This window comes from Bradyrhizobium sp. WSM4874 (assembly GCF_055811835.1).
Map to the genome: position 1 here is coordinate 148,076 of NZ_JBVVPR010000002.1, position 56,855 is coordinate 204,930.

Sequence of the window (56,855 nt, forward strand, 5' to 3'; positions counted from 1 at the left end):
TCCTCGGCGTAGTAAAACACCGTGTCGCGCTCACCGACGCCGTACAGCATGTCGGCGGCACGCACGCGCTCGTCCGTGGGCGGCGTATCGACTGCTGCCAGCACGGGCGAGGGCGCGCGCAGCTCGATGCGGTCGAGACCGAGCCTGGCGCGGGCGAGCTGGCCGTAATAAGCGGTCGGATAGCGCGCCGCGGCCTGATAGCTCAGGCGCGCATCGGCGGTTGCGTTCATCGCCTCGGCCGTGCGGCCGCGCCAATAATGCGCGCGCGACAGCGCGATCGGGTTGGCCGAGCCTTCGTCGATCGCGGCGAAGTGCGTCATCGCCGCCTTGGGATCGTCGAGATAGCGCAGCGCGATCCAGCCGCACATGAAGTGATGGTCGACGCGATAGACTTCCATCGCGGGCACGGCCGCCGAGCGCACCAAATCATAGGCGGTTTTGAACTTGCCCTGGTCGAGCAGCTTTCGGGCGAGCAGGCGGCGCTCGCGCCACCAGGCGTCGGTGTCTTGCGCCGCCATCGTATCGGGTGCGGCGGCCAGGATCACCTCGGCAGCGTCGTCGATGCGGTCATTCTGGAGATGCCATTGCGCGCGGCACAGCACATAGCCGAGGTCGCGGCGCGCCTCGGCTGAGACGTCCTCGAGATAATCCTTGGCCTTGCTGGCCTTGCCGGTGACGGCGGCGCAGGCCTTGACGATCGCGAGCGCATCCTCGCCGAGCCGCTTGGCTGCGCGCCGCGCGCCCGAATAGTCCTTGGCGCCGAGGCGCTTGTCCATGCGGGCGCGATGATCCTCGGCGGTCAGGAGATCGCGGAACGCTTCGTAGGAATCTTCCTCGCTGCGCTCGGACAATTCGTCCGTGCGCCAGGCCTCGCGCACCAGACGCGCGGCCCTGTCGCTGTCGCCCTCAGTCATCAGCACGCGGGCGAGCGCGAACTTGCCCTTGGCGCTGGTCGGCCGGTCCATCGTGAATTTGTGCACGGTCGCCGCGTCTGCTTTCTCCTGCCACAGCCGCGCCTCGGCCCGGCGGCGGAGCAGCGCGCTGCTCGGCCAGTCCGGATTGGCGGCGAGGAAGGCGGCGTAGCGCTTAAAATTCGCCGTGCTTTCGGAATGGCGCAGCATGAACCAGTCGGCGAGCTTCTGCCCCGCCGGGTCGGCAATGCGGTCGCGCGCCGCGCTCGCATCCTCGGTCTTGCCCTTCCGCGCGAGATCGATGGCATCCTTCAGCGCGGCGAGATCGCCAGTCAGCGGCGGGGCTGCCAACTTGTCCGATGGCGCGTCGTCCTGCTTCTTCGAGTTGCGCTTGGCCTCGGCATGCTTGCCGTGCCGCGCTTTGCCGGTGGAGGCGTGGCGCTGCTTGCCGGCTTTCGCCTCATGCGTCTTCTTCGGCGCGGATGATTTGTGACTGCTCTTCGCTGCCAGCTCGGTAGGGATGAAGGCCAAGGCGGCCACGGCAACGACACACGCGAGCGAGCGTAGGCACTGGTTCATTCCGTGGTCCCCCTGCGAAACCAGTACAAACCAAAGTCCGCGACGATATGCGGCTCGAGAATCAAAACGGCGTCAAAAACGGTGACACGACATCGTTTCGCATTCCTCACGCTCCCGCAACAATGCGGCGAAATACGGATAAGGGCGGGAACTCGTGTGACGGCGGATAGAGCCGGGGACTCTTAACCTTTGTTAACCAGTCAGGCTCGCGCGACGGTTGCGGGCGGCTCTCGGCGCCACGGCGGCCTGATTGTGCGTATTCCCGCGGCTAAATAGCGTGTATTGGGTTCCATAGTAGTTCCTTCAGCCCATTGCCCACACCCCATGCCGCTTTTCAACCAGTCGATCCGGCGCAAGATCGTCGGCATCGCCCTCGGATTGATCGTCCTGATGCTGGTCACCTCGATCCTGTCGATGGTGATGTCGAGCCAGGTCGGCGTCCTCCTGGACGAGCTGACCAACCGTTACATCCCGGCGTACAGCCATCTCGCCCGCGCCAATATCCGCTCGCTGGAGCGGGCGCTGGCGCTGCGGCGAATGGTCATGACGAGGATGGGAACGGCGTCGGACGAGGAGGCCTACGCGGCGCGGCTTCGCGATTTCGAGGCATTGGACCGCAAGTTCGAGGAGGAGGCCGAGACCGCGCGCAAGCTCATCAACGCCATCATCGACGACCCCAGGACCTCTTCCGACAACGCCGCACTGGCACGGCTCGACGTTCGTATCGAGAGCGCTGTCACCGAGCTGCGGCGCAATCTGGACGAGGGCAATACGAAACTGCTCAAGCAGATCGAGGCCAAGGACATGGCCGAGGCCCGCGGCACGCTGGAACAGCTCGACTCGATGCGCGATGCGTTCAACCGGAAGGTCGACGCGATCCGCGGCGACATGCTGACGCAGGTCTTCTTCTCGACGTCGCAGGTGATCAGTCGGCAATACCAGGCGATTATCGTGTCGGGAGTCGTGACCTTGCTGGCAGCGGTGCTCGGATTTGCCTTTGCGCTCCTGGTGTCCAGCGGCATTACGCGCCCGGTGCGGCTGCTGCTCGCCGGCACGCGCGAGGTCGAGGCCGGCCGCTTCGACAAGACCATCACCGTCTCCACCCAGGACGAGATCGGCGAGCTGGCCGCAGCCTTCAACCGCATGACCGAGCAGCTCAGGCACAACGAGCGCATCCGCGAGACCTTTGGCCGCTACATCGATCCCAAGGTCGTGCAGGGCCTGATCGACCGGCCGGAGGTCGCCATCGACGGCCAGCGCCGGATCATGACCATCATGTTCTGCGACATGAGCGGCTTCACCGCGATGAGCGAGGGCATGACCCCGCGCGGCCTGGTCAGGGTGATGAACCACTATTTCACGATGATGTCCGGTCCGATCAGGAGCAACCGCGGCATCATCGACAAATATATCGGCGACGCCATCATGGCCTATTGGGGCCCGCCCTTCATCGAGGAGGACGAGCCGGCGTTGCTCGCAGGCCTTGCCGCCATCGACATGGCTGATCAGGTGCCCGCGCTGCAGAAGCAATTGCCGGATCTGCTCGGCATCCGCGCCATGCCGGCATTGTGCGATTTGCGGATCGGCATCGCGACCGGCGAGGTCCTGACCGGCAGCATCGGCTCCGAGCTGATGATGAGCTTCACCGTGATGGGCGATGCCGTGAACCTCGCCTCGCGGCTGGAGGCCGTCAACAAGACCTATGGCACGCGTATCCTCATCTCGCAGGCAACGGCGGATGCGATCGGCTCGCAGCTCGAATTGCGCGAGGTCGACCGTCTTGCGGTCGCCGGCCAGAGCGCGCCGCAAACGATCTTCGAGGTGATGGGCCGGGCAGGCGCGCTCACTGCCCCGCATGAGAGCCTGCGTTCGCACTACGCCGGAGGCCTCGCCGCCTATCGCGCCCGCCGCTTCGACGAAGCCCGTGCCGCCTTCAACGGGGCACTCGAAGCGGTCCCGGGCGACGGTCCTTCGCGCGCGCTGCTTGCCCGTATTGCGCAGTTCGAAGCCAATCCGCCGGGCGAGGGCTGGGACGGCGCCTGGCGGCTGGAGCAGAAATAGCCGGCCCCGCGGGAAAAATTGATTCTACTCGATAACGATGTTCGCCGTGACCTATTTCCCGGGCTTAGGTTTGGTGTCCTTGAGGCGTTTGACGGGGACGCGCCGATGACAGAACTTGAGAACAGGCTCGAACGGTTCGAGACGCTCACCGCCGAATGCGAGCTGATCGCCAGGCTCGCCACCGACAGCACCAAGCGCGAGTTTTATCTGAAGCTTTCGGAGCAGTACCGCCAATTGGCGGTTGACATGCGGCAGGCCATCGCGAGCAAAGCTGCGGCCTGACACCGGCAATCCGTTCTTAACACTTGGCGCGCATCCTCAATGGAGATGCGGGGGACGCTTACTGTGCTTCTCCGCTGAGGGAATGCCGTTGCACGTTGCGGTGCAGCGCGCCTCGCGAGATTGTTTTGTCGTGCCTCACAGGGCGATCCCATGCGCCTCCTTGCGGTCATCATGTTTGGACTCATGACGGCAGCCTGCAACCAGGAGCAGGACATCACCGGCTCGACCCCGGTCTGCGCGATGCGGAACTACACGTCCTTCAATCCCCGCGACATGAACCAGTGCGTCGCTGCCTGCAAGGCGTGCGATCACGGCAACACCGTCACCTGCAGCACGTCGTGCACGCTCAAGGGCGCCCACTGAGCCGCTCCGCCCCCCAATTTGGGGCCGACGGTGCCTTGACGGTGTTTTGGCACCGGAACGATTCACATGGATTAATCATTGAAGGGGATGGCAGGACGCGGAGTCCTTTGGAATGGGTATGCTCGATCCCGGTCGGTTCCTGGTGTCATGCTCGCATTGCGCGGCCTGGCCGATGGCGGCCAATGTGAAACGTTCGAGCTGGTCGGCTTCGCCAAACGAGGTCCGCTTCGTGTGCCCGCGCTGCCGCCGCGAGGAGACCGCGATCATCTCCGCCTCCGGCGAGTTGACGCCGATCCGGCGCGTCGACGTCCCGCCGCGCGACGTCACCACGGCCTGGGCTCAGGCCCAGCGCGCAAGAGGGCGAGCGTAGCAAGGACAAGAGGGTGAGGCGCTGAGGTCGAGTCAAGGCGATGACGGAACCCAGCGCCGCAACGCGACTGCCGCCCAGACCGTTTCCGACGAACCCGAACGGCCAGGCGCCACGAAGCTGTCACGGTTGACCGTCGGGCAAAACATCTGACCAATCCTCGACACGTCCGTGTCAATGCGCATCTGCAAAAATATTCCGCTTTACCGAAATTCGGAAATGGCGTATGTGTCGACTATCCCGGCTCATCCTTGAGGGGCGATCTTGTGGTCGTCACGTTCGCGAGCCGGGCTTGCGGTGGACGCGGCAGCGTTCGGGTGCGAGAGGTGTGGGCAGGGCGGATTGCTCTCCGTGAGCCCAAAACTTCGTTCCGACGAGCGGCGCTGTCAGGCTTCGTCTCGTCGGTAAGTTTCCGGCTCCGTCGACAGGGCTGGGAAAACTGCGGCGAAATGGCGGGGCCGTGCGTACGGCAAAACCGTGTGGTCCTGGCCGTCGTTGCTACGGTCAAGCCCTGGCGAATGTGGCATCTGCGTCAACCGGCGCGGTGCCGGTGAATTTCGCGAGGACGAGGGAGGCCAGCAGGAACTCGGCTCCCGGGAGAGCACGGCATAAGCCGTCCAACCATCGCGCAGGGAAGGCCGAGTGATTGGCTACACCTGTATGCTGCTGTGCGGTTTTCCTGCGTGTGCTTTTCGCGCAGCGGACCGCGGGTGCCAGCCGGCACCCGGCCTTCCCTGCGCCCTCTTGTTTTGAGGGTGGAATGACCAGGCAAAACTCGGGCGAATTGCGCCGCGAGGACGCGAAGCTGTGTCTGCAATTCAATGCGAGCTTGAAGAGCGGCGCTATCGCCTCATACTCCGCCATTGCGAGCGCAGCAAAGCAATCCAGTCTGTCGCCGCGGAAAGATTCTGGATTGCTTCGCTACGCTCGCAATGACGATGTGGAGAGAGTGTGCGCCACACTCGCTCTCGTGCCGCCGACGCGCGCAGCAACGTCAAGCGCCTTTAGCGCATGTGGGAGACGCGGTGGGCGATGCTGAAGGCGCCGACTCACCTGGCGGGCCTCTTAGCGCGCCGAAATGAGGCGACGCACGCGTGCTGAAAACCTTAAGTTGTGGATCGTCCTCCCGGCAGGGGTATCGCGGTAAGCGCGCCCGTGTCCTCCAGGCCACGATTGTGCCGTCCGCGCAACACTCGCCACGGATTTAACCATCATCTCTGTCCGTTCGCATCAACGCCGCTTTTTGGCCACACCCGAACATGAATAAAATCACTCTAATGTTTTAGCGGCAGTCGGTGGTCCTCGAAGGCGACGGGAAATCCCCAAGGTCGATCCAAAAGGTCGATTCAAATCTTGGCTCTGATTTTTCGGGTCTGAAAGGGTTGGCCGGGGAAACTGGTTTGCGATGGACGCGAAGACCGACATCAAGAAGAGGCTGCCGAGCCGTCACGTGACGGAAGGCCCTGCGCGCGCGCCCCATCGCTCCTACCTCTACGCCATGGGTCTGACCACCGAGCAGATCCACCAGCCCTTCGTCGGCGTCGCCTCGTGCTGGAACGAGGCCGCGCCCTGCAACATCTCCCTGATGCGCCAGGCGCAGGCGGTGAAAAAGGGCGTGGCAGCCGCTGGCGGCACGCCGCGGGAATTCTGCACCATCACCGTGACTGACGGCATCGCCATGGGCCATGACGGCATGCGCTCCTCGCTGCCGTCACGCGAATGCATTGCCGATTCCGTCGAATTGACGATCCGCGGTCACGCCTATGACGCCCTCGTTGGCCTCGCCGGCTGCGACAAGTCGCTGCCGGGGATGATGATGGCGATGGTCCGCCTCAACGTGCCCTCGATCTTCATCTATGGCGGCTCGATCCTGCCCGGCAATTTCCGGGGCCAGCAGGTCACCGTGCAAGACATGTTCGAAGCCGTCGGCAAGCACTCCGTCGGCGCGATATCCGACGAGGACCTCGACGAGATCGAGCGCGTGGCGTGCCCCTCGGCGGGTGCCTGCGGCGCGCAGTTCACCGCCAACACGATGGCGACCGTCTCCGAGGCGATCGGGCTGGCGCTGCCGTACTCGGCTGGAGCTCCGGCCCCCTATGAAATTCGTGACGCCTTCTGCATGACCGCGGGCGAGCAGGTCATGGAGTTGATCGCTCAAAACATCCGGCCGCGCGACATCGTCACCCTCAAGGCGCTGGAGAATGCCGCCGCCGTGGTCGCCGCGTCCGGTGGCTCAACTAATGCTGCACTGCACCTGCCGGCGATCGCGCACGAGTGCGGCATCAAGTTCGACTTGTTCGACGTCGCCGAAATCTTCAAAAAGACACCGTACGTCGCGGATTTGAAGCCGGGCGGCCGTTATGTCGCCAAAGACATGTTTGAAGTAGGTGGCATACCGCTTCTGATGAAGACGCTGCTCGACAACGGATTTCTCCACGGTGACTGCATGACCGTCACCGGTCGAACGATCGCCGAAAACCTCAAAAGCGTGAAGTGGAATCCGCACCAGGACGTGGTGCACCCGGCAGACAAGCCCATCACCGTCACCGGCGGTGTGGTTGGTCTGAAGGGCAATTTGGCGCCAGAAGGTGCGATCGTGAAAGTCGCGGGAATGTCCAACCTCAGGTTCACCGGTCCGGCCAGGTGCTTCGACCGTGAGGAGGATGCTTTCGAGGCCGTCCAGAAGCGCACCTACCGCGAAGGCGAAGTCATCGTGATCCGCTACGAGGGGCCCAAGGGCGGTCCCGGCATGCGGGAAATGCTCCAGACCACCGCGGCGCTGACCGGCCAGGGCATGGGCGGCAAGATTGCGCTCATCACCGACGGCCGCTTCTCCGGCGCCACCCGCGGCTTCTGCATCGGCCATGTCGGGCCGGAAGCCGCCATCGGCGGCCCGATCGGGCTGCTCGAGGACGGCGATATCATCGAGATCGACGCGGTCGCCGGTACCCTTAACGTAAAATTGAGCGACCAGGAGCTTGCCCAGCGCAAGACCAAATGGACCGCTCGCGCGACTAACCACACGACGGGCGCGCTCTGGAAATATGCTCAGCAGGTTGGACCAGCGGTCGGTGGGGCAGTGACCCATCCGGGCGGCGCGCACGAGAAACAGTGCTATGCGGACATCTAGGCGTACAATCGTTGCGTTTGTGTTGGGGGCCACCGCGCTGGCCGCGCCGGCGCTCGCCTTTGACGGCGCACCCGTCAGCCAGAAGGATGCGACCATCCCGGTGGTCACGACCCTGCCGGGCGCAGCAGGCAAGGTGCGCAATGTACCGCCAGTCGTGCCCCAGGAAACCTCGCTCAGCGCCCTGCAATATGCCGCGGAGGGGGGCCACCCCATCGCGCAGTGGAAGCTCGGCCGCATGTACGCCAATGGCGACGGCGTCGCCCAGGACGATGTGCGCGCGTTCGAGTATTTCACCCGCATCGCCAACGCGCATGCCGAGGACAGCCCGTCCGCGCCGCAGGCGCAGATCGTCGCCAACGCCTTTGTGGCGCTGGGCCGCTATTATCTCAGCGGCATCCCGAACTCGAAGGTCAAGCCGGACCACGAGCGGGCGCGGGAAATGTTCTCCTATGCCGCGTCCTATTTCGGCAATGCGGATGCGCAATACGATCTCGCCCGCCTGTACCTGAAGACACCGGACGCTTCGCGCGAGGATTTCCGCTACGGCGCGCGCTGGCTTGGGCTCGCCGCGCAGAAGGGCCAGCACGAGGCCCAGGCGCTGCTCGGCCAGATGCTGTTCAACGGCGACCGCTTGCCGCGGCAGGCCGCACGCGGCCTGATGTGGCTGACGCTGGCGCGTGACAGCGCGGGCAGCGACGAGACCTGGATCAAGGAAAACTACAACCGCGCCTTCGCAAAGGCCTCCGACGACGATCGCGCCATGTGCCTGCAGATGCTGGAGCAATGGGTGCAGGGCCGCCGGGAGTGATGGGTCGAGGCGGCCTCACGCCGCCTCGAGATCGAGATCCGCCCACACCGGCACGTGGTCCGACGGCTTCTCCCAGCTGCGCACATAGCTGTCGATGCCGACATTGGCGAGCCGGTCGCTGGCCTGTGGCGACAGGAGCAGATGGTCGATCCGCAGGCCGTGGTTCTTCTGCCAGGCGCCGGCCTGGTAGTCCCAGAAGGTATAGAGCCCGGGCTCGTCGGTGACGGCCCGAAGCGCATCGGTCAGGCCGAGGCCGAGCAGGGACTGAAAACTCTCCCGCGTCTCGGGCTTGAACAGGGCGTCCTCGGTCCAGGCGGCGGGATTATGGACGTCCCGGGCATGCGGGATGACGTTGAAGTCGCCTGCGAGGATCAGCGGCTCCTCGGTCTTGAGGCGCTCCTTCGAATACTCAAGAAGCCGCGACATCCATTTGAGCTTGTAGGGATATTTCTCGGTCCCGACCGGATTGCCGTTGGGCAGATAGAGGCAGGCGATACGCAGCACTCCGCGCTTGAGCGTCACCACGCCTTCGAGGAAGCGGGCATGCGCATCCTCGTCGTCGCCGGCCAGCCCCGACTTGGTCTCGTCGAACCGCAGCTTCGAGAGCAGGGCGACACCGTTGAACGTCTTCTGCCCATGGGTGACCACGTTGTAGCCGAGCGCCTCGATCTCCAGCCGCGGGAAGGCCTCGTCGACACATTTGATCTCCTGGAGGCAGACGATGTCCGGCTGGCACTCCTTCAGCCAGGTCAGCAACAGGTCGATCCGCTGCCGGACCGAGTTCACGTTCCAGGTGGCTATTCTGATGGGCATCTTGGCGGCTCCGGGCAGGGGCCATGGTTAGAACAAAATGCAAACGCGCCCGTCAAGGACGCTGCGAAATCTCCCACAAAATTAACCCGGCTTAAGTCGGGGCTGGGCCATTGATCGTGAAAAGGTTTTTCGAATGGGACGGCCGGACAAATCCATGAAGCGAACCGAGCCCCGCCACGGGTTGATCGGTGCGTTCCTGTACTGGCTCGGCGGCTACGAGATCGAGGACGGCTTGACCGCCGGTCTCAGCGAGCGCGAGCTGAGCCGCATCCGCGCCAAGCAGATCGACGCCGTGATACAGCTGATCCCCGTGACCATGGCTGTCACCATGCTCAACGTCGCCGTTGTGCTGATACTGTTCTGGGGCAGGGGCTGGAACGACTTTCTCGCGATCTGGGGCATGACCCTCGCCACCGCCGCCTCGCTCGCGGTGCGCGCGTGGCGGCGCTCCCACCAGAGCCCGCCACAGGAAGCCTCGCCCCGCGCGGCGCGGCAAATGTTGCGGCAGGCGTTTTTCCTGGCCGCGATCTGGGGCACGCTGCCAGTCGCGCTGTTCAGCCGCATCGAGCCGACCAGCCAGCTCATTCTGGCCTGCCTGATGGTCGGCATGATGTCCGGCGGCGCCTTCACGCTCTCGACCTTCCCGCGCGCGGGCCTCGTCTATCTCGCGACGACGACGATCGCCTGCGCCGGGGCGTTGCTGTTGTGCGGCACCGGGCCTTACCTCGTGACCGCGGTGTTCCTGCTGCTGTTCGCGTTCTTCATGGCGCGCAACATCGTCTCGCAAGGCAATCTGTTCCTCGGCAATCTGAAGGCCCAGCTCGAGCTCGAGCGCCAGACCGAGATCATTTCGCTGTTGCTGAAGGATTTTCAGGAGAACGCCAGCGACTGGCTGTGGCAGACCGACGCCGAAGGGCATCTGGTCGACGTGCCCGAGCGCTTCGCCGCCGTAGCACAGCTCCCACTGCCGCTGCTGAAGGGCGCGCATTTCGCCGACGTGCTCGACATGCTGTGCCCCGAAGACAAGAGCGCGGCCTACAACGTCGTCGGCCTGATGGAGCACGCCGAACCGCTGCATGAGATGAACCTCAAGGTGGTCGCCGGCGGGGAGGCGCGGCTGTGGTCGCTCACTGCGAAGCCGGCCTACGACCGCGACGGTCAGTTCCTCGGCTATCGCGGCTTCGGCCGCGACGTGACCGAGCGCTGGCGCGCGGAAAAGGCCGAGGCCGAGAGCCGTGCCAAATCGGATTTCCTCGCGGTGATGAGCCACGAGATCCGCACGCCGATGAACGGCGTGCTCGGGCTTGCCAGCATGCTGCTGGAGACAAAACTCGATCCGGAGCAGCACGAGGCCGTCACCACGATCCGCGAGTCCGGCGACAATCTCCAGCGCATCCTCAATGACATCCTGGACCTCTCCAAGCTCGAGGCCGGACGCTTCGCGTTCGAGGCGATCGACTTCGCGCCGCAGGCGCTGGTCGAAGCGGTGGCGACCGTCGTGCGCGCGAGCGCCAAGAGCAAGGGGCTCGCAGTCAAGGTCGAGCTCGATCCCAACCTGCCGCCGACGCTGCGCGGCGATGTCGCGCGTATCCGCCAGGTCCTGCTCAATCTCGCCGCCAACGCGGTGAAGTTCACCGACGAAGGCGAAGTCACGATCGCGGCCGTCTGTCAGGCCCGCCGCGATCTGCTCGCCACCGTCGAATGGAGCGTGACCGACAGCGGCATCGGTATCGCTCCCGAGAAGCTTGGCCAGCTCTTCTCCGACTTCGCCCAGGCCGACGCCTCGATCAGCCGCCGCTTCGGCGGCACCGGGCTTGGGCTTGCGATCTCCCGGCGCATCATCGAGCAGATGGGCGGCACCATCGGCGTCACCTCGACGCCGGGCGAAGGCTCGACCTTTCGCTTCACGCTGGTGCTGCCGTGGAGCCAGGTGCAAACGTCCGATCACGACGCAGGCCGCGAGGAAGCCGACGATCTCAAGGTGCGTATCGCGGGCCTCGATCGACCGCTGAAGGTGCTGGTTGCCGAGGACGACGCCGTCAACCGCATGGTCGTGAGCAAGATGCTCGGTGCCTTCGATGTCGAGTTGCGCGTCGTGACCGACGGTGTCGAGGCCGTCGCGGCCGTGTCCGAGGGCGATTATGATATCGTGCTGATGGACGTCCGCATGCCCGAGATGGACGGCCTTAACGCGACCCGCGCGATCCGCGCCGAGGGCGGACGCTTCGCGGCCTTGCCGATTATCGCGCTGACCGCCAACGCCTTTCCCGAGGACGTCAAGATCTGTCGCGAGGCGGGAATGTCCGACTTCCTCGCCAAACCGCTGCGCAAGCCTGCGCTGGTCACGGCGCTGCTGCGTGCGCTGAACGGCCAATGGGTGTCGGAGGACGCACCGCTTCAGCCGGAGCAGATGCCGGTCGAGGCGGACTGGACGGACGAAGAAAGGCAGATCACCGGCGCTTAACCGGCAACGTCAGATCGAGAAGCTGGTCCCGCAGCCGCAGGACGCCGTGGCATTGGGATTGTTGACGCGGAACGAGGCGCCGATCAGATCGTCGACGAAATCGACCTGCGACCCCGCCAGGAACGGCTGCGAGGCGGAATCGACCAGCACCACTGCATTGTCCTGCTCAATCACGAGATCGTCGTCGGTGCGGGCACGGTCAATGTCGAACTTGTACTGGAAGCCGGAGCAGCCGCCGCCCTCGACCGAGATCCGCAGCATCGCGCCAGACCCTTCGCCCTTGAGGATCTCCCCAATCCGGCGTGCGGCCTTGTCACTGATGGTCACGTCAGTCGTCATCGTTCGCCTCCGATAGCCCCGCGGTCACACCAAGGGCACCTGAAGGTCGCTTGCCCAATTCAGTTGGTATCGCGCGTCCGGCATAGTTAAGTGCCACAATACGCAGAATCAAATGGATAGGGACTAAATTCACCGTGTCCGTCGGAATGGCTGCCCCCCACGCGCCCTATGCCTGCGATCCCGAGCGCAGTCGCGGCCGGCTGGTCGCGGAACCGCCGAGCCGGACCCGCAGCCCGTTCCGGCGGGATTGCGACCGGGTGATCCATTCCACCGCGTTCCGCCGGCTGAAGTACAAGACCCAGGTGTTCGTGTTCCACGAAGGCGACCACTACCGCACCCGGCTGACCCATTCGCTGGAGGTGGCGCAGATCGCCCGGGCGCTGGCGCGGCAACTGGGGCTGGACGAGGACCTCACGGAAACCCTCGCGCTCGCCCACGACCTCGGTCATCCCCCGTTCGGGCACGCCGGCGAGCGGGCGCTGGACGCCTGCCTGAAGGATTTTGGCGGCTTCGACCACAACGCCCAGACGCTCCGCGTCGTTGCGGCGCTGGAACACCGCTATCCCGAATTCGACGGACTCAACCTGACCTGGGAGTCGCTGGAGGGCATCGTCAAGCACAACGGTCCGCTGACCGATCGCAGCGGTGCGCCGGTCGGGCGTTATCGCGAGCACGGCATTCCCGTCGGCATCGCCGACTACATCAAGACGTACGATCTCCAACTGTGGAGTTTCGCCTCGCTGGAGGCACAGGTCGCCGCGATCGCCGACGACATCGCCTATGATGCCCACGACATCGACGACGGTCTGCGCGCCGGCCTGTTTCACCTCGACGACCTCAAGGTGATGCCCCTGACCGCGGAGATCATCGCCGAGACGTCGGCGCATTACCCCGATCTGGAAGACGTCAGGCGCGGCGCCGAGCTGGTGCGCGAGCTGATCTCGCACCTGATCGGTGCCGTGTTCGCCGAGGCGCAGAAGAGCCTCGCCGCCGTGAAACCGCAATCCGCCCAGGACGTCCGCCAGCAGAGCCGGGCATTGATCGCGTTCCCCGCCGCGGTCGCCGAGCAGGAAGCCGCCATCAAGCGCTTTCTCTATCAGCACATGTACCGCCACAAGCGGGTCATGCGGGTGATGGGCGAGGCCGAACAGATCCTGTTCGACCTATTCGCGAAATACCTCAAATCGCCCGGCGAGCTGCCGCCGGAATGGCTGGTCGGGGCGGAGGCGGACAATGAGGGCGACCGGGCTCGCCGGATCGGCAATTTCATTGCCGGAATGACCGACCGTTTCGCCCTGACCGAGCACCAGCGGCTCTTTGACTCGACCCCGGATTTGCGTTAGGCGGCGCCCATGCCCGACACATCCTCAGCACTGCACCTGTTCGCCGACGTGCTCGCACGCGTGCACGCGGTCTGCCGCGCGCTCGCGGCGGAAGCCAGCTGGCCCGAGGGCATCGATTTCTCGCGCGTGGTGGTCGAGCCGCCGCGCGATGCCTCCCATGGCGACATGGCGACCAACGCCGCCATGGTGCTTGCGAAAGAGGCAAGGGCAAAGCCGCGCGATCTCGCCGAGCAGATCGCCGAACGGCTGCGCGCGGATGCTCTGATCGCCAAGGTCGACGTCGCCGGTCCCGGCTTCATCAACCTGACGCTGAAGCCGGCCGCATGGGCCGAGGCGCTACGAACCGTGCTGCGCGAGGGCGCCGATTACGGCCGCGTCCGCGGCGGCTGCAAGATCAACGTCGAATATGTTTCCGCCAACCCGACCGGACCGATGCATGTCGGCCATTGCCGCGGCGCCGTGTTCGGCGACGCGCTGGCGAGCCTGCTCGAGTTCGCGGGCCGTGACGTCACGCGCGAATATTACATCAACGACGCCGGCGCGCAGGTCGACGTGCTCGCCCGCTCCGCGTTCCTCAGATATCGCGAGGCGCTCGGCGAAGACATCGGCGCGATCCCGGAAGGCCTTTATCCCGGCGACTATCTGAAGCCGGTCGGGCAAGCGCTGGCGCAGGAGCACGGCGACAAGCTCCTCGCCATGAGCGAGGGCGCGTGGCTGCCGACGGTGCGGGCCAAGGCCATCGCGATGATGATGGACGAGATCAAGGACGATCTCGCCGCGCTCAACATCCGCCACGATGTGTTCTTCTCCGAGCGCTCACTGCAGGACGCCGGCAACAACAAGGTCGCCGAGACCATCGATTTCCTGCGCGCCAAGGGCGACATCTACCAGGGCCGTCTGCCGCCGCCAAAGGGGGCCCCGGCCGAGGATTGGGAAGATCGCGAGCAGTTGCTGTTCAAGGCGACCGCCTATGGCGACGACGTCGATCGCCCGCTGATCAAGTCGGATAATTCCTACACCTACTTCGCCGCCGACATCGCCTACCACAAGAACAAGTTCGACCGTGGTTTCGCGGAGATGATCGACGTCTGGGGGGCCGACCATGGCGGCTACATCAAGCGCATGCAGGCGGCGGTGAAGGCGACGACCTCCGGCAAGGGGGCGCTCGACGTCAAAATCGTCCAGCTCGTGAAATTGCTGCGCAACGGCGAGCCGGTGAAAATGTCCAAGCGGAGTGGGGACTTCGTCACCTTGCGTGAGGTGGTGGATGAAGTCGGCCAGGACGCCGTCCGCTTCATGATGCTCTACCGCAAGAACGACGCGGTGCTCGACTTCGACCTTGCCAAGGTCATGGAACAGTCGCGCGACAACCCCGTGTTCTATGTCCAGTACGGCCACGCCCGCGGCCATTCGATCTTTCGCAACGCCCGGGCCGAGGTGTTCCCGGAACTCCCGGAGGAAACCGAAAAGCGCATCGCCTGGCTCGGTGAGTCGGCCGTGGAACGACTGTCGGACCCGGCTGAACTCGACATTCTTAAGCGGCTCGCAATTTTTCCGCGCATGCTGGAAGCGGCGGCAAGCGCCCACGAGCCGCACCGAATTGCTTTCTATCTCTATGACTTAGCGAGTGAATTTCACGCACTTTGGACGAAGGGGCGCGATTTGCCCTATTTACGCTTCATTATCAATAATGATGCAGATCTAACGAAGGCGCGGCTGGCCATGGTCCAGGGCGTCGTCTCTGTCCTGGCATCGGGCCTCGCCATCCTCGGCGTCCATGCTCCGGACGAGATGCGGTAGTTTGGGGCGAACTACTTAAGAGATTTCGGGGGTAACCGGCAGAAGCCGGATCGCTTAGACTTGGTTGAAAGCCTTGTGGGTCGAAGGCCGTGCCTTGGTCGAGGGGCGCGCGGCTTTCCCGAAGGGACGCATCATCACGATGGCCGAACGATATCAGGACAGACCGTTTCCTTCCGATGACTATGGTCGCGATCAGCATGGGGGCGGCGATCCCTTGGCCGAACTTGCCCGCCTGATCGGGCAGACCGATCCGTTTGCGGCGCAAGGGCGGCCGGGTGCGCAGCCGCCTGCACCGCCTGCGCCCGCCCAGAGCTATCAGGACGACGACTACCGCCAGGACGATGGCCAGCAGGATTATGCCGAGCAGGCGCCACCGCCCGGACCGCCCTCATGGATGCGGCGCGCCAATGTGCAGCCGCAGACGGCGCCATCTGAGCCTGCCTATCCCGCTTCCGTAAACCCGGTTCATCCACTGCATCGTTATTCAGCTCAGCCGACTGCGCCTGAGCCCGAACCTGATTTTCGTCAGCCGCAGGCCTATCCGGATCAGGCCTATCCGGATCAGGCCTATCAAGCTCCTGTCTATCAAGCTCCTGCCTATCAGGATCAGGCCTACCAGCAGCACGATCAGGCTTACCAAGAGCAGGCCTATCAGCAGCCCGATCCGGCGCGCTACGACGATGCGCTCTACGGACGGCTGGAGGCGGGCGAGCAGGACTATCAGCGCGATCCCGCCTATCCCGACGATCCTTACGCATTCCAGAGCGACTACCCCGAGGCCGACCTCGACGAGCCGAAGAAGCAGCGCGGCGGCATGATGACAGTCGCGGCGATCCTGGCGCTTGCCGTGGTCGGGACCGGCGCTGCGTTCGCCTACAAGACCTATGTGGGCTCGCCCCGCAGCGGCGAGCCGCCGATCATCAAGGCCGACAACACGCCGACCAAAATCGTGCCGGCGCCGTCGGACTCCTCGGCCAAGGTGCCGGACCGCATGGTCACCGGTGATGGCACCGAGAAGATCGTGCCGCGCGAGGAGGCGCCTGTCGACGTCAATGCCAAGGCGGGAGGTCCCCGCGTGGTATTCCCTCCGCTGAACCAGAACGCGAACCCGCCGCCGGTCGCGAGCGTGTCGCCGTCCAGCATCCCGGCGTCGAGTGCGGGGCCGATCCCGAGCAACGGCACGCTGCCGAACAATTCGCCACGCGCGATCAGGACTGTGGCCGTGAAGGGCGATCAGACCGATGCCACGGCGTCGCAAGCCGCCACGGCCGCGAAGCCGGCAGCTCTCCCGAAGCCCGTTGCGGCACCGGCTGCACCGCGCACGCCGCCGACCTCGGCCAATGCCAGCGCCAATCAGCCGCTCTCGCTGTCGCCGCAATCGGCGCCGGCTGCGGAGCCGCCGCAGCGGATGGCTGCGACCAATCCGACGCAAATTGCGCCCCCGAGCAGCGGTGGCGGCGGCTACGTCGTGCAGGTTTCCTCGCAGCAGACCGAGGATAGCGCCCACGCCTCCTACCGGGTGCTTCAGAGCAAGTACGGCAGCGTGCTTGGCTCCCGCGCACCGGTGGTCAAGCGGGTCGACCTGACCGACAAGGGCAAGGGAATCGTCTACCGCGCCTTCGCTGGGCCCTACGGCTCGCTCGAAGAGGCGAACCAGGCCTGCAACAGTTTGAAATCCGCTGGCCTGTCTGCCTGCTTCGTCCAGAGGAATTAACGGCCGTTTCCTTGACCCTCTCGCGGGTCAGGGTTAATCGGCCGTATGAGCACGCGGGCCTTCATTACCGGCGTTTCCGGAACGGAACTAACCGCCGCCGAGCGGGAGTTTATCCGCAGCGAACGCCCATGGGCCTTCATCCTCTTCAAGCGCAACGTCGAGACGCCGGCTCAAGTTGCTGCACTCGTTGCGGAATTGCGGGCGGTCGCAGGCTTTCCTGATGCCCCTGTCCTGATCGACCAGGAAGGCGGACGGGTGCAGCGCCTGGGGCCGCCACATTGGCCGGCCTATCCGCCGGGCGCAATTTTCGCAGGCCTCTACGATATTGATTCGGCGCTCGGGCTGACCGCGGCGCGCCTCGGCGCCCGGCTGATCGCGGCCGATCTCGCAGACCTCGGCATTACCGTGGATTGCTTGCCGCTGGCTGACGTGCCGGTGGCTGGCGCCGACGCTGTCATCGGGAACAGGGCTTACGGCACCGAACCGGGAAAGGTCGCCGCGATCGCTCGCGCGGTCACCGAAGGCCTGGAAGAGGGTGGCGTGCTGCCGGTCCTCAAGCACATCCCCGGCCATGGCCGAGCTACGGCCGATACCCATTTCAAGCTGCCGACGGTCGACGCGTCGCGAGATGAGCTGGATCGCACCGACTTCGCGGCATTCAAACCGTTGGCGGATTTGCCGATGGCCATGACTGCACATGTTGTGTTTAGCGCGGTCGACCCCGCCCATCCGGCGACGACATCTGCGACAATGATCGCTGAGGTGATTCGCGGCACAATCGGGTTCCAGGGTTTGTTAATGAGTGATGACGTGTCGATGAATGCGCTGTCGGGCAATATCGCCGAGCGGACCCGCGCGATTTTTGCGGCTGGTTGCGACATGGCCCTGCATTGCAACGGCAACATGGAAGAGATGCGTGAGGTCGCCGGCCAGACACCCGAACTGGCGGGCAGGGCGCTGGAGCGCGCGAACGCCGCGCTCGCGGCGCGTAAAGGACCGCAACCGTTCGATCGCGCGGCCGCACGCGCCGAACTGGACGCATTGATCGCACGGGCAAACACGGCATCGGCATGACCGCAGAAATCCTATCGTTTGAAACCGGGCGGCCCGCAGAGCTCGCCGAGGGTGAGCCCGCGTTGGTGGTGGACGTCGAGGGCTATGAAGGTCCGCTCGACCTGCTGCTCGCACTGGCGCGGCAGCAGAAGGTCGATCTCGCCAAGATCTCGATCCTGGCGCTCGCCGACCAGTATCTCCACTTCATCGAAGCCGCACGAAAGATCCGCCTGGAGCTTGCCGCCGACTATCTCGTGATGGCGGCCTGGCTCGCCTTCCTGAAATCGCGCCTGCTGCTGCCGGAGCCGCCGAGTGCGGAAGGCCCCAGCGCCGAGCAGATGGCGACGGCGCTCGCCAACCGCCTGCGCCGGCTGGAGGCCATTCGTGAAGCCGCCAACCGGCTGATGAATCGGCAGCAATTGCTGCGCGACATCTTTCCGCGCGGCGAGCCCGAGCAGATCGCCGAGATCAAGCATCCGAAATACACCGCAACGCTCTATGACCTGCTCACCGCCTATGCCGCGCAGCGCCAGTCGCGCGTGCTGGCGAGCGTGCATCTGGCCAAGCGCACGGTGTGGTCGCTCGCCGAGGCGCGCGCCACGCTGGAGCGGCTGGTCGGCAGCATCAGCGAGCAAGACGATTGGGGCGTTCTCGACGATTTTCTGCTTCAGCATGTCGCCGATCCGACGCAGCGCGCGACGGTGCTCGCCTCGAGTTTCGCGGCTGCGCTCGAGCTGGTGCGCGAAGGTCAGCTCGAGCTGAATCAGAAAGAGGCGTTTGCGCCCATCTATTTCCGGAAGGGGCGCCCCAAGCCGGTCATGAACGCAGCTCCTGCGCCCGATGCGCCGGTCGCTTAAGTGCAACAAGGAGAATCTGCCATGGCAAGCCTGGCTGAAGTGCGGGTAGAAGAGGCCGAGCCGATGGAGAACGAGTCCCAGGCACGTCCCGAAGAATTGCGGCTGCTGGAAGCGCTGCTGTTCGCTTCGAATGAACCGCTGGATACCGCGACGCTGGCCAAGCGCATGCCCGAGGGCGTGGACGTGAAGGCCGCGCTCGAGCAGTTGCAGGCCGACTACTCCCTGCGCGGCGTGAATCTCGTGCGGGTCGCCAACAAATGGACCTTCCGCACCGCGGGCGATCTCGCCTGGCTGATGACCCGCGAGAGCACCGAGACCCGCCGCCTGTCGCGCGCCGCGATCGAGGTGCTGGCGATCATCGCCTATCACCAGCCGGTGACGCGCGCCGAGATCGAGGAGATCCGCGGCGTCATCACCTCGAAGGGCACGCTGGACGTGCTGCTGGAAACCGGTTGGATCAAGCCGCGCGGCCGTCGCAAGACGCCGGGCCGTCCCTTGACCTTCGGAACCACCGAGGACTTCCTGTCACAGTTCACTCTGGAACAGCTCGGCGATCTGCCGGGTCTGGAGGAGCTGAAGGGCACGGGGCTCCTGGATTCGCGCCTGCCGACCGGATTCAGCGTGCCGACGCCGTCGGATGACCCTACTTTGCGTGAGGACGAGGATCCGCTGGAACCGGGCGAGGACCTTGATCTCGCGTTGGCGCCTGCTGTCGAGCCCGAGACGCCGCCGGAAGGCGGCAATGAGGGCGGCGAGGGCGGCAGCGAAGACTGACGTCCCGGCCTTTTACGGGCCCCCTGCGACCAGTTAACACTAGCAAAATTACGTAGCGCCAACAGCGAATTGGCGCTGCCTTGGTCCTTGTTTTTGACACCTGCCAAGCCTAGGTTTCGGTGAAGATCGGCCGGGTCCCGGCCATGCGCGTTTGGAGGGTTGCAGGATGGGTTCACTCAGCATTTGGCACTGGGTCCTGGTGATCGCGGTGGTCCTGCTGCTGTTCGGTCGCGGCAAGATTTCGGATCTGATGGGCGACGTGGCGCAGGGCATCAAGGCGTTCAAGAAGGGCATGCAGGACGACGACAAGGTCGCCGACAAGCCCGAGCCGGCCAAGTCCATCGAGCACAACAATGCCGCGCCAACCGCGGCACGGTCCGACGTCGGCAGCAAGGCCGTCTAAGCCAGAGAGCACGCGAGACGCGGGTAGCGGACCCGATCCTGCGCGCGAGGGATTGGGCCGGCTGCGGCTGGCGTGAACGGAAGACCTCATGTTCGACATCGGGTGGAGTGAACTGGTCCTGATCGGGGTCGTGGCCCTGATCGCCATCGGCCCGAAAGAGCTGCCGGGCGTGCTGCGCATGGTCGGACAGTGGATGGGCAAGGCGCGCAAGATGGCCGCCGAATTCCAAGGCCAGTTCCAGGAAGCGATGCGCGAAGCCGAGATGGCCGACCTCAAGAAAAGTTTCGACGAGGTCAAGGAAGCGGCTTCCGGCTTTGCCGGCAACAATCTGATGACCTCGCTCCAGAAGGACGTCAGCGACGCGCTCCGCGTCGATGCGCTGGACAAGCCGGCCGAGACTTCGACCACTACCGATCTCGAACCGCCGGCGACTTCAATCGACTTGCCGGCGACGCCCACCACACCGGAAGCGCCGACGCCCGAGACCTTCGTGGAAGCCGAGGCACATGCGGCCGTGAGCGAGCCGCTCGCCATCACCCGTGAGGTCGAGCAGGCGCAGATCACTCAGGGTTCGGTCGCGCAAGGTTCGGTCACCCAGGATACTGCGCCGGCCGACGCCATCAAGGACGCCAAAGCGTCATGAGCGCCGCCGATATCGAGGCCAGCAAAGCTCCCCTGATGGACCATTTGATCGAGCTGCGTTCGCGGCTGATCAAAGCGCTGCTCGGCTTCGGCATTGCGTTCATCTTCTGCTTCTTCTTCGCCAAGCAGATCTACAACGTGCTGGTCTGGCCGTTCGTGTGGGTGGCTGGTCCCGAGAATTCGAAATTCATCTACACGGCGCTGCTGGAATATTTCATCACCCAGCTCAAGCTCGCGCTGTTCGGCGCCGGCTTCATCTCGTTCCCGATCGTCGCGACGCAGATCTACAAGTTCGTCGCTCCGGGCCTCTACAAGCACGAGAAACAGGCCTTTTTGCCGTATCTGGTCGCGACCCCGTTCTTCTTCGTGCTGGGCGCAGCACTGGTCTATTTCGTTGTGCTGCCGATGCTGGTCCGCTTCTCGCTCGGCATGCAGCAGGCCGGCAGTGACGAGACCGCGCAGATTCAGCTGCTGCCCAAGGTCGGCGAATATCTGTCGCTGATGATGTCGCTGATCTTCGCCTTCGGCATCGCCTTCCAGCTTCCGGTGATCCTGACGCTGCTCGGCCGTATCGGCATCGTCACGTCAAAAATGCTGCGCGAGAAGCGCCGCTATTTCATCGTCATTGCCTTCGTCATCGCGGCCGTTCTGACCCCGCCCGACGTGCTCAGCCAGTGCTCGCTCGCGATCCCCTTGCTCTTGCTCTACGAAGGCTCGATCATCGCGGTGGGAATTGTGGAGAAGAAGGCGGCAGCTTCGCAAGCCTCTAGCGGCACCGACGTATCGACGCCGGCCAATCCGGCGGAGTAGGGGCACACCCCTCGCTGTCATTCCCCGCGCAGGCGGGGAATCCAGTACGCCGCGGCCTATCGGGGAATCAGTGATGTCTCTGGAATACTGGATCGCCCGCTTTCGCGGGCAATGACAGCCGTGCTAGGGGAAGCAGCCATTTGCATGAATGCAAATCCCGGATTTGCAGGGTTGCAACAAGCCCCAGGACCACGGCCATGCACGACATCAAATCGATCCGCGACAACCCGCAAGCCTTCGACGCCGGCCTCGCACGACGCGGCCTGAAGCCGTTGTCGGCGTCGCTGCTTGCGATCGACGAGACCCGGCGGGCGGCGATCCTGGCTTCCGAGCAGGCGCAGGCGCGGCGCAATGCGGCCTCCAAGGAAATCGGCGATGCCAAGAAGGCCAAGGACGAGGCGCGCGCGGCAAAGCTGATGGCGGAGGTCGCCGAGCTCAAGACCACGATGCCGGAGCTCGAGGCAACCGCGAAGGCTGCCGACGACGAGCTAGCCAAGGAGCTGGCGGCGATCCCCAATCTGCCGCTCGCCGAGGTGCCCGATGGTGTGGACGAGCACGGCAATGTGCAGCGCCATGTCTTTGGCAAGAAGCGCGAGTACGCGTTCGCGCCAAAACCGCATGACGATCTGGGCGCCGCGCTCGGTGACATGGACTTCGAGACGGCGGCAAAGCTCTCCGGCGCGCGCTTCGTCGTGCTGAAGAAGGGACTGGCTCGGCTCGAACGCGCGCTCGGCCAGTTCATGCTGAATCTACACGTCGACGAGCACGGCTATACCGAGATCAATCCGCCGCTGCTCGTGCGCAACGAGATCATGTTTGGCACCGGACAATTGCCGAAGTTCGAGGACGACCAGTTCTGGGCGATCAAGGGCGAATTGCTCGCCGCGCCCGACCATGAGCGGCTCCGGACCGAGCGTCTCGGGATCATTCCGACCGCGGAGGTGGCGCTCACCAATCTCGTCCGCGAATCCATCCTCGACGAAAAGCAGCTGCCGATGCGGCTGACCGCGCTGACGCCGTGTTTTCGCGCGGAGGCGGGCGCCGCTGGGCGCGACACCCGAGGCATGATCCGGCAGCACCAGTTCACCAAGGTCGAACTGGTCTCGATCACGACGCCGGAGACGAGCAAGGACGAGCACGAGCGCATGCTCGCCTGTGCCGAGGAAGTGCTGCGACGGCTCGACCTGCATTACCGCGTGATGACGCTGTGCACCGGGGATATGGGTTTCTCGTCGCAAAAAACCTATGACATCGAGGTCTGGATGCCGGGCCAGGGCGACGGCGGGGCATTCCGCGAGATCTCGAGCTGCTCCGTGTGTGGCGATTTCCAGGCCCGCCGGATGGACGCGCGCTCGCGCGGCCCCGATGGCAAGCCGCGGTTCGTGCACACGCTCAACGGCTCCGGCACCGCGCTCGGCCGCGCGCTGATCGCCGTGATGGAGACCTATCAGCAGGAGGACGGCTCGATTGCGGTCCCCAGCGTGCTCCAGCCCTATATGGGCGGGCTGAAGGTGGTCGCACGCGACTAGGCGCGTTGCCCATCTGAAATGGAGAAACGTTTGGTTGCGAAGATCGGGCGGCCGGTTATCCTGCCGGCCACCCGACAACGCGAACCCATCGTTCATGGCCTTGCACCGCGACATCTTCTGGGTCGGCAGACAATGGGCGGTGACGGGTGCCGGCATCCAGGCCGTCGATCAGCGGCTGCGTGGCGTGCTCGACATCGAGATCACGCGGCTCTGGGACGACGATCTGGTCCAGAGCCGGCGGGCCAAGCCCGGTGTGAATGCCGTGGATTTCGACCAGGCACTGACGCTGGCACGCGAGCGCTTTCCGCAGGCGCCGGTGGCGGACCCGTTCGTCGCACAGCTGGAGGCGCTCGGCGTCATCGCGGCTCCAATCGTGAGCCCGGTCGTGCCGGCAATGAAATTGCATGCGGAGGGCCGGTTGGCGCGCTTTCTGCCGCAATGGCGCGTTCGCCGGTAGCCAGCCAAGCCGGCAACGGGGGGCCGCTCCCGGTCGGCCGGTTTGCCTGATCGGGCCCGGCCGGATAAGACGGCTCAGACCCGCTTCAGGAATCGACCTTTCCCATGCGCATTCTCTGCACCAATGACGACGGCATCCACGCCCCCGGCCTCAAGGTCCTAGAGGAGATCGCGCGCGCATTGTCCGATGACGTCTGGGTGGTCGCGCCTGAGCTCGACCAGTCCGGCGTGTCGCATTCGCTGTCGCTGAACGATCCGCTGCGCCTGCGCGAGGTCGGTCCGCGGCATTTCGCGGTGCGCGGCACGCCGACCGACTGCGTCATCATGGGCGCGCGCCACATCCTTGGCGCCAAGCTGCCCGATGTCGTGCTGTCCGGCGTCAACAAGGGCCGCAACGTCGCCGAGGACGTGGTCTATTCCGGCACCATCGCCGGTGCGCTGGAAGGCACCATCCTGGGGCTGCCGTCGTTCGCGCTGTCGCAGGAATTCAGCGTCGAGACCCGCGACCGGCCGCTGTGGGACACCGCGCGCAAATTCGGGCCCGACATCCTGCGCAAGGTGATCGCCGCCGGCATCCCAAAGGACACCGTCATCAACGTCAACTTCCCCGCTTGCGCGCCGGAGGATGTGCTCGGCATTCGCGTGACCCGGCAGGGCAAGCGCAATCTCGGCTTCCTCAAGATCGACGAGCGCAGGGACGGCCGTGGCAATCCGTATTTCTGGATCGGCTTCGAGCGCACCGCGATGTTGGATACGCCCGCTGAAGGCACCGATCTCGCGGCGCTCCGCGAACGCTACGTCTCCGTCACGCCGCTCAGGCTCGACCGCACCAATGAGGCGTTTTCCGACGCGCTGAGTGCGACGCTGAAGTGAAGTAGCCTAGCCGCCGCGAAGCGCGGCTTCGATAGTCTTGCCGAGGGCATCGAGCTGAAACGGCTTCTGAAGCGCCGGCCGATCGCGGTACTGCTCGGGCAGGCCGGAGGAACCGTATCCGGTGGCGAAGATGAACGGGCAGCCCTTCGCCTTGATGACATCGGCGACCGGCGAGATGACCTTGCCGTTGACGTTGACGTCGAGAATAGCGATGTCGAACTCGGTTGCCTGGGCGAGCCGCATGGCTTCGGTGATGTCACCAGCCTCGGCTGCGATCTTGTAGCCAAGCTCTTCGAGCATGTCCGCGACCATCATCCTGATCATCACCTCGTCTTCGACGAGGAATACAGAGCGGCCGGTAAGCCCCGTCGCAGTCATGGTCGAGTCCTTGCCCATCGCCAAAAACGTTCGCAGATAACATGAATCGACGCAATGCGCGTTTCGACGAACGGATGCCTGAAAATGGCCGTCGCGGCTCGCCCGTTGCAAGCCAATTTGTGGTCAACTACGCCATCCGAAGCCTATCATGGGTTCCCTAAGCCGGAACAAGAATCTCGCGGCCCAGGTTGGCGTCCCGGACACCAAAAGACAGCGCAAGCAGGCAATGACCTCCCATCAGCACCCGCCGGAAAAGATGATGTTTCAGCTCACGCTGAGGCGTCGGGGCATCAGCGACCAGGCGGTCCTGCGGGCCATGGAGGAGGTGCCGCGCGATCAATTCGTCGACGACGCCGATCGCGACGGCGCGTATCGCGACAGTGCGCTGCCGATCGCCTGCGGGCAGACGATCAGCCAGCCCTTCGTCGTCGCCTACATGACCGAGCAGCTCCAGCTTCAGAAGAAGCACCGCGTGCTCGAGATCGGCGCCGGCTCGGGCTACCAGGCGGCGGTGCTGTCGCGGCTCGCCGGCCAGGTGTTGACGGTCGAGCGCTATCGCAAGCTTGCCGATGCCGCACGTATCAGGCTTGAAAAGCTCGACTATCACAACGTCGAGGTGATGCTGGGCGACGGACTCAATCTGCCCCCCAATATCGGCCCCTTCGATCGCATCATCGTCACGGCGGCGATGGAGCAGCTTCCGGAGAATCTAGTCGAGCGGCTGGAGGTGGGCGGCATCCTGATCGCGCCCGTCGGCCCCCATCAGGGCGTGCAGACGCTGATCCGGCTGAGCCGGACCGAAGCCGGGATCGAGCGCAAGGAACTCGTCGAGGTCCGCTTCGTGCCGGCGCTGCCCGGTGTGGCGCGGGAGCTGTAGAATTCCGGATTGGCTGTGCTGCCAACATCTTATTGGGAGGGTTAAGCCGTTATTTACTCGGCGCGTGTTTACTTAAAACACCAGTTCTGTTGCGTACGAGTGAGTAACCATGTCCGTTGCCGCCGAGTTGCTTTACTCGCGCCGTGTGCCGCAGGTCGCGGTGCTGGCGCTGATCTCCTTCAGCTTCGCAGGGTGCAGCGCCGACATGTCGTCGCGCATGTCCCAGTCGAACTTCTCCAATCCCTTCGCGCAGGAATCGACCGGTTCGGTGCAGCAGGCACCGCCGCCGCAGCGTGAGCTGCCGCAATATTCGCGGCCGCAGACGCAGCCCGGTTATTATCAGTCGCAGCCTTTGCCGCCGGCGGTGTCCGCGCCGCAATCCTATCCGGTTGCCGCAGGCGGCGTGTCCGGAGGCGGCCGCGGTGTCGGCTCCTACGCACCCCCGGCGCAGCCGCACCTCGAGACCACGGCCACCGTGCCGCCGCGCTCGGTCGCAGCCGCCCAGCCGGTCGGTGGAACCAAGATCATCGTCGGCACCAGCGATACGCTCGACCTGCTTGCCAAACGCTATCGCGTCACGCCGCAGGCGATCCTCGCCGCCAACGGCTATAAGGGGCCGCGCGCGCTCTCGCCCGGCCAGCAACTGATCATCCCGCACCCGGCTACGGCCGCCGCGCCCGCGCCGCTCATGGCTCCCGTCGCCGCTGCCCCCGCGCTGGCGCCTGCCGCGAGGCCGGTTGCGGCCGTTGCCGCGCCGTCAAGCACGCATTTCGTGAACCACGGCGACACGCTCGCCAGCATTGCCCGCAAGAACCATATCTCGGCGGCCGAATTGGCCCGCGCCAACCGCCTCGATCCCTCTGCAAAGCTCAAGCTCGGCACCAGGCTGGCCGTGCCCGGCGCCAAGACCGCCGCTGTCGCAGCACCGCTTGCCGCGGCTCCGGTCGGAGCCGCTCCCGTCGCGGGGACGCTGCAGCCCGTTGCGGCCGCGCCTGCGCCCGCCACCAAAATGGCGGCCGTCGCGCCGGTGCAAAGCGCGCGCCTGGCCCAGGCCACGGCCAATGTCGAGGAGAAGGCCGCGGAAGCTCCGGCGAAAGCTGCGGAGACCACCAGCGCGTTGCCGACTTTCCGCTGGCCGGTGCGTGGCAAGGTGGTCACGAGCTACGGCGCAAAGACCAATGGCAAGTCCAACGACGGCATCAATCTTGCGGTGCCCGAGGGTACGCCGGTCAAGGCGGCTGAAGACGGTGTCGTTGCCTATTCCGGCAACGAGCTGAAAGGTTATGGCAATCTCGTCCTGGTTCGGCACTCCAACGGCTACGTCACCGCATATGCCCATGCGAGTGAGCTGATGGTGAAGCGCGGCGATACCATCAAGCGCGGTCAGGTCATTGCCAAGTCGGGTCAATCCGGGGAGGTGGCGTCGCCGCAGCTCCACTTCGAGATCCGTAAGGGATCGAGCCCGGTTGACCCGCTTCAATTCCTGAACGGGGCGTGAGCCTGAAGTCGGGCGCGCCATCGCAACAAACACGGTGTCGTCGCACGGCTTGACCGGGCGACCCAGTACGCCGCAGCGTCTCGATCGATCAAAACCGTCTCTGGAATACTGGATTCCCCGCCTGCGCGGGGAATGACAATTGTGAGTGCGGCGACAGCTCCCGCTACGTCGCCGCCAGCTTCACGCCGAGCCGTCCCGCAAGCTCCTGCACGAACTGCCAGGCGACCCGGCCCGAGCGCGAGCCGCGCGTCGTTGACCATTCGAGTGCCTCGCGCTCCAGCGCGTTATCGTCGACCTTGACGCCGAAATGGCTGCAATAGCCCCGCACCATGGCGAGATATTCGTCCTGGCTGCAGCGGTGGAAGCCGAGCCATAGGCCAAAGCGATCCGACAGCGAGACCTTCTCCTCGACGGCTTCGCCGGGATTGATCGCGGTCGAGCGTTCGTTCTCGATCATCTCGCGCGCCAGCAGATGGCGGCGGTTGGAGGTGGCGTAGAGGATGACGTTCTCCGGCCGACCCTCGATGCCACCTTCGAGCACCGCCTTGAGCGATTTGTAGGATGCATCGTTGCCGTCGAAGGAGAGATCGTCGCAGAACACGATGAAGCGGAAGGACGAGGCGCGAAGCTGCTCCATGAGGGCGGGCAGGCTCTCGATGTCCTCGCGATGAATCTCGATCAGCTTCAGTCTGTCGGCCGGTTTGCGCTCCGCGTTGATGCTGGCATGCGCTGCTTTCACCAGCGACGACTTGCCCATGCCGCGTGCGCCCCAGAGCAGCGCGTTGTTGGCGGGCAATCCGTTGGCGAAACGCTCGGTGTTCTCCATCAGGATGTCGCGCATCCGGTCGACGCCCTTGAGCAGGAACAGTTCGACGCGACTGACGCGCGGCACCGCCGCAAGGCGGCCGTCCGGGTGCCAGACGAAAGCATCCGCCTGCTTGAACGTCTCGCGTTCGACGGCGGGCTTGCCTTGAGCGGAGAGGTGCGCCGCGATCATCTCCAGCGCGCGAACGATGCGCTCCTGGGAGACGTTTTGGTTGGCCTTGGAAGTCGTCTTGGAAATCGTCTTGGAAGCCGCTTTGAGGGCCGCCTTGGGACGTTTTGCCGCGACGCGGGCTGGCTTCGTGGCAGGGGTGCGGGGGCCTTTGCCGGCCGGGCTTTTGCTTGGTTTTTGGGGCATGTCCGAAGTTCCTGAGAATGCAGCCTTATCGGGCCTGAGCGCGCGCCGCAAGGTGGCTAAAAGGGCGGTCTGGCAGCGTTGCAATTGGGGCAATGGCCGCTATAGTCCGCGCGAATTTGACCGAACCGGTCGCCATTTGGGCCTGACCGGTTTTCCCCCGTTCTCACGAGGATCGTCCGAATGCTGATTACCCCTGCGTATGCCCAGGCTGCGGGCGCCGGCGACACCAGCGGCATGTTGATGTCGCTGCTGCCGTTCGCCCTGATCTTCGTGATCATGTACTTCCTGATTCTGCGTCCGCAGCAGAAGAAGGTCCGTGACCACGCTGACCTCGTGAAGAACATCCGCCGCGGCGACACCGTCGTGACCTCGGGCGGTCTCGTCGGCAAGGTTACCAAGGTCGTCGACGACGACCAGATCGAATTCGAGATCGCCGACGGCGTGCGCGTGCGGCAGATGCGCTCGATGGTCTCCGGCGTGCGCGCCAAGGGCGAGCCGGCCAAGGAATCCAAGGAAAGCGCCAAGGAAGACGCCGCGTCGAAGTGAGTGCTTCCGCGAGTCTCTCAAATCTCCTGATCTGACAGGTCCAGTCGATGTTGTATTTCACGCGGTGGAAGGCGCTCGGGATTATCCTGACGGCGCTGATCGTGTGCCTCTGCGCGGTCCCCAACTTCTTTCCCGAAGCGCAGGTCAAGACCTGGCCCGCCTGGGCGCAGCGTCGGCTCGTGCTCGGCCTCGATCTCCAAGGCGGCTCCTATCTGCTGCTCGAGGTCGACGGCAACTATGTGAAGAAGGAAAGGCTCGACCAGGTCCGCGACGACGTTCGCCGGACGCTGCGCGATGCCAAGATCGGCTTCACCGGCGGCGTCACCCTGCGCAACGACGCGGCCGAGGTTCGGATCACCAAGGAATCCGACCTGCAGCCTGCGCTCGCTAAGCTGCGCGAGCTGTCCCAGCCGCTGGGCGGACTGGTCGGATCCAGCGGTCAGCGCGACCTGGAGGTGACTGACGCCGGCGGCGGCGTGATCCGCCTTACCATCCCGCAGGCCGCGATGCTCGACCGCATGCGCAAGACCATCGAGCAGTCGATCCAGATCGTCGAACGCCGCGTCAACGAACTCGGTACCGTCGAGCCCGTCATCCAGCGCCAGGGCAACGACCGCATCCTGGTGCAGGTCCCCGGCCTCCAGGACCCGACCCGTCTGAAGGAATTGCTGGGCAAGACCGCGAAGATGGAATTCCGCATGGTTGATGCGTCCGTGCCGCCCGATCAGGCGCAGCAGGGACGTTTGCCGCCGGAATCCGAGCTTCTGATGAGCGCGTCGCCGCCGCCCACGCCCTATGTGGTCAAGAAGCAGGTGCTGGTCGCCGGCGGCGATCTGACCGATGCCCAGGCGAGCTTTGACCAGCGCACCAGTGAACCCGTCGTGAGCTTCAAGTTCAATACGTCGGGTGCGCGCAAGTTCTCGCAGGCCACGCAAGAGAACGTCGGGCTGCCTTTCGCGATCGTGCTCGACAACAAGGTCATCTCGGCGCCCGTGATCCGCGAACCGATCACCGGCGGACAGGGCCAGATATCCGGCAATTTCACCGTGCAATCGGCCAACGATCTCGCGATCCTGCTGCGCGCCGGCGCGCTGCCGGCACCGCTCACGGTGGTCGAGGAACGCACCGTCGGTCCGGGCCTCGGCCAGGACTCGATCGAGAAGGGCGAGCTCGCGGCTTACGTCGGCTCGATCCTGGTCATCATCTTCATGCTTTTGACCTACCGCCTGTTCGGCGTGTTCGCCAACATTGCGGTGGCCATCAACGTGGCCATGATCTTCGGACTCTTGTCGCTGCTCAACGCGACGCTGACGCTGCCCGGCATCGCCGGCATCGTGCTCACCGTCGGCATCGCGGTCGATTCCAACGTGCTGATCTACGAGCGCATCCGCGAGGAATTGCGTGGCGGCCGCAACGCGATCTCGGCGATCGATGCCGGTTTCAAGCGGGCGCTGGCGACCATCCTCGATTCCAACATCACCACCTTCATTGCTGCCGCGGTGCTGTTCTACATCGGCACCGGTCCGGTGCGCGGCTTCGCCGTGACGCTCGGAATCGGCATCATCACCACGGTGTTCACCGCCTTCACCCTGACCCGGCTGATCGTGGCCTGGTGGGTGCGGTGGAAGCGGCCGCAGAGCGTGCCGATCTAGGAGCCTGATCGTGAATCACACCGTTCTCATCGGGCTCGGCGTCCTGATTGCCATTCTCACCGTGGTTGCTGCATTCGGCTGGCTGCCGTCGCTGCGCATCGTCCCCGACGATACCCATTTCGACTTCACGCGGTTTCGGCGCATCAGCTTCCCGATCTCGGCGGCGTTGTCGATCGTCGCGATCACGCTGTTCTTCACCCATGGCCTGAATTTCGGCATCGACTTCCGCGGCGGCACGCTGCTGGAGGTGCAGGCCAAGTCCGGCACCGCCGATATCGCGGCGATGCGTACGACGTTGGATGGCCTGCGTCTCGGCGAAGTCCAGTTGCAGCAATTCGGCGGCCCCGCGGACGTCCTGATCCGCGTCGCGGAGCAGCCGGGCGGCGACGCCGCCCAGCAGGAGGCCGTGCAGAAGGTCCGCACTGCGCTTGGCGATTCCGTCGATTATCGCCGCGTCGAGGTGGTGGGACCGCGCGTATCGGGCGAATTGCTCGCGTACGGCATGCTCGGCCTGATGCTGGCGATCGTCTCGATCCTGGTCTACCTCTGGTTCCGCTTCGAGTGGCAGTTCGCGCTCGGCGCTATGATCGCCAACGTGCACGACATCGTGCTGACGATCGGCTTCATGTCGATCAGCCAAGTCGATTTCGACCTGACCAGCATCGCGGCGCTTCTGACCATTTTGGGGTATTCGCTGAACGACACCGTCGTCATCTACGACCGTATCCGTGAGATGCTGCGGCGCTACAAGAAGATGCCGATGCCGCAGCTCCTCAACGAGTCCATCAATTCGACGCTGTCGCGCTCGATCATCACCCATTTCACTGTGACGCTGGCGCTGCTGGCTCTGCTGCTGTTCGGCGGCCATGCCATCCACAGCTTCACCGCGGTGATGATGTTCGGCGTGGTGCTGGTCGGTACCTACACCTCGATCTTCATCGCGGCCCCGATCCTGATCTATCTCGGCGTCGGCGAGCATCGTGAAGATGCGGTCGATAGCGCTACGCCCGCGAAGAAAAGCAAGGCATGATCCGAACCGCGTGCCCTCGCAGGAGTTTGCGAGGGCAGTAAGCTCATTCGGACGAAGCTCATGGCCGGCGATCCCAACGCACCGCATTTCCCACGCTCGGCGCCGATCGAAGCTTATGGCAAGGGCGGCTTTGCCTTTGCCGGCATGTCGCATCGGGGATCACTGCTTTGCCTGCCCGACGCGATCTGGGCCTGGGACATAACGGACCCCGCGAAGATCGACCGCTATTCGCTGGATCGAGTTTTCAAGTCCGCCAACAGCATCGACACGCTCCTGATCGGCACCGGAACCGGGGTCTGGCTGCCGCCGGCGGAACTGCGCCAAGCGCTTAAAGCGGCGAGGGTGGTTCTGGATACGATGCAGACCGGTCCCGCCGTGCGTACCTACAACATCATGATCGGCGAACGGCGGCGCGTCGCGGCCGCGCTGATCGCCGTGCCATGAGTGGCTCCGCGCCGCCGCCGGATTCTGCTGCGTTCTGTGCTGACCTCGTGCGCAGCCACGACTTTCCGCGCTATGCGGCGGCCCTGTTCGCGCCTGCTGCCGAGCGCCGCGCGCTGCTGGCGCTCTATGCCTTCAATGTCGAGATCGTCCGCGTCCGCGACCAGGTGAGCCAGCCCTTGCCCGGTGAAATCCGCCTGCAATGGTGGACCGACATGCTGTCGGGCCAGGTCCATGGCAGCGCCGAGGGCAATCCGGTGGCGGCGGAGCTGCTCCGCGCAATCCGTGATTTCGGCCTGCCGGTCGAGCCGCTGTCGCTGCTCGCCGACGAGCATCAATTCGATCTCTACAACGACCCAATGCCGACCATGACGGCTCTAGAAGGCTATCTGGCCGCGACCTGCTCGGCGTTGTTCGCTCTCGCGGCGCGGATCATGGCGTCACCCCTAGACCCAGCCGAGCATCTCGCGCGGCATGCCGGGTTGGCTCAGGGCATCGCGCAAGTCATCACGAACTTGCCGCGTGATGCGGCGCACCGGCAATTGTTCCTGCCGCAGCAGCTGCTGACCAGCTACAATTGCAATATGGAGGACGTGTTCGCCGGCAAGGAGACGCCGAATTTGCGCGCCGTCCTGGACCAGCTCGCGAGCGAGGCCAAGCAGCATTTGACCACGGCCTTGTCGCTGTTGCCCGAGGTGCCGGTGTCGGCACGGCCAGCGTTTCTGCCTTTGAGCCAGGTACGGGCCGACCTCGAGCGCCTGTCGCAGCCAGGGCGCGATCCCTTTACGCCGCAGCCATCGTCGCGGCTGCGCACGCTGTGGACGCTGTGGCGGGCCTCGCGTTCCCCAAAGTTTACCAAATAGCGGTTGGCTTATCGCCTCGAACGGCCAAATGACCTATGCTGTCCCATGGCTGAGTTGTCCCAAAGTATCGCCACGGATCTCGGCGCCTTTCCGGTCTCGCTGAGCGACATTCATGCCGCCGCCGCGACCATCCGCGGCGCCGTCGTCGAGACGCCCTGTAGCTACAGCCGCACGCTGAGCAATATCTGCGGCTGCGACATCTGGCTGAAATTCGAGAACCTCCAGTTCACGTCCTCGTTCAAGGAGCGCGGCGCGCTCAACCGCCTCACGACGCTGACGCCGGACGAGCGCGCGCGCGGCGTCGTCGCGATGTCGGCGGGTAACCACGCGCAGGGCGTCGCCTATCACGCCAAGCGGCTCGGCATTCCCGCAACCATCGTCATGCCGGTCGGCACACCCATGGTGAAGATCGAGAACACCAGGCATCACGGCGCCGAGGTGGTGGTAACGGGCGCCACGCTGGAGGAGGCGGCCGCGTTTGCGCGCAGCCACGGCGAAGCCCGCGGCATGATCTTCGTCCATCCCTATGACGATCCGCTCGTCATCGCGGGGCAGGGCACGGTCGGGCTGGAAATACTCAAGGCAGTGCCGGAGCTCGATACGCTGGTCGTCCCGATCGGCGGCGGCGGCCTGATCAGCGGTATCGCCATTGCCGCGAAATCGATCAAGCCGTCGCTGCGGATCCTCGGCGTCGAGGCCTGGCTCTACCCCTCGATGTACAACGCCATCCACGACGGCAATCTGCCGGCACGCGGCGACACGCTCGCCGAAGGCATCGCGGTGAAATCGCCCGGCAAGATCACGGCCGAAATCGTCCGCCGCCTCGTCGACGACATCGCACTGGTGAACGAAGCCGAGCTCGAGCGCGCGGTCGCTACTCTGATCTCGATCGAGAAGACGGTCGTCGAAGGCGCCGGCGCCGCCGGCCTCGCCGCGCTCCTGTCCGACCCGTCCCGTTTCGCCGGCCAGAAGGTCGGGCTGGTGCTGAGCGGCGGCAATATTGACACACGTCTGATCGCATCGGTCCTGACCCGCGAGCTGGCGCGCGAGGGGCGGCTCACCCAATTGTCGCTCGACATCCCCGACAGGCCCGGCCAACTGGCTGCGGTCGCGGCACTGCTGGCCGAGGCCGGCGCCAACATCATCGAGGTCTCGCACCAGCGCACGTTCTCGGATCTTCCGGCCAAGGCGACGTTGCTGCAATTGGTGATCGAGACCCGCGACAGCGCCCATCTCGACGAGGTCATGGCGAAGCTTGGCGCATCCGGATTGAGTGCGCGCTGTACCTGAGCTCTGCGCACCCGCTGCTATCGCGGCATCAAACCTGCCAAATGGGCGATCAGCCGATCGATCTCGGCTTCCGTATTGTAGTAATGCGGGGAGGCGCGCACCACCGGCGGCAGCGAGCGAATTTCAGCATCGATGCGCGTGCTCGACGGATCTGAGGCACCGACCGTGATACCGGCTGCGGCCGCGTCGCTGACGACCGCTTCCGCCTCGTACCCTTCCACCGTGAAGCTGACGATGGCTCCCGGAGCGCGTCCGAGGTCGCGAATTCTGATGCCGCGAATCGACGCAAGGCCACCCCGAAGGCGGTCCGCCAGCATGCGGCAACGCCGCTCGATCGGGCCGATCCCGATATCGAGGGCATAATCGAGAGCCGCGCCTAGCCCAAGCCGGGCTGCGTAGTTGTTCTCCCAGGTCTCGAAGCGGCGCGCATCGTCACGCAGCCGATAAGCGTCCCGCGAGACCCAGGGTGCGGCGAAGTGATCGATCATTGGCGGTTCGAGCTGCTGCAGCATCGCCCGGCGGACGTAGAGAAAGCCGGTGCCGCGCGGGCCGCGGAGGAATTTGCGACCGGTCGCCGACAACATGTCACAGCCGATGGCATCAACGTCGACCGCCAACTGTCCGACCGCCTGGCAGGCGTCGAGCAGATAGGGGATGCCGTGCGCCCGCGCGATCTTGCCGACAGCTGCAGCCGGATTGACCAGCCCGCCATTGGTCGGAACCCAGGTGATCGCAATCAGTTTCACGCGCTCGTCGATCATGCGTTCGAGCGCGGCGAGGTCGAGTTCGCCGCTGGCATCGCTCGGCACGATGTCGATCGCGACGCCTGTGCGCTTGGCGACCTGAAGAAAGGCGACATAGTTGGCCGCGTACTCCGCCTCCGCGGTCAGGATCCGATCGCCATCGCGAAACTGAAGCGCGTAGAAAGCCATCTGCCAGGCAACCGTCGCGTTCTCCATGAGCGCGATCTCATCAGGCGCGGCATTCAGCAGGCGGGCGACCGAGCCGTAAACGGATTCAAGCCGGCGCGACTCCCGATCGGCAGCGGCATAGCCTCCGATCTCGCTCTCGAGGTCGATGTGTTCCTTCATCGCCGCAACCACCGGCGCCGGCATCAGCGCCGCGCCCGCGTTATGAAGATAGGCGAGCCGAGAGGCAGCCGGCGTCTCGCGACGAATTCGGTCGATATCCATCATCCATGCCTCCGCGTCTCGCGACCCTCGTGCGTGGATTAAACGCGTCGAGGGAAGCGGGCAAGATGGCTGGGCTTGATCTCAGATGCAGAGGCCGAGCAGCTTGATGTGGCAGCCGCTGGATTTCGGCTTGCTCGCAGGCGCGGCCTCGCGCTTCACGGCAACCAGAGGCTCCCCGTCTTTCTTGCCTTTGCCTTTGCCCTTCGGCTCGTAGTCGCCGGCGATCACCATCGCCCAATAGGTGCGTTTGCCGCTGGCGTTCTTCGCGCTCGCGATCCCGACGCGAGACGCGTTGTGCAGCAGCAGGTTCTTGCGGTGACCGGACGAGTCGATCCATTGTCCGAGGGTCTTCTCGAAATTGTCGTAGCCGTAGGCGATGTTCTCGGCAGCGCGGCCTGCGCCGGCAGGTGCGACGCGGCGGTTGAACGGGCCGAGGGCGTCGTGACTGAGGTCGTCCTTCGTCGCCATCGCGCGCGCCTGGTCCATGGCGATGCGGTCGAGGGTCGAATCGCGGACGACGCGGACCTCACCATGCTTGAGGCGGAAGCTGGAGATCAGGTCGGCGGGGGATTCGGCCATTGCGGACGTGGTGGCGAACAGCAGAAGGCCGGCGATCAGGCCGCCAACCACACGATGCATCATCGTCTCCCGAGTGCCCATGACCCCGCCAAGTCCCCCCGCCAAGCTCGAATTATCGGATCGCTTCTCTATCGCCAATGTGGACGCTTCAAGGCGTGATCCACGCTAGCCCGCCGGCAGGTCGGCCTCGAAATTGAAGCGGTCGCGCAGGTTCTTGCGCTGCTCCAGGATGTCCTTGAGGAAAGCACGGTCCTGGTCGTTCTTCATCATGGGCTCGATCAGATCGAGCTGGTTCATGGCGACCAGTTGCAGGATCTCTGTGCGCGGCTTGCCGTCGGCGTTGCGTGGCAGCGCGTGCACGACCTGGATGTGTTCCGGCGGCTTCGGCCCCTTGGCGGCTGTGAGCTCGTTCCGCAATTGGCCTTCGAGCGCGGCCTGATCGGCTTCGACGAAGGCATAGAGGCCGACACCGGAGCGGCGGTCGGCAAAGGCGACGATGGCAGCGTCGCGCACGGCAGGGTTCTGGCGGATCAATTCCGCCAGAACCGGCGCGTCGTTCACGAGGCGGCGGCCGCCGCCTTCACGGTCGGTGAAGTTGAACAGGCCGCGGGTGATTGCCCGATAGACCTTCTTGCCGGTGGCGAGCCAGAGGCTGGCGGCGAACGACTTCTTCGCCAGGATCTTGCGCTCGCGCGGCGTCAGCGCCTCAGGCGCGTAGGAGCGCTTGTGCTTGAGCAGATGCCGGAGATCTTCATAGGCCAGGATGCGGTAAAGCCGCCCGCGACGGTCGAAGCAGGCCGCGAGCTGAAAGTCGGTCACATAGGCGCGACCGTCGCGGCCGACCAGCCAGTTCTGTTCCTTGGCAAGATCGTTGTGGCAGATGCCGGCGCGTCGCAGCCGTCGCAGCGCGGCCTTGGCTGACCGAAAATAGGCGAGGTCGCCATGTGGTTTCGCCAGATGCAGCGCGACACCGTCGACGAAGCTGCGCACCAGCGCGCGGCGTCCGGCCCACAGCAGCTCCGGGCCGACATCGAGACCTTTGGCGAGGGCCAGCGCATGCGTCTCGCGGGCGAACAGATGGCGCGCCAAAAGGAATGACCACCACGGCACCTCGTCGAGGCGGCGCAGCACCGCGTCGACCTCGCCGTCATCGTCGCGGAAGCGGCCGCGCTCGACGGTCGAGAACACGTCGCGCTTGAGCAGCACGCCCTCGGTCCAGCGCGCCGAGAGTGTTGCGGCGTCGTCTTTGGGAAGGTTCATCGAAAACTCACGCCGCGGCGGCAATGCGCAGGTGATCGGCGATCCAGCGATCGAGATCGGCGAGCGCCAGCGCGCTCATCGCCTGCTTTTTGGCCACCGTCTTCTCGTTCCCGCGCAGCCGGCTTCCGTCGGGCTTCTTCGTCGGTGCGCTGGCGAGCGGCGGGAACAGGCCGAAATTGATGTTCATCGGCTGGAACGAGCGCGTGCCGGGCTCGATGGTCTCGATATGGCCGCCGGTGATGTGGGCAAGCAGGGATCCGAGCGCCGTCGTGACCGGCGGACTCGCAAGCGTCTCGCCGCGCACCTCCGCTGCCGCATAGAGACCGGCAATCAGGCCGACGCTGGCGGATTCCACATAGCCCTCGCAGCCCGTCATCTGGCCGGCAAAGCGCAGCCGCGGCTGCGCCCGCAGGCGCAACTGGCCGTCGAGCAGCTTTGGCGAGTTGAGAAAGGTGTTGCGATGCAGGCCGCCAAGGCGAGCAAATTCGGCCTTCTCCAGCCCCGGAATGGTGCGGAAGATGCGTTGCTGCTCGCCGTATTTCAGTTTCGTCTGGAAGCCGACGATGTTGTAGAGCGTGCCGAGCTTGTTGTCCTGGCGCAGCTGCACGATCGCGTAGGCCTTTGTGGTGGGATCGTGCGGATTGGTGAGGCCGACCGGCTTCATCGGCCCGTGGCGAAGAGTCTCGGGGCCGCGTTCCGCCATGACCTCGATCGGCAGGCAGCCGTCGAAATAGGGCGTGTTGGTCTCCCATTCCTTGAACTCGGTCTTCTCGCCGGCGACCAGCGCTGCGACGAAGCCGTCATACTGCTCCTTTGTCATCGGGCAGTTGATGTAGTCGGCGCCGGTGCCGCCGGGGCCGACCTTGTCGTAGCGCGACTGGAACCAGGCCACCGACATGTCGATGGATTCGCGGTGCACGATAGGCGCGATCGCGTCGAAGAAGGCGAGGGCGTTCTCGTCGGTCAACTCTCTGATCGCGTCGGCCAGCGGCGCCGAAGTGAGGGGGCCGGTCGCAACGATGACGTTGCTCCACTCGGCCGGCGGCAGGCCTGCGACCTCGCCGCGGGCGATCTCGATCAGGGGATGATCGTTCAGCGCCTTGGTGACGGCCGCTGAGAAGCCGTCGCGGTCCACCGCCAGTGCGCCGCCGGCGGGCACCTGGTTGGCGTCGGCTGCGCGCATGATCAGCGAATCGAGGCGGCGCATCTCGGCATGCAGCAGGCCGACGGCGTTGTTGGCGGCATCGTCCGAGCGGAACGAATTGGAGCAGACGAGCTCGGCAAGCCCATCGGTGCGGTGTGCCTCGGTCATGCGGGTCGGCCGCATCTCATGCAGCACCACGGGCACGCCTGATTTGGCCACCTGCCAGGCGGCTTCGGAGCCGGCAAGGCCTGCGCCGATCACGTGCACGGTATTTGATTGGGGTCCTGTCATGGGGCGGACAGGTAGCGCTTTTCGGCGATCAGTGGAATCGCCGAGATCGAGTTTTCTGCCTCCGGATGCGACAACGCCCGCACGAGGCGGGCGCTATCGGTTCGTCCGGTTAAGGGCTGAAATATCAGCCCTGATACTGACCGGCGGCAACGCGCGGGATGTCCGAGCGATCGAGGCCGATGTCGGCCAGCTCGCGATCGCTGAGCTGGGACAGCTCGGCAACATTGCGCTGATAGTCCCGGAAAGCCTGGATCATGCGGATGAGCGAGAGCAGCATTGGTAGTCTCCTGTAGTTCGATTCAGCTCTTGCCCGAGCCTCATCGTTGAAATGAATATAGGTGAGAGTGGTGCAGTGCGAAAGTTCCGATGTTGCGATGCAGCTAAGCGCTCAATGCATGGCATTGGTAACGGACGATTAACCCGGAAGCACTCCCGCCCAAAGGGTAGGCGGAACAGGGGACATCGCGCTAAAAATGCCCGTTAATTCACGGATTTGTCTTGGCTCAGCCGGTTCCATTCAGAGGTCAAATAGGCTGCTTTCCGGTCGTCGCAAGGTGATTGACTAGCTCCTATACCCAAGTCTGGCATGCGCGAATCGCATGATGGGCGGAGTAAAAAAAGTGAATTTGTGTTCATCGCGCTAGCCTGTGCGGTACCTTTCCACTGCGGCCAGCGATTCACCTGGATCGACGTGACAAACGGCGGCCAGGCAGGGACCAATTCATTCCGCTTGGTCAGCCCCAACCGCCGCCCGGGCGCGGTGCACACACGCCGAACGTGAGGCGTTGATTACAAGCGTGTAATGAAAATCAGAAATTTTGCATGTGGCTCTGCGTGGCGCGCAACATCACGCAATTCTCGCGGGGAATTCATTGCGTCAAGTTGCCGCGCCCAGAGGAAGGTGATGTCGCAGAATCCGGCAATATCGCTGGCTCTGGCCCAAGAACAAGAGAAGGAAGGTAACGTCATGACGAAGTTACTCGGGGTTATCGCAATTGCCGCTGTCGCGTTCGCCGTCGCGCCGGCCCAAGCCGCCAAGCACGCCGCCGGCGGCTGCAGCTCGGCCAATCTGGAGAAGACCGAGACCGCGATCGAGAACATGGCCGATGGTGACGGCAAGTTCGTCGCGCAAAAGGAGATCGCAGCCGCGCAGGACTCGCTGCTCAACGGCAAAATGGGGGCGTGCGGCGCGCATCTGAACAAGGCGATGCACGCCACCATGGGCAAATAGGGGTAAAAACGCACAGAGAGGGCCGGTCGCCAGGCGATTGGCCTTCCGCGTTTTGACGAGGGGCTGCTAAGGGGCGCGCGCGAGCTGGGTGGCGAAATACGCGATGGTCTTCGAGTAGACCTCGCTTTTGTTCCACTGCTGCAGCACCGCGAAGTTTGGACTGCCCGGCTGCCAATCCTTACCCTTCTGCCAGCCATAACCGGCAAGATAGTTCGCGGTGGAGGCGAGCACGTCAGGGGCGTTGTGCAGGAGATCGCGCTTGCCATTGCCGTCGAAATCGACGGCGTATTTCATCCATGACGACGGCATGAACTGGGTCTGTCCGAGCTCGCCGGCCCAGGCGCCCTTCATGTCGGCCGGTGCGAGGTCGCCGCGCTGGACGATGCGGAGCGCATCCAACAGTTCGGCGCGAAATTGCTCGGAGCGCCGACAGTCATAGGCCAGCGTCGCCAGCGAGCGGATGGTCGCGAACTTACCGGTATTGACGCCGAAATCGGTCTCGAGACCCCAGATCGCGACCAGCACCTCGCCAGGCACGCCGTAGGTCTGCTCGATGCGCGACAGCACCGAGCCGTATTGCTTCATCATGTTGGAGCCGCGCGTCAGGCGCGGCGGCACCATGCGGCCGGAAAACTCCTCGAAGCTCTGGGTGAAGACCTTCTGCGAGCGGTCGCGGTTGAGCACGCTTTGATCGAGCGTTACACCGGCGAGCCCGGCGGAAATGGCCTGTTGCGAGACGCCTTTGGCCGCGGCGTCGGTTTTGAAATCTGCAAGCCACGCGTCGAAATTGCCTGAACCGCAGGCAACAGCGGCAAGCGCTGGCTGAGCGGATAAGATGGACGCGGTGATGGCTAAGGCTGCGAGGGCGAGACGAGAAATCGTCGGGGTCATTCGAGCAAATAAATTCCGTGAAGTGATCTGAACGGCGGGCGCAATCTCGGTGGAAACCGCGGCCAAAGCAAGGCGCATGGCGGTGCGCGATCCTGCCCGCACCGGGGCAGGATCGCACGTCACGATATCGTCAGGCGTCGGTCCGATTGCGCCAGGGGAAGAGGTTGGCGGGGAAATCGGCAGCCGGCTTGCGTGGACGATGCGGTGGAGGCGGCACCGGGCGCGCGCCCGGATCGGCCGCGATCACCTTGCGGTAGAGATGCCAGGTGGCATGGCCGAGCACGGGGACCACCACGGCAAGGCCGAGGAAGGCGGGAATCGTGCCCAGCGCCAGCAGGACGGCCACGATCAGGCCCCAGGCCGCCATCGGCACCGGGTTCTTCGCGACGACGCGCAGCGACGTCACCATTGCCTCGAACGCGCCGGCATGGCGGTCGAGCATCAGCGGGAACGACACGGCGCTGATGCAGAGCGCGGCAAGCGCGAACAGGAAGCCGGTGCCGCAGCCGACCACGATCAGCCACCAGCCTTGCCGGCTCGTGAGAACGCGCGTCAGAAAATCCGAGATCCCGGACGCGCCTTCATAGCCGAAAGCGGCGACGTAGATCGCCTGCGCGGTCGCAACCCAGGTCACAAACAGGGCCAGCAGCAGCGCGCCGAGGCCGAGCATAGCGCCGAAGGAGGGCGAACGCAGCACCTCCATGGCATCCCAGGCGCTGGCTTCTTCATAGCGCTCGCGCCGGCTGGAGAGCTCGTAGAGACCGAGAGCGGCGAACGGGCCGATCAGCGCGAAGCCCGCGGCCAGCGGAAACAACAACGGCAGCACTGAATAGCCCATCACCACGCGGGCGAGCACAAGGCCCAGCACAGGATAGATCACGCAGAGGATGATGGCGTGGCTCGGCACCGCCTTGAAATCTTCCCAGCCGCGCTTGAGCGCATCGTTCAGATCGGAGAGTTGGATGGTTCGGATCACCGGTCCAGCCGCTTCGGCGGTCTGGGCCATGGTGGGGACATTGCCCTGGTAGAGTGTGGCCATGGTCGCTAGCTCCCTTGCCATGCGGCCGCATCTGGCGCCAGCAAACGGCGCGAGCGGCCGCTGTTCTGAGTTTCGCGATCTCAACCAGACGCGATTCTGGATGGCATCGCGAACTGAACGTGAAGCGTACGCCCATTTGCGAGTCCTGTCCCTCACGCTTGGGTGAGATTCGATGCCGCAGCGCAACCTCGACGATGTCATTCGGTCGTCATTTCGCCGCAGATAAGCTGATGCTGCGTGTTGGCTCGCGGAACTTCGCGGGCGCAATGACGCAACTTGGTCTATAAGGGCCACTCAAGGCCCTTCCACGGGTCCTTTTCGGGGAGCAGACATGAGCATTTTCGGGAAAATTATGGGCGCGATCTTCGGTAGCCATCCAGCTTCCGCGGCGCCCGCAGGCAGCGCACCATCGGGCAGCGCGCCCGCGGGGGCAGCGCCGAGCGGATCGGCGCCAGCGGTGGACGTTGCCTCGATCGTCGATGCGGCCGTCGCCGCGCACAAGGGCGAAAAGCTGGAATGGCGTACCTCGATCGTCGACCTCATGAAGGCGCTCGACATCGATTCCAGCCTCGCTGCGCGTAAGGACCTCGCCAAGGAGCTCGGCTACAGCGGCGACACCAACGATTCCGCGAGCATGAACGTCTGGCTGCACAAGCAGGTGATGTCGAAGCTCGCCGCGAACGGCGGCAAGCTGCCGCCGGAGATCAAGCACTGACCGAGATCGCCGGTCGTAACCCAAGGGCCCGCGATCGCGCGGGCCCTTTTGCATTCAGGCGACGAGATCCGCATCTTCCGGATGCCTGTCGAGATAGTCGACGACAAAGCCGCAACCGGCGATCACCTTCCTGCCGTCGCGGCGGATCAATTCCAGCGCGCCCTTGACCAGCTCGGAGCCGATGCCGCGGCCGCGCAGCGCTCGCGGCGTCTCGGTGTGGGTGATGATCACCGCCGACGGCGTCAGCCGGTAATTGGCGAAGGCGATTTCACTGCCGACATCGAGCTCGAAGCGGCTTCTGTCCTTGTTGTCCCGTACCGATGGCGCCATGCAAAATCCTCCCGACATGCTGCTTGCCTCTGATTTAGGCGCCTGAACCGGCCCTTGCCAAGGTGCGACCAAGAGAGGTTGCAGGGGAGATATCCGGAAAATGCGTGTCCCGCTCAGCCTCATCGCGCTGCTCGCCGCGCTGATCTCGCCGGCGCCGGTTGCGGCGGCAGGCGGTCCGGCCTGGGAGGCTTGCGTCGGATTGACCAGCACGCCGGACGAGCGGATCACGGGTTGCTCGACCGTGATCGAAACGAACAGCGAAAGCGGACGTCGGCTCGCCGGCGCTTATTGCAATCGCGGTCATGGCCTCACCGAGAAGCGCGAGCTCGAGGCGGCGTTGTCCGATCTCGACGAGGCGGTCAGGCTCGACCCCGGTTATGCCTGCGCCCACAACAATCGCGGCCGTGTCTACAGTTCCAAGCGCGACTATGATCGCGCCATCGCCGATTACGACCAGGCCATCAAGCTCGATCCGTCGCTGGCGCTGGCCTACGGCAATCGCGGCGAGTCGCGTTTCAACAAGGGCGATCTCGACGGTGCGTTCGCCGACTTTGATGCCGCGATCAAGCGCGATCCCAAATACGCCATGGCCTACGCCAATCGTGCGTTGGTTCATTACCGCAGGCACGACATGGCGCACGCCATCGCCGACTACACGACGCGGATCAAGCTCGCGCCCGATGTGCTCGCCTATATCGACCGGGGCAACGTCTATCGCGACAGCGAGCAGCTCGATCGCGCCGCCGCCGATTATGGTTCGGCGATCCGTGTTGCGCCGACCGACGCGCGGGGCTGGCGCAATCGCGGTATGATCCGGCTCTATCAGGGCGACAGCAAGGGCGGCGTTTCCGATTACGACAAGGCGCTGCAATACGATCCCTCCGACGTGTTCTCGTGGAACAACCGCGGACAGGCTAAGCTGCGGCTCGGCGACAAACAGGGCGCGATTGCCGATTTCAGAAAGGCGCTGGAATTGAAACCGGGCCTGCAGACCGCACAGGAGTCATTGCGCAAGCTCGGGGCGTTGTAGCTCTCGGTCGCTTCTCGCGACGACGGGGTCGGAGTTCCTCCGGGTCCTGATAGTCCGGATGCTTCAATCGGTCGCTTTGGCGAGCCTGGAATCCTCGGGCCGCGGCTGCGGGCGCAGGCATCCCTGACAGATGACGAGGGAACGGTTGACCCTGGCGTCCTGTTCAGCCTCGATGCCGTCCTGCGCCTGCCACCATTCCTTTGAATAGGGCTGAAGCCCGGCTTGCGATCTGTTGCGCTCGGATCGGGCGGTCCGTGCTGGTTCCGAGGCAGCGCGCGGGTGATTGGGATTCTCGCCGGCGCCGTCCCAGGCATAGCGCGTAGACTTGAAGGCGGGATCGGAGGCGAAGTGCGCTTGTGGGCCCACGGCACACCCGGCAAGCGCCAGCGATAGCAGGAGGAGGGCGGGCGCTTTGACCATGATGCGGCACTCTTTACGCGAGAACTGACGAAGGTTGCGCCGATCATGTTTAAAATTTCCTGAACGGTTGGATGGGCTGCGCTGCGCCCGGCAGCCTTGCAGGGGTACTGGCGATGGCGATAAATGGGCTGCAATGAGCGGGCGGTTCGTGTGCCGTCCGCCGCCGAAGAGGAAACCCGATGCAGCCCCTGCGCATGTCCCGCCGCGTCATGAATCTCGCTCACATGCTCACCCAGAATGCGCGGCGGCATGGGGCGCGTCCCGGTTTCGTCTGGGGTGACAGATCCTGGACCTGGCGCGAGATCGACGCGCAGGTCTCGGCGCTGGCGGCAGCCCTCGCGGCGCGCGGCATCGCGAAGGGCGACCGCATCCTCGTCCATTCCAAGAACGGCGACGAGATGTTCTTCTCGATGTTCGCCGCGTTTCGGCTCGGCGCCGTCTGGGTACCGACCAATTTCCGCCTGATGCCGGACGAGGTCGCCTATCTCGCGCAGGCTTCCGGCGCGAAGGCGTTTCTGTGCCACGTCGATTTTCCCGAGCACGCCGCGGCGGTGAAGGATGGAGAGCTGGAATTCACCTGGAGCATTGACGGTCGGGCGCCATTTGCCGAGACGTCGATTGCGGATGCCGTCGCTTTGCGCGCAGGCACGGTGGTCGAGAACGTCGCGGTCGAGCACGACGATCCCTGCTGGTTCTTCTTCACATCGGGAACCACCGGCCGCTCCAAGGCTGCGGTGCTCACCCACGGTCAGATGGGTTTTGTCGTCACCAACCATCTCGCCGATCTCACCCCCGGCGTCACCGAAGCGGATGCCTCGCTGGTGGTGGCGCCGCTGTCGCATGGCGCCGGCGTGCATCAGCTGGTGCAGACCGCGCGCGGCGTGTGCACCGTGCTGTTGCCGACGGAGAAATTCGACATCGACGAGGCGTTCCGCCTGATCGAGGCGCATCGGGTCAGCAATCTCTTCGTGGTGCCGACCATTCTGAAGATGATGGTCGAGCATCCCGCCGCCGACAAATACGATCATTCCTCGCTGCGCCAGGTAATCTATGCGGGTGCGCCGATGTATTCGCGAGGACCAGAAGGCTGCGCTGAAGAAGCTCGGCAAGGTCATCGTGCAGTATTTCGGCCTCGGCGAGGTGACCGGCAACATCACGGTGCTGCCGGCGGCGCTGCATGACCCCGAGGACGGGCCGCACGCGAAGATCGGCACCTGTGGCTTCGAGCGTACCGGCATGCAGGTCTCGATCCAGGACGACGAGGGCCGCGAACTCGGCGCCAACCAGAGCGGCGAGATCTGCGTAATCGGCCCCGCGGTGCTTGCCGGCTACTACGACAATCCCGAGGCCAATGCGAAGGCGTTCCGCAACGGCTGGTTCCGCACCGGCGATCTCGGCCACATGGACGAGGAGGGATTCGTCTACATCACCGGACGAGCCTCCGACATGTACATCTCCGGCGGCTCCAACATCTATCCGCGCGAAATCGAGGAGAAGATGTTGACTCATCCTTGCGTCGGCGAGGTCGCGGTGCTCGGCGTGCCCGATGCGACCTGGGGCGAGGTCGGCGTTGCCGTCTGCGTCGCCCGCGAAGGCGCGAAGCCGGTGAGCGAAGCGGAGATGGCGGCATTCCTGTCGCCCAAAGTGCCGCGCTACAAGATGCCGAAGCGGTTCTTCTTCTGGGAAGCCTTGCCGAAATCCGGCTATGGCAAAATTCCCAAACGGATGGTTCGCGACGAGCTCGAGGCGCGCGGGCTGCTCGATCTCGATAAGACACGAGTGGGCTGAGCGAAGGTCATGCGCAGCATCAAGCAGCCCGGCGCGCCGGTCGCCGAACGCATCCAATGGGTGGAGGCGAGGGGACGCGCTTTCTCCTTCACGCTTCAAGCAGGACTGCCGCTGCTGGAGGCGGCGCGCCGCGGTTTTGCCGCGGAGGGATTTGCCGGCGGTGTGCTCAACTTCGGGCACGGCACGCTCGGGCCGTTCGGCTACGTCATGCCGGCGCTGTCGAAGACCAGCGAGAACGCCGCGTTCTACAGCGACACATTCCGGCCGAGTGGCGTGACGCGCACCAGGCTCGGCAGCATGACGCTGGGCATGCGCGACGGCGCGCCGTTCTTTCATTGCCATGGGCTGTGGACGGAGGCCGATGGCCGCGCCAGTGGCGGCCACATGCTGCCGGACGAGACCGATGTCGCCGAGCCGTTCGAGGTCGAGGCCTTCGGTATCGATGGTGCGATGTTCAGCGCCGAGCTCGATCCCGAGACCAATTTCAAGCTGTTCGGGCCAGTGACGGCTGCGCGCAGCGGCGCGCGCACGACCAGCCGCGCTTTCGCGCTGCGGCTGCGCCCCAATCAGGATTTTGCCGGCTGTCTCGAAGACTTCTGTCGCGCGCAGGGCATCGCGCGCGGGAAGATTCATGGCGGTGTTGGTTCGACCATCGGCGCCCGATTTACTCATGGCGGTGTGACCGAGCCCTTCGCGACCGAGCTTGCAGTAACCGCCGGCACGATTGCGGCCGGCCCCTCCGGCGCCCTCGAAGCCGCACTCGACGTCGCCCTGATCGACTACACCGGCGGCATGGCGGAGGGACGTCTGATCCGTGGCGACAATCCCGTGCTGATGACCATGGAGCTGGTGCTCGAGGTGTTGGGCTAGCCCCGAAGAGCGATCATCAGTGGGTGCGTAGCTTGGCAATGGCCAAGTATGTGGAGTCACTGATCCCCGAACCGGATCCCTGAAACAGGTTGAGCAGGGGGGATTGACCCTGGCCGGTGCTCTGGCTGTTTCTGATGTCATACATGGCGGAGAAACGGTTCAGCAGCTTTGTAACCTTCGCGGGATCGGACAGGTCCTTGATCTTCATGAATCTGTCCACGAACTTGGCCTGCTGATCGATCGGCATCGCCGCCATCGAGTCAGGCAGATCGAAGGTGGTCCTGAACACCTCCGAAAGCGCCTTGTCGGCAAGGATGTCGTACGCGGACGTGATGCCCCCCGCCTTCCGCTGGAAATAGATCGCCAGGCGCACGCCGGGATTCGCATCCCCTTGCTGCTGCTCCAGGCTTTGCTCGACATAATTCGTCTGTGTTTCCCGAAACTGATCCCGCTTCTGCGGACCCATCATCGGAAGGCGCGCGACGTTGCCCTTGCTGTCGAAATTGAACGACGCGACGATTTCGGCAAAGCGAGGATCGTTCTCGGTGTTCGCGAAGCTCTTTGGATTGTTCAGGTCGGAGCTGAAGATCTTCTTGAGAAATTCCGTGCTGACCTTCCTGGGGTCCAAGCCCTTTGCCAGGAGGATGAAATCAACCATCGGCCTGTTTGCGAGAAGATCGGAAACACTGTCGATCCCGGTGATGGCTTGCTGATATTCCGACGCATCCTTCGTGGCCTGTGCCCGAACTGCCGCCTGCTGCTGGGGAGTTGCCGTGCTTGCGCTCTTCACCGCTGCAACGACATAGTCCTTCGCGATCTGGAGGACTTCAGCCGAGCCCTGAGCCACCAAGGGGGTCGTCAGATTGCCCTTTGCGTCGAAGTTGAAGGCGCGTGCCAGCTCCAGATATCGATTGTCCTTGAGGGTATAGACGTAGCTGTTGGGGTCGTTGAGATCGCTTTCGAGCACGGCCGTCACAGTCGCCGGCGAGACGTTTGCGGGATCGAGGCCGACGGCTCCCAGCGCAAAATCATACACGCCTGGTGTCGATACGAACGCCTGGACTGAATTGATCTTGAGGATGGCTGTTCTGAATTGCCTGATCGCAAAAGCTTCGTTCAACGGGCTCGCCGCCGAATAGACATCGGACTTGCTGTCGTCGAACCTCTGTTTCGTGATCGTGACGTTTGCAGCACTCTGCGCGGATACGCCTGACGGAAGCGACCCGTCGGAGGAAAACTCGAACGCGCCGGCGAGGTCCACAAACCCGCCGATCGTCCCTATCTGGTCGCTGAGGCTGGAAATGCTGTTCGCATATGACTCCAGATGATACTTTTCGACCAGGATCTGGACGTTCAACTGGGTCACGTTCGCGCCCGGTTGCGAGAGTTGGGCGGTGTAGTCGGCGATCCTTGAATTGGCTGCGGTGACATCCGATCGGGCCTGAGCAAGGTCGGCGTTGAGGCCACTCAGCTGAGAGGCGAAAGTGGTGTTGACGTAGCTGTTGGGATCGGATGGATCGCTGCGCAAGACCTGACTTATCGTGTCACGCGACCACTTGCCTTGATCGATTCCGTACGCCGAATAGACATAGTTGCGAAGACGGTCGTTGTTCAGGAGCTGGTCTGCACTGCTGATGTTGCCGATTTCGGCGCTGTAGTAATTCGAGTCGCCGGTAAGTGCATCGACCTGGCTCTTCCTGGTCGCCGTGTACAGACCGATCATCTCATCGGTCTGGTTCTCCGATTGCGCAACCGGCGTGGCGCTGCCATTGAAGGAAAATGCCGCGGCGAACTCGCGGTAACGCTTGTCGACCAGCTTGTTGACAAAGCTGTTTGCGTCGGAGAGGTCGCTCTCCAGCACCTTTTTCATGAAGGCCTTGGCGTAGGCCATGTCTTCCAGGCCATATGCCTTCGTTGCATAGTGATAAAGGCGATAGTCTTTCATGAAGTCGTCGACGGACTTCACCTTGCCGATGTGGGCTTTGTAATAGGCGGCCTCTCGCGCCACGTCCTGTTGCTGTTCGACCCGCGCCAGGGACTGCTTGAGATTGCGCGCGATGTAGCTGTAACTGAAATACGTTGATACCATCGCGCACTCCTCGCGGCTCTTACAGTCCCGGACGTCCGTCAATCATTGCGGGGTCGCGAGGTGGGGGCTGGCCTCATGCCAGGAAACTGTCTCAGAGCCAGGTTCTCCAAGGCGATTTCGGACCGCAATTCCAGATTCCAGTTTGCCCTCGTCACGCATGTCGGGGTTTGTTGCTGCATGTTTCTCAGATGCAGCTTTCGCGAGGGTTTCGTTCCTGATATGTTCCTGTCAAAGATGGTCGGATTGGATCGGAAACCGGACATGAGCCGAAGACGCAGCCGAACGATCAATCTGCCGGCGCCTTACCTGAAACCCGTCTGGCTCGACCCGTCGCAGGTTCGCGACCGCGAGGCTTATCCCTTTTGCCGGCCCATCTTTCCGGATGATTTCGATCTTAGCTTCAACGCCGCCATCACGATCATCCTCGGAGAGAATGGCACAGGGAAGTCGACGATCCTCGAAGGGATTGCCGCGCTCGCCGGCTACGACGACGCCGGTGGCGGGAAGGGTTACATGCCCGTCGATCACTCGGAAGCGCGGGAGAAGATGGGTGGCCAACTCTCCAGGGCGCTGCGCGCAAGCTGGCTGCCGAAAACCACGAATGGCTGGTTTTTTCGCGCCGAGAGTTTTTTCTCGGTGGCGCGATATCTCGACAAGGCCGCACGTGATGTCGGCCAGGTCGGTCCCAATTTCCTGTCGCATTCCCATGGCGAAGGCTTCCTGCGCTTCTTCGAGGAGCGTTGCCAGCGCCAAGGCATTTTCATCTTCGATGAGCCTGAATCGGCGTTGTCGCCGGCGCGCCAGATCGATTTCTGAAGCTGCTGCGACGCATGGAGGATTCCCGCATCTGCCAGGTCATCATGGCGACCCATTCGCCGATGCTGATGGCCTATCCCAACGCACAACTGCTTCGGCTCGGGAAATACGGCCTGGAGCCGACGACGGTGGAGCAGACCGATCATTACCGGGTGATGCGGGAGTTCTGTGACGACCCGCGCGGGTTCGTAGAGGCGACGCTCGCGGAGTGATTGAGCGGCCTGATCGGCACTCACTGTCTCGGGCCTCATTGCGAGGAGCCCTTGCGACGAAGCAATCCAGAGTCTCTCCGCGGAGGTACCCTGGATTGCTTCGCTGTGCTCGCAATGACGGAGCGAGAAGCATTCGTTGTTCTCCACCAACTCGCATCTGAATTGTAGACACATCTTCGCCTCCTCGCGGCATATCGGGCCCGAGCTTTGCCAGTACGGTGGCCCCCAAAAATGCCGAGGGCGCAGGGAAGGCCGGGTGCCGGCTGGCACCCACGGTCCACTGTGCGAAGGTTGCGCTACAAGAGGCTGCACAGCGGCATACAGGTGAAGCCCAACACACGGCCTTCCCTGCGCAGTGGTTTTACGGCTTATGTCGCGCTCTCCCCGGGGAGCGATGCACTATTGCCCCCGTCGCCTTGCGGATGGCTGATGCGCGCGCCCGGTCGGGCCGCGACATCACCGCAACACTTGGCGCACAGACCCCGGGCGCCAGGACCACACGATTTTGCCGTACGCAGGCTGCGCCGGTCGTGTGCGCGACGCCTTCGCTCACGGTTTCCCGCCCTGCAAAGCCCTTCGCGCCGACGCCGCCTGCGTCCACCACGTCCCATCCCGCGTTCGTGACGATCGCGATCCGCCCCTCGGCCGGGTTGGGATGGTTGTCTATACGATAAACCGAAATACGGATAAAGAGAAATATTTTTGCGAGCCGTGATTGACCCTCTGCTTGGGTGTTTTGCCCGCCGGGCGGCAAGGGGTTGTGGGGCGCCCGGACGCCCGCCGCAACGCGGCCACGAACGGGTCTCCCCTCGGCCGCAAAATGCGCTACCATGATCCCAGCGCGCTTCAAGTCGCGCATGATCAATGAGACGCATGAGGAAACGAGATGAGGGTGACGATTGGACGGCGCACGGTCCTGGCCGCGGTGCTCACTGCCGCGGGCGCGGTGGCTTTGACATCGGCCTGGGCCCACGGGCCGACCCGGCAGAAGGTGCGCGAATCCATCGAGATCAACGCTGCCCCGGCCAAGGTGTGGGCCGCAATCGGCAATTTCCAGGACATGAGCTGGCTGCCGCCGGTCACCAAGACCGAGGGCGAGAAGGGCAACGAGATCGGCGCGACGCGGAAGCTGACGCTGACGGGAGGCGCGACCGTCGACGAGGAGCTCTACAAGTTCGACGCCGCCGCGATGAGCTATTCCTACCGGATCACCAATGTGGACGTGAAGGTGCTGCCGGTGACCAATTATTCCTCGACGCTGACGGTGACGCCGAGTGCCGACGGCAAGGGCTCGACGCTGGAATGGGCCGGCGCGTTCTACCGCGGCTTTCCCAACAACGACCCGCCGCCGGAGCTGAGTGACGAAGCCGCGGTCAAGGCGGTGAAGGGGCTGTATCAGGCCGGCCTCGAGGCACTGAAGAAGAAGATCGAGAGCGGAAGCTGACGGTGCGGGCGCTGGTCCTGGCGGCGCTCGCCGCCAGCCTTTGCCTTGCCGGCATTGCCCATGTGTCCGCCGAAGAGGCGTTCGTCACCAACCAGCTCAGCGACGATCTGATGGTCGTCGATCTCGCCACCGCGCGCAGCGTTGCCATCATCCCGATCGGCGGCAAGCCCGCCGGCGTCGCCGTCAGCGCGGACGGGCGCTTTGCCTATGTCACGAGCCCGGATGCCAAGGCCGTGACGGTGGTGGACGCGGCAACGCGGCAGCTTGTGGGGCGGATCGAGGTCGGCGGCGGACCGCTTGGCATTGCCGTCGCGCCGGACGGCCGCACCGTCTACGTCGCGGACTGGTACGCGGCGGCCGTGCGGGTGATCGACGCGGCGAGCCGCAGCGTCACAGCCAGCATCGCGGTCGGCGCCTCGCCGTCGGGGCTCGCAGTGACGCCGGATGGCAAGCTGCTGCTCTCAGCCGATCGCGACGATGATAGCGTCTCGGTGGTGGACACCGCGACGCGCCAGCGCAGGGCGACCATCAAGGTTGGAACGCGTCCGTTCGGCGTCACCGTCGATGCCGAGGGCAAACGCGCCTACACCGCCAATGTCGGCTCCAACGATGTCTCGGTGATCGACATCGCCGCTGGGGCCGAGACCGGCCGCGTGCCGGTCGGGATGCGCCCCTATGCGGTCGCGCTGGCGCGGGGCCGCGGCTTCGTCACCGACCAGTATGGCGGCACTGTCAGCGTGTTCGACCTGGCGACGCTGAAGCCGATCAAGCGGATCAATGTCGGCGACTACCCCGAAGGCATCGCCGCGACAGCGGACGGCAAACGCGTCATCGTCGCCTGCTGGGAGAGCAATACACTCAGCATCATCGACGCGGCCGAGATGAAAGTGATCGGCGAAGTCAAGACCGGCGACGGCCCGCGCGCGTTCGGGGCGTTCTTGCGCAGGACGGAGTAGGGGCGTGTAGCCCGCATGGAGCGAAGCGGAATGCGGGGACACTTTCCCGGATTGCGCGTTGCTCCATCCGGGCTACGACGCCGGGCGCACTGTGCGCGCAATCTCATCCATCTTGTCAAACATATGATCCGGCGCCAGCGCCCGCAGCGCCGCCGGCGCCGCATAACCCCAGGCCACCGCACCGCAGGCGATCCCCACGGCCCGCGCCGCCTCGATGTCGCGCACCTCGTCGCCGATCGCGATGACCTTGCCCGGTTCCACGCCGGCGCGCCGCATGACCCGTCGGAATTTCGACGGTTTGCCGAACAGCGAGGCCGCGCAGTCGAAATGCGCGAACAGCGCCGCGCAATCGCCGAGCTTCTCGCGCGCATTGGCTTCGCTGTCCGAGGTTACCAGCGCGAGCTGCACGCCGTTCTCCGCCAGCGTCCGCAGCATCGCCTCGACGCCCGCAAACAGCGAAATCTCCGCCGCAGCCTCGGCCTTCAGCCGCCGCGCATGCCGGGCGATCGCCGGCAGCTTCCACAAGGGCACCTCGAGCCGGCTGAGAATCTCGCGCGACGAAGCATGCCGCAGCCCCTCGACATCTTCATCCGCGACGCGGCGGAAGCCGAAGCGATCGGCGACGTCGTTGATGGTGCGCAGGAACCACGGAAAGCTGTCGGCCAGCGTGCCGTCGAGATCGAAGATGGCGAGGGAGTAGGGCATGGAGGCGAGGCTACACCGCTAGGCTTTCCACACGGTTTCCTCGGTCCATCCGAGTTGGTCAAATTCGGAAGCCCTGAGCGGTGCTTCTCCCTCGGCGAAGAATTCGTCGAGCTGAGGCGGCGCGATACTTGTTGCAGAGAGCATCGCGTGCGCCTGTCCGCGGTGATGGATCTGGTGCTGAAACAGATGCATGAGTAGCCGATCACGGCGTTCGGTCTGGACCCGCGTGTCGCGGTTGATCCGCACGAGACCGTCGAGAAGCTCGGTCGTCAGCGCATCGCAGACAGCAATCAAGCGCTTGTCGATCGCGGATTGCGCAGGCTTTAGCGCGGCAAGTGAAAGGTGGGGCACCTGGTTCTTCCAAGCCGCCGGTCCCAGCCATCCGCCCTCCAGCGCATCGACATAGAAGAGGTCAATGACATGGATGTGGTTGAGCGTGCGCTGCAAGCTTGGAAAGAAGCCGGTTCGTGCGGCTTCGAAGTCAGCCTGAGACAGCGCGGCGCAAGCAGTGAGCAGCCGATGGTTCGCCCAAGCATTATTGTGGGCGAACGCACGATAGGTTTGCACAAGTCCGGCAGGCAAACTCAGACTCCCTCAGACAATGTGTCGGCATGCTCCCGCTGCGTAATCTACTCCGCCGCCTCGCTCGCCGCGCGCCTCCGCTTCGGCTTCCGCGCCTTCGCCAGCACCGGGGCCAGAAACTTGCCCGTGTAGCTCCGCGGCGCTTTCGCGATCTCCTCCGGCGGTCCCCAGGCGACGATCTCACCGCCGCCGTCGCCGCCTTCGGGGCCGAGATCGATGACCCAGTCGGCGGTCTTGATGACTTCGAGATTGTGCTCGATGACGACGACCGTGTTGCCCTGCGCGACCAGCTCGTGCAGCACTTCCAGAAGCTTCTTGACGTCGTGAAAATGCAGGCCGGTGGTCGGCTCGTCCAGGATGTAGAGCGTGCGGCCGGTGGCGCGCTTGGACAGCTCCTTGGCCAGCTTGACGCGCTGGGCTTCGCCGCCGGACAGCGTCGTGGCCTGCTGGCCGACATGGATGTAGTCGAGGCCGACGCGATGCAGCGTCTGGAATGTCTCGCGCACGCGTGGGACCGCCTTGAAGAACTCGGCGGCTTCCTCGACGGTCATGTCGAGTACGTCGGCGATGCTCTTGCCCTTGAACAGGACTTCCAAGGTCTCGCGGTTGTAGCGCTTGCCCTTGCAGACGTCGCAGGTGACGTAGACGTCGGGCAGAAAGTGCATCTCGATCTTGATGACGCCGTCGCCCTGGCAGGCTTCGCAGCGGCCGCCCTTGACGTTGAAGGAGAAGCGGCCGGGCTCGTAGCCGCGCGCTTTCGACTCGGGGAGGCCGGCGAACCATTCGCGGATCGGCGTGAAGGCGCCGGTATAGGTCGCGGGGTTGGAACGTGGCGTGCGGCCGATCGGCGACTGGTCGATGTCGATGATCTTGTCGATGTGCTCGAGACCCTCGATGCGGTCGTGCGGCGCCGCGCCTTCGCTGGCATTGTTCAGCTTGCGCGCGATCGCCTTGTAGAGCGTGTCGATCAGCAGCGTCGACTTGCCGCCGCCGGAGACGCCGGTGACGGCCGTGAACAGGCCGAGCGGGATTTCGGCCGTGACGTTCTTGAGATTGTTGCCGCGCGCGTTGACCACCTTGATGGTGCGGCGATGGTTCGGCGGACGCCGCTCCGGCACCTCGACCTCGAGCTCGCCGGTGAGATATTTGCCGGTCAGCGAGTTGGGGTTGCGCATGATCTCGGCGGGCGTGCCTTCGGCGATGATGTTGCCGCCATGCATGCCGGCGCCGGGGCCGATGTCGAGCACGTGGTCGGCGAGCAGGATTGCGTCCTCGTCGTGCTCGACCACGATCACGGTGTTGCCGAGGTCACGAAGTCTCTTGAGGGTGTCGAGCAGGCGCGCATTGTCGCGCTGGTGCAGGCCGATCGAGGGCTCGTCGAGCACATAGAGCACGCCTGTCAGCCCCGAGCCGATCTGCGAGGCCAGGCGGATGCGCTGGCTCTCGCCGCCGGAGAGCGTGCCGGAGGAGCGGGAGAGCGTGAGATAGTTGAGGCCGACGTCGAGCAGGAAGGTGAGGCGCTCGCGGATCTCCTTGAGAATGCGGCCGGCGATCTCGTTCTGCTGGGTGTTCAGCGCCTCCGGCACGGTCTCGAACCACGCGCCGGCGCCCTTCACCGACATCTCGGAAATGTCGCCGATATGCTTGCCGCCGATCTTGACGCAGAGCGCCTCGGGCTTCAGCCGAAAGCCGTGGCACGCCTCGCAGGGCACGTCGTGGAAATACTTCGCCAGCTCCTCGCGCGCCCATTCGCTCTCGGTCTCGCGATAGCGGCGGTTAATGTTGGTGATGACGCCCTCGAACGGCTTCTTGGTGTCGTAGGAACGGACGCCGTCCTCGTAGGAGAACTTGATCTCGTCCTCGCCGGAACCATGGAGGATCGCGTTCTGCGTCTTCTTGGGCAGATCCTTCCACTTGGTGGTCAGCGTGAACTTGTAGTGCTTGCCGAGCGCAGTCAGCGTTTGAATGTAATAGGGCGACGACGACTTGGCCCAGGGCGCGATCGCGCCCTTGCCGATGGCGAGCTCCTTGTCGGGGATGACGAGGTCTTCGTCGACATGCTGCTCGACGCCGAGGCCGCCGCAGGCCGGGCAGGCGCCATAGGGATTGTTGAACGAGAACAGCCGGGGCTCGATTTCGGGGATGGTGAAGCCGGACACCGGACAGGCGAATTTTTCCGAGAACAGCATGCGCTCGGGTCCGCTCTTGTCGTGGATCTTTGCGGTCTTCTTTTTCTCCTCCGCGGGGGCTGCTGCAGCCGGCGCGTCCGCGAATTCGATGACGGCGAGGCCCTCGGCGAGCTTGAGCGCGGTCTCGAAGCTTTCGGCGAGGCGCTGGCCAATGTCGGCGCGCACCACGATGCGATCGACCACGACGTCGATGTCGTGCGGGAATTTCTTGTCGAGAACAGGCGCTTCCGCGAGCTCGTGGAAGGCGCCGTCGATCTTGACGCGCTGAAAGCCCTTCTTGAGCCATTCGGCGAGTTCTTTGCGGTACTCGCCCTTGCGGCCGCGCACGACGGGCGCGAGCAGATAGAGCCGCGAGCCCTCGGGCAGCGCCAGCACGCGATCGACCATCTGCGAGACGGTCTGGCTCTCGATCGGCAGGCCGGTGGCGGGCGAATAGGGCACGCCAACGCGTGCCCACAGCAGGCGCATGTAGTCGTAGATTTCGGTGACGGTGCCGACGGTGGAGCGCGGGTTCTTCGACGTCGTCTTCTGCTCGATCGAGATCGCCGGCGACAGGCCGTCGATCTGGTCGACGTCGGGCTTCTGCATCATCTCCAGGAACTGACGGGCATAGGCCGACAGAGATTCGACGTAGCGGCGCTGGCCCTCGGCGTAGATGGTGTCGAACGCGAGCGAGGATTTGCCGGAGCCCGACAGCCCCGTGAACACCACCAGCTTGTCGCGGGGAATCTCGACGTCGACGTTCTTGAGGTTGTGCTCGCGCGCGCCACGGATGGTAATTGCGCGCAGGTTTGATCCCACGTTCTGTTGTTGGCGCTTCGCCTTGATCACTTCGTCCATCCTGGTGGTCCTCAGGGAATCCAAAAGCGCGCGATCGCGCCAACGCATAGGCGCGCTTCGCCCGGAACCGGGATCGGCGCCGATGGGTATGTAAGCGAACGTAGGAAGAACGAGG

General features: G+C 64.4%; 51 protein-coding genes and 2 pseudogenes (1 of these 53 cut by a window edge). 35 read left to right on the forward strand and 18 right to left on the reverse strand.

Annotated elements, in window-relative coordinates; genetic code table 11:
* Positions 1-1,490: the 5' portion of a lytic transglycosylase domain-containing protein gene (locus AC0L3P_RS03010; RefSeq protein ID WP_473300942.1), read on the reverse strand. The gene continues 700 nt to the left of window position 1, outside the view; the window shows 1,490 of its 2,190 coding nt (coding positions 1-1,490); it begins with the start codon at positions 1,488-1,490; its stop codon lies off the left edge, out of view.
* A 324-nt stretch (positions 1,491-1,814) separates the two neighbouring features.
* On the opposite strand from AC0L3P_RS03010, the gene AC0L3P_RS03015 reads away from it, so the two are divergent.
* The 6 genes from AC0L3P_RS03015 (at position 1,815) to AC0L3P_RS03040 (ending at position 8,501) form a co-directional block, all read left to right on the forward strand.
* Positions 1,815-3,551 (forward strand): adenylate/guanylate cyclase domain-containing protein, encoded by a 1,737-nt coding sequence (locus AC0L3P_RS03015; protein ID WP_275171216.1) that lies wholly within the window; start codon positions 1,815-1,817, stop codon positions 3,549-3,551.
* Positions 3,552-3,656: 105 nt separating this feature from the next.
* A complete protein-coding gene (locus tag AC0L3P_RS03020; protein ID WP_007590638.1) occupies positions 3,657-3,833 on the forward strand; it encodes a hypothetical protein in 177 nt (58 codons plus the stop codon).
* 150 nt (positions 3,834-3,983) lie between these two features.
* Positions 3,984-4,196, forward strand: a complete 213-nt coding sequence (locus AC0L3P_RS03025) for a hypothetical protein (protein WP_275171215.1) — start codon at positions 3,984-3,986, stop codon at positions 4,194-4,196.
* A 112-nt stretch (positions 4,197-4,308) separates the two neighbouring features.
* Positions 4,309-4,566 carry a hypothetical protein gene (locus tag AC0L3P_RS03030; RefSeq protein ID WP_275171214.1) on the forward strand — a complete coding sequence of 86 codons (258 nt, stop codon included), beginning with the start codon at positions 4,309-4,311 and terminating at the stop codon, positions 4,564-4,566.
* Positions 4,567-5,968: 1,402 nt separating this feature from the next.
* Complete coding sequence (gene ilvD / locus AC0L3P_RS03035; protein WP_473300943.1) at positions 5,969-7,693, forward strand: dihydroxy-acid dehydratase; 1,725 nt, start codon at positions 5,969-5,971, stop codon at positions 7,691-7,693.
* Positions 7,680-8,501, forward strand: coding sequence for a tetratricopeptide repeat protein (locus tag AC0L3P_RS03040; protein ID WP_275171212.1), 822 nt, complete (start codon positions 7,680-7,682; stop codon positions 8,499-8,501). The genes ilvD and AC0L3P_RS03040 overlap by 14 nt, the downstream gene beginning before the upstream one ends.
* A gap of 15 nt (positions 8,502-8,516) precedes the next feature.
* Here the strand turns inward: AC0L3P_RS03040 and xth are convergent, their stop codons facing one another.
* A complete protein-coding gene (gene xth, locus AC0L3P_RS03045) occupies positions 8,517-9,314 on the reverse strand; it encodes an exodeoxyribonuclease III (protein ID WP_247462342.1) in 798 nt (265 codons plus the stop codon).
* A 133-nt stretch (positions 9,315-9,447) separates the two neighbouring features.
* On the opposite strand from xth, the gene AC0L3P_RS03050 reads away from it, so the two are divergent.
* Positions 9,448-11,778 carry a hybrid sensor histidine kinase/response regulator gene (locus AC0L3P_RS03050; RefSeq protein WP_473300944.1) on the forward strand — a complete coding sequence of 777 codons (2,331 nt, stop codon included), beginning with the start codon at positions 9,448-9,450 and terminating at the stop codon, positions 11,776-11,778.
* Positions 11,779-11,787: 9 nt separating this feature from the next.
* Here the strand turns inward: AC0L3P_RS03050 and erpA are convergent, their stop codons facing one another.
* The gene (gene erpA / locus AC0L3P_RS03055; RefSeq protein ID WP_007610737.1) at positions 11,788-12,117 is read right to left on the reverse strand and encodes an iron-sulfur cluster insertion protein ErpA; all 330 of its coding nucleotides are present in this window, start codon (positions 12,115-12,117) and stop codon (positions 11,788-11,790) included.
* Between the two features lie 134 nt (positions 12,118-12,251).
* On the opposite strand from erpA, the gene AC0L3P_RS03060 reads away from it, so the two are divergent.
* From AC0L3P_RS03060 to surE, 12 genes are all read left to right on the forward strand, one after another.
* A complete protein-coding gene (locus tag AC0L3P_RS03060; RefSeq protein WP_275171210.1) occupies positions 12,252-13,460 on the forward strand; it encodes a deoxyguanosinetriphosphate triphosphohydrolase in 1,209 nt (402 codons plus the stop codon).
* Positions 13,461-13,469: 9 nt separating this feature from the next.
* Positions 13,470-15,260 (forward strand): arginine--tRNA ligase, encoded by a 1,791-nt coding sequence (gene argS / locus AC0L3P_RS03065; protein ID WP_473300945.1) that lies wholly within the window; start codon positions 13,470-13,472, stop codon positions 15,258-15,260.
* A 139-nt stretch (positions 15,261-15,399) separates the two neighbouring features.
* Complete coding sequence (locus AC0L3P_RS03070; protein ID WP_473300946.1) at positions 15,400-16,974, forward strand: SPOR domain-containing protein; 1,575 nt, start codon at positions 15,400-15,402, stop codon at positions 16,972-16,974.
* A gap of 45 nt (positions 16,975-17,019) precedes the next feature.
* On the forward strand, positions 17,020-18,048 hold the full coding sequence (nagZ, locus tag AC0L3P_RS03075; protein WP_473300947.1) for a beta-N-acetylhexosaminidase: 1,029 nt from the start codon (positions 17,020-17,022) through the stop codon (positions 18,046-18,048).
* Positions 18,045-18,884, forward strand: coding sequence for a segregation and condensation protein A (locus AC0L3P_RS03080; RefSeq protein WP_473300948.1), 840 nt, complete (start codon positions 18,045-18,047; stop codon positions 18,882-18,884). Before nagZ ends, AC0L3P_RS03080 begins: the two co-directional genes overlap by 4 nt.
* A 21-nt stretch (positions 18,885-18,905) precedes the next feature.
* Positions 18,906-19,658 carry an SMC-Scp complex subunit ScpB gene (scpB, locus tag AC0L3P_RS03085; RefSeq protein WP_275171206.1) on the forward strand — a complete coding sequence of 251 codons (753 nt, stop codon included), beginning with the start codon at positions 18,906-18,908 and terminating at the stop codon, positions 19,656-19,658.
* Positions 19,659-19,824: 166 nt separating this feature from the next.
* Positions 19,825-20,061: a twin-arginine translocase TatA/TatE family subunit gene (locus AC0L3P_RS03090; protein WP_007610722.1), complete on the forward strand. Its 237-nt coding sequence runs from the start codon at positions 19,825-19,827 to the stop codon at positions 20,059-20,061.
* Positions 20,062-20,149: 88 nt separating this feature from the next.
* Entirely contained in the window at positions 20,150-20,704 is a 555-nt protein-coding gene (gene tatB / locus AC0L3P_RS03095) for a Sec-independent protein translocase protein TatB (RefSeq protein WP_473300949.1), read from the forward strand.
* Entirely contained in the window at positions 20,701-21,513 is an 813-nt protein-coding gene (gene tatC, locus AC0L3P_RS03100; RefSeq protein WP_354059181.1) for a twin-arginine translocase subunit TatC, read from the forward strand. The genes tatB and tatC overlap by 4 nt, the downstream gene beginning before the upstream one ends.
* Positions 21,514-21,710: 197 nt before the next feature.
* The gene (serS, locus tag AC0L3P_RS03105) at positions 21,711-23,042 is read left to right on the forward strand and encodes a serine--tRNA ligase (protein WP_354059183.1); all 1,332 of its coding nucleotides are present in this window, start codon (positions 21,711-21,713) and stop codon (positions 23,040-23,042) included.
* A 94-nt stretch (positions 23,043-23,136) separates the two neighbouring features.
* Positions 23,137-23,499 carry a hypothetical protein gene (locus AC0L3P_RS03110; RefSeq protein WP_275171202.1) on the forward strand — a complete coding sequence of 121 codons (363 nt, stop codon included), beginning with the start codon at positions 23,137-23,139 and terminating at the stop codon, positions 23,497-23,499.
* 104 nt (positions 23,500-23,603) lie between these two features.
* A complete protein-coding gene (gene surE / locus AC0L3P_RS03115) occupies positions 23,604-24,371 on the forward strand; it encodes a 5'/3'-nucleotidase SurE (RefSeq protein WP_473300950.1) in 768 nt (255 codons plus the stop codon).
* A 6-nt stretch (positions 24,372-24,377) separates the two neighbouring features.
* Here surE and AC0L3P_RS03120 read toward each other — a convergent pair whose 3' ends face one another.
* Positions 24,378-24,749, reverse strand: coding sequence for a response regulator (locus AC0L3P_RS03120; protein ID WP_007590670.1), 372 nt, complete (start codon positions 24,747-24,749; stop codon positions 24,378-24,380).
* Positions 24,750-24,975: 226 nt separating this feature from the next.
* On the opposite strand from AC0L3P_RS03120, the gene AC0L3P_RS03125 reads away from it, so the two are divergent.
* Both AC0L3P_RS03125 and AC0L3P_RS03130 read left to right on the forward strand, forming a co-directional pair.
* Positions 24,976-25,626 (forward strand): protein-L-isoaspartate(D-aspartate) O-methyltransferase, encoded by a 651-nt coding sequence (locus AC0L3P_RS03125; RefSeq protein WP_354101073.1) that lies wholly within the window; start codon positions 24,976-24,978, stop codon positions 25,624-25,626.
* A 109-nt stretch (positions 25,627-25,735) separates the two neighbouring features.
* A complete protein-coding gene (locus AC0L3P_RS03130; RefSeq protein ID WP_275171199.1) occupies positions 25,736-27,124 on the forward strand; it encodes a LysM peptidoglycan-binding domain-containing M23 family metallopeptidase in 1,389 nt (462 codons plus the stop codon).
* A gap of 163 nt (positions 27,125-27,287) precedes the next feature.
* On the opposite strand, the gene AC0L3P_RS03135 is transcribed toward AC0L3P_RS03130, so the two are convergent.
* Positions 27,288-28,304: an ATP-binding protein gene (locus tag AC0L3P_RS03135; RefSeq protein WP_275171198.1), complete on the reverse strand. Its 1,017-nt coding sequence runs from the start codon at positions 28,302-28,304 to the stop codon at positions 27,288-27,290.
* 180 nt (positions 28,305-28,484) lie between these two features.
* On the opposite strand from AC0L3P_RS03135, the gene yajC reads away from it, so the two are divergent.
* From yajC to AC0L3P_RS03165, 6 genes are read left to right on the forward strand one after another with little or no spacing between them, the layout of a single operon-like run.
* The gene (gene yajC, locus AC0L3P_RS03140) at positions 28,485-28,850 is read left to right on the forward strand and encodes a preprotein translocase subunit YajC (protein WP_007610701.1); all 366 of its coding nucleotides are present in this window, start codon (positions 28,485-28,487) and stop codon (positions 28,848-28,850) included.
* 47 nt (positions 28,851-28,897) lie between these two features.
* On the forward strand, positions 28,898-30,502 hold the full coding sequence (gene secD / locus AC0L3P_RS03145) for a protein translocase subunit SecD (RefSeq protein ID WP_275171197.1): 1,605 nt from the start codon (positions 28,898-28,900) through the stop codon (positions 30,500-30,502).
* Positions 30,503-30,512: 10 nt separating this feature from the next.
* Entirely contained in the window at positions 30,513-31,532 is a 1,020-nt protein-coding gene (gene secF / locus AC0L3P_RS03150; protein WP_275171196.1) for a protein translocase subunit SecF, read from the forward strand.
* A 60-nt stretch (positions 31,533-31,592) separates the two neighbouring features.
* Positions 31,593-31,976 (forward strand): Mth938-like domain-containing protein, encoded by a 384-nt coding sequence (locus AC0L3P_RS03155; RefSeq protein WP_007590678.1) that lies wholly within the window; start codon positions 31,593-31,595, stop codon positions 31,974-31,976.
* The gene (locus tag AC0L3P_RS03160) at positions 31,973-32,836 is read left to right on the forward strand and encodes a phytoene/squalene synthase family protein (RefSeq protein ID WP_473300951.1); all 864 of its coding nucleotides are present in this window, start codon (positions 31,973-31,975) and stop codon (positions 32,834-32,836) included. Before AC0L3P_RS03155 ends, AC0L3P_RS03160 begins: the two co-directional genes overlap by 4 nt.
* A gap of 45 nt (positions 32,837-32,881) precedes the next feature.
* Positions 32,882-34,126 (forward strand): threonine ammonia-lyase, encoded by a 1,245-nt coding sequence (locus AC0L3P_RS03165; protein ID WP_473300952.1) that lies wholly within the window; start codon positions 32,882-32,884, stop codon positions 34,124-34,126.
* A gap of 17 nt (positions 34,127-34,143) precedes the next feature.
* Here the strand turns inward: AC0L3P_RS03165 and AC0L3P_RS03170 are convergent, their stop codons facing one another.
* From AC0L3P_RS03170 to AC0L3P_RS03190, 5 genes are all read right to left on the reverse strand, one after another.
* Complete coding sequence (locus AC0L3P_RS03170) at positions 34,144-35,322, reverse strand: aminotransferase class V-fold PLP-dependent enzyme (protein WP_473300953.1); 1,179 nt, start codon at positions 35,320-35,322, stop codon at positions 34,144-34,146.
* A gap of 78 nt (positions 35,323-35,400) precedes the next feature.
* Positions 35,401-35,958, reverse strand: coding sequence for a CAP domain-containing protein (locus tag AC0L3P_RS03175; protein WP_275171192.1), 558 nt, complete (start codon positions 35,956-35,958; stop codon positions 35,401-35,403).
* A gap of 105 nt (positions 35,959-36,063) precedes the next feature.
* Positions 36,064-37,158 (reverse strand): AMP-binding enzyme, encoded by a 1,095-nt coding sequence (locus tag AC0L3P_RS03180; RefSeq protein WP_473300954.1) that lies wholly within the window; start codon positions 37,156-37,158, stop codon positions 36,064-36,066.
* A gap of 7 nt (positions 37,159-37,165) precedes the next feature.
* A complete protein-coding gene (gene trmFO, locus AC0L3P_RS03185) occupies positions 37,166-38,593 on the reverse strand; it encodes a methylenetetrahydrofolate--tRNA-(uracil(54)-C(5))-methyltransferase (FADH(2)-oxidizing) TrmFO (protein WP_473300955.1) in 1,428 nt (475 codons plus the stop codon).
* Between the two features lie 124 nt (positions 38,594-38,717).
* A complete protein-coding gene (locus AC0L3P_RS03190) occupies positions 38,718-38,870 on the reverse strand; it encodes a DUF1127 domain-containing protein (RefSeq protein WP_007590701.1) in 153 nt (50 codons plus the stop codon).
* Between the two features lie 627 nt (positions 38,871-39,497).
* Between AC0L3P_RS03190 and AC0L3P_RS03195 the strand changes: the two genes are divergently transcribed.
* Complete coding sequence (locus AC0L3P_RS03195; RefSeq protein ID WP_473300956.1) at positions 39,498-39,824, forward strand: hypothetical protein; 327 nt, start codon at positions 39,498-39,500, stop codon at positions 39,822-39,824.
* A gap of 66 nt (positions 39,825-39,890) precedes the next feature.
* Here AC0L3P_RS03195 and AC0L3P_RS03200 read toward each other — a convergent pair whose 3' ends face one another.
* Both AC0L3P_RS03200 and AC0L3P_RS03205 read right to left on the reverse strand, forming a co-directional pair.
* Positions 39,891-40,715: a lytic murein transglycosylase gene (locus AC0L3P_RS03200; RefSeq protein WP_354210078.1), complete on the reverse strand. Its 825-nt coding sequence runs from the start codon at positions 40,713-40,715 to the stop codon at positions 39,891-39,893.
* Positions 40,716-40,845: 130 nt separating this feature from the next.
* Entirely contained in the window at positions 40,846-41,754 is a 909-nt protein-coding gene (locus AC0L3P_RS03205; RefSeq protein ID WP_275171187.1) for a DUF2189 domain-containing protein, read from the reverse strand.
* A 331-nt stretch (positions 41,755-42,085) separates the two neighbouring features.
* On the opposite strand from AC0L3P_RS03205, the gene AC0L3P_RS03210 reads away from it, so the two are divergent.
* Positions 42,086-42,469, forward strand: a complete 384-nt coding sequence (locus AC0L3P_RS03210; protein WP_275171186.1) for a DUF3597 domain-containing protein — start codon at positions 42,086-42,088, stop codon at positions 42,467-42,469.
* 54 nt (positions 42,470-42,523) lie between these two features.
* On the opposite strand, the gene AC0L3P_RS03215 is transcribed toward AC0L3P_RS03210, so the two are convergent.
* A complete protein-coding gene (locus AC0L3P_RS03215; protein ID WP_018458006.1) occupies positions 42,524-42,799 on the reverse strand; it encodes a GNAT family N-acetyltransferase in 276 nt (91 codons plus the stop codon).
* Positions 42,800-42,899: 100 nt separating this feature from the next.
* Between AC0L3P_RS03215 and AC0L3P_RS03220 the strand changes: the two genes are divergently transcribed.
* Positions 42,900-43,829 (forward strand): tetratricopeptide repeat protein, encoded by a 930-nt coding sequence (locus AC0L3P_RS03220; protein ID WP_473300957.1) that lies wholly within the window; start codon positions 42,900-42,902, stop codon positions 43,827-43,829.
* Positions 43,830-43,892: 63 nt separating this feature from the next.
* Here AC0L3P_RS03220 and AC0L3P_RS03225 read toward each other — a convergent pair whose 3' ends face one another.
* Positions 43,893-44,249, reverse strand: a complete 357-nt coding sequence (locus AC0L3P_RS03225) for a hypothetical protein (protein WP_275171184.1) — start codon at positions 44,247-44,249, stop codon at positions 43,893-43,895.
* A gap of 179 nt (positions 44,250-44,428) precedes the next feature.
* Between AC0L3P_RS03225 and AC0L3P_RS03230 the strand changes: the two are divergent.
* A pseudogene (locus AC0L3P_RS03230) lies at positions 44,429-46,037 on the forward strand (acyl-CoA synthetase).
* 9 nt (positions 46,038-46,046) lie between these two features.
* Positions 46,047-46,907, forward strand: coding sequence for a PCC domain-containing protein (locus AC0L3P_RS03235; RefSeq protein WP_473300958.1), 861 nt, complete (start codon positions 46,047-46,049; stop codon positions 46,905-46,907).
* Between the two features lie 16 nt (positions 46,908-46,923).
* Here the strand turns inward: AC0L3P_RS03235 and AC0L3P_RS03240 are convergent, their stop codons facing one another.
* Positions 46,924-48,996, reverse strand: coding sequence for a DUF1217 domain-containing protein (locus tag AC0L3P_RS03240; RefSeq protein ID WP_275171181.1), 2,073 nt, complete (start codon positions 48,994-48,996; stop codon positions 46,924-46,926).
* A 261-nt stretch (positions 48,997-49,257) separates the two neighbouring features.
* Between AC0L3P_RS03240 and AC0L3P_RS03245 the strand changes: the two are divergent.
* From AC0L3P_RS03245 to AC0L3P_RS03255, 3 genes and pseudogenes are all read left to right on the forward strand, one after another.
* A pseudogene (locus AC0L3P_RS03245) lies at positions 49,258-50,024 on the forward strand (AAA family ATPase).
* Between the two features lie 886 nt (positions 50,025-50,910).
* Positions 50,911-51,468, forward strand: a complete 558-nt coding sequence (locus tag AC0L3P_RS03250) for an SRPBCC family protein (protein ID WP_354210071.1) — start codon at positions 50,911-50,913, stop codon at positions 51,466-51,468.
* 2 nt (positions 51,469-51,470) lie between these two features.
* Positions 51,471-52,424 carry a YVTN family beta-propeller repeat protein gene (locus tag AC0L3P_RS03255; protein WP_275171179.1) on the forward strand — a complete coding sequence of 318 codons (954 nt, stop codon included), beginning with the start codon at positions 51,471-51,473 and terminating at the stop codon, positions 52,422-52,424.
* Positions 52,425-52,496: 72 nt separating this feature from the next.
* Here the strand turns inward: AC0L3P_RS03255 and AC0L3P_RS03260 are convergent, their stop codons facing one another.
* Genes AC0L3P_RS03260 through uvrA form a run of 3 tightly spaced genes read right to left on the reverse strand, consistent with a single transcriptional unit; the run spans position 52,497 to position 56,740 of the window.
* Entirely contained in the window at positions 52,497-53,129 is a 633-nt protein-coding gene (locus AC0L3P_RS03260; RefSeq protein ID WP_473300959.1) for an HAD-IA family hydrolase, read from the reverse strand.
* Positions 53,130-53,147: 18 nt separating this feature from the next.
* On the reverse strand, positions 53,148-53,711 hold the full coding sequence (locus AC0L3P_RS03265; RefSeq protein WP_473300960.1) for a DinB family protein: 564 nt from the start codon (positions 53,709-53,711) through the stop codon (positions 53,148-53,150).
* Positions 53,712-53,758: 47 nt separating this feature from the next.
* The gene (gene uvrA, locus AC0L3P_RS03270) at positions 53,759-56,740 is read right to left on the reverse strand and encodes an excinuclease ABC subunit UvrA (RefSeq protein ID WP_473300961.1); all 2,982 of its coding nucleotides are present in this window, start codon (positions 56,738-56,740) and stop codon (positions 53,759-53,761) included.
* Positions 56,741-56,855: the final 115 nt, after the last annotated feature.

Coding starts and splice junctions, on each gene's coding strand:
- AC0L3P_RS03155 (WP_007590678.1), top strand. CDS start 31,593: ATGGCCGGCGATCCCAACGCACCGCATTTCCCACGCTCGGCGCCGATC.
- AC0L3P_RS03170 (WP_473300953.1), bottom strand. CDS start 35,322: ATGATGGATATCGACCGAATTCGTCGCGAGACGCCGGCTGCCTCTCGG.
- AC0L3P_RS03225 (WP_275171184.1), bottom strand. CDS start 44,249: ATGGTCAAAGCGCCCGCCCTCCTCCTGCTATCGCTGGCGCTTGCCGGG.
- argS (WP_473300945.1), top strand. CDS start 13,470: ATGCCCGACACATCCTCAGCACTGCACCTGTTCGCCGACGTGCTCGCA.
- trmFO (WP_473300955.1), bottom strand. CDS start 38,593: ATGACAGGACCCCAATCAAATACCGTGCACGTGATCGGCGCAGGCCTT.
- yajC (WP_007610701.1), top strand. CDS start 28,485: ATGCTGATTACCCCTGCGTATGCCCAGGCTGCGGGCGCCGGCGACACC.
- serS (WP_354059183.1), top strand. CDS start 21,711: ATGCACGACATCAAATCGATCCGCGACAACCCGCAAGCCTTCGACGCC.
- AC0L3P_RS03130 (WP_275171199.1), top strand. CDS start 25,736: ATGTCCGTTGCCGCCGAGTTGCTTTACTCGCGCCGTGTGCCGCAGGTC.
- AC0L3P_RS03070 (WP_473300946.1), top strand. CDS start 15,400: ATGGCCGAACGATATCAGGACAGACCGTTTCCTTCCGATGACTATGGT.
- AC0L3P_RS03025 (WP_275171215.1), top strand. CDS start 3,984: ATGCGCCTCCTTGCGGTCATCATGTTTGGACTCATGACGGCAGCCTGC.
- AC0L3P_RS03250 (WP_354210071.1), top strand. CDS start 50,911: ATGAGGGTGACGATTGGACGGCGCACGGTCCTGGCCGCGGTGCTCACT.
- AC0L3P_RS03200 (WP_354210078.1), bottom strand. CDS start 40,715: ATGACCCCGACGATTTCTCGTCTCGCCCTCGCAGCCTTAGCCATCACC.
- AC0L3P_RS03180 (WP_473300954.1), bottom strand. CDS start 37,158: ATGAACCTTCCCAAAGACGACGCCGCAACACTCTCGGCGCGCTGGACC.
- AC0L3P_RS03260 (WP_473300959.1), bottom strand. CDS start 53,129: ATGCCCTACTCCCTCGCCATCTTCGATCTCGACGGCACGCTGGCCGAC.
- AC0L3P_RS03120 (WP_007590670.1), bottom strand. CDS start 24,749: ATGACTGCGACGGGGCTTACCGGCCGCTCTGTATTCCTCGTCGAAGAC.
- AC0L3P_RS03050 (WP_473300944.1), top strand. CDS start 9,448: ATGGGACGGCCGGACAAATCCATGAAGCGAACCGAGCCCCGCCACGGG.
- AC0L3P_RS03190 (WP_007590701.1), bottom strand. CDS start 38,870: ATGCTGCTCTCGCTCATCCGCATGATCCAGGCTTTCCGGGACTATCAG.
- AC0L3P_RS03015 (WP_275171216.1), top strand. CDS start 1,815: ATGCCGCTTTTCAACCAGTCGATCCGGCGCAAGATCGTCGGCATCGCC.
- AC0L3P_RS03030 (WP_275171214.1), top strand. CDS start 4,309: ATGGGTATGCTCGATCCCGGTCGGTTCCTGGTGTCATGCTCGCATTGC.
- AC0L3P_RS03195 (WP_473300956.1), top strand. CDS start 39,498: ATGTCGCAGAATCCGGCAATATCGCTGGCTCTGGCCCAAGAACAAGAG.
- AC0L3P_RS03210 (WP_275171186.1), top strand. CDS start 42,086: ATGAGCATTTTCGGGAAAATTATGGGCGCGATCTTCGGTAGCCATCCA.
- AC0L3P_RS03125 (WP_354101073.1), top strand. CDS start 24,976: ATGACCTCCCATCAGCACCCGCCGGAAAAGATGATGTTTCAGCTCACG.
- secD (WP_275171197.1), top strand. CDS start 28,898: ATGTTGTATTTCACGCGGTGGAAGGCGCTCGGGATTATCCTGACGGCG.
- tatC (WP_354059181.1), top strand. CDS start 20,701: ATGAGCGCCGCCGATATCGAGGCCAGCAAAGCTCCCCTGATGGACCAT.
- AC0L3P_RS03240 (WP_275171181.1), bottom strand. CDS start 48,996: ATGGTATCAACGTATTTCAGTTACAGCTACATCGCGCGCAATCTCAAG.
- nagZ (WP_473300947.1), top strand. CDS start 17,020: ATGAGCACGCGGGCCTTCATTACCGGCGTTTCCGGAACGGAACTAACC.
- AC0L3P_RS03215 (WP_018458006.1), bottom strand. CDS start 42,799: ATGGCGCCATCGGTACGGGACAACAAGGACAGAAGCCGCTTCGAGCTC.
- ilvD (WP_473300943.1), top strand. CDS start 5,969: ATGGACGCGAAGACCGACATCAAGAAGAGGCTGCCGAGCCGTCACGTG.
- AC0L3P_RS03090 (WP_007610722.1), top strand. CDS start 19,825: ATGGGTTCACTCAGCATTTGGCACTGGGTCCTGGTGATCGCGGTGGTC.
- surE (WP_473300950.1), top strand. CDS start 23,604: ATGCGCATTCTCTGCACCAATGACGACGGCATCCACGCCCCCGGCCTC.
- AC0L3P_RS03080 (WP_473300948.1), top strand. CDS start 18,045: ATGACCGCAGAAATCCTATCGTTTGAAACCGGGCGGCCCGCAGAGCTC.
- AC0L3P_RS03235 (WP_473300958.1), top strand. CDS start 46,047: ATGCGCAGCATCAAGCAGCCCGGCGCGCCGGTCGCCGAACGCATCCAA.
- AC0L3P_RS03165 (WP_473300952.1), top strand. CDS start 32,882: ATGGCTGAGTTGTCCCAAAGTATCGCCACGGATCTCGGCGCCTTTCCG.
- AC0L3P_RS03110 (WP_275171202.1), top strand. CDS start 23,137: ATGGCCTTGCACCGCGACATCTTCTGGGTCGGCAGACAATGGGCGGTG.
- AC0L3P_RS03175 (WP_275171192.1), bottom strand. CDS start 35,958: ATGCATCGTGTGGTTGGCGGCCTGATCGCCGGCCTTCTGCTGTTCGCC.
- AC0L3P_RS03020 (WP_007590638.1), top strand. CDS start 3,657: ATGACAGAACTTGAGAACAGGCTCGAACGGTTCGAGACGCTCACCGCC.
- erpA (WP_007610737.1), bottom strand. CDS start 12,117: ATGACGACTGACGTGACCATCAGTGACAAGGCCGCACGCCGGATTGGG.
- AC0L3P_RS03205 (WP_275171187.1), bottom strand. CDS start 41,754: ATGGCCACACTCTACCAGGGCAATGTCCCCACCATGGCCCAGACCGCC.
- AC0L3P_RS03160 (WP_473300951.1), top strand. CDS start 31,973: ATGAGTGGCTCCGCGCCGCCGCCGGATTCTGCTGCGTTCTGTGCTGAC.
- xth (WP_247462342.1), bottom strand. CDS start 9,314: ATGCCCATCAGAATAGCCACCTGGAACGTGAACTCGGTCCGGCAGCGG.
- AC0L3P_RS03040 (WP_275171212.1), top strand. CDS start 7,680: ATGCGGACATCTAGGCGTACAATCGTTGCGTTTGTGTTGGGGGCCACC.
- tatB (WP_473300949.1), top strand. CDS start 20,150: ATGTTCGACATCGGGTGGAGTGAACTGGTCCTGATCGGGGTCGTGGCC.
- AC0L3P_RS03220 (WP_473300957.1), top strand. CDS start 42,900: ATGCGTGTCCCGCTCAGCCTCATCGCGCTGCTCGCCGCGCTGATCTCG.
- scpB (WP_275171206.1), top strand. CDS start 18,906: ATGGCAAGCCTGGCTGAAGTGCGGGTAGAAGAGGCCGAGCCGATGGAG.
- uvrA (WP_473300961.1), bottom strand. CDS start 56,740: ATGGACGAAGTGATCAAGGCGAAGCGCCAACAACAGAACGTGGGATCA.
- AC0L3P_RS03135 (WP_275171198.1), bottom strand. CDS start 28,304: ATGCCCCAAAAACCAAGCAAAAGCCCGGCCGGCAAAGGCCCCCGCACC.